The sequence below is a fragment of the Roseovarius sp. M141 genome, from assembly GCF_024355225.1.
Classification (GTDB): Bacteria; Pseudomonadota; Alphaproteobacteria; order Rhodobacterales; family Rhodobacteraceae; genus Roseovarius.
In genome coordinates this window covers 57,672-115,342 of the sequence record NZ_VCNH01000008.1, presented here as the reverse complement: position 1 = coordinate 115,342, position 57,671 = coordinate 57,672, and the positions used below count along the sequence as shown (strand labels likewise).

The 57,671-nt window shown below is 60.8% G+C and carries 45 protein-coding genes, 3 tRNA genes, 3 rRNA genes and 2 pseudogenes (2 of these 53 cut by a window edge); 32 read left to right on the top strand and 21 right to left on the bottom strand.

Annotated elements, in window-relative coordinates; translation table 11 throughout:
* Positions 1–656, top strand: the 3' portion of a protein-coding gene (locus FGD77_RS04615) for a rhodanese-related sulfurtransferase (protein ID WP_255006765.1). 259 nt of this gene lie to the left of the window's left edge; 656 of the gene's 915 nt are visible here — the last part of the coding sequence; its start codon lies off the left edge, out of view; it ends in the stop codon at positions 654–656.
* 256 nt (positions 657–912) lie between these two features.
* Here the strand turns inward: FGD77_RS04615 and FGD77_RS04610 are convergent, their stop codons facing one another.
* Positions 913–1,140, bottom strand: coding sequence for a DUF1127 domain-containing protein (locus FGD77_RS04610; RefSeq protein ID WP_255006763.1), 228 nt, complete (start codon positions 1,138–1,140; stop codon positions 913–915).
* Between the two features lie 269 nt (positions 1,141–1,409).
* Here FGD77_RS04610 and FGD77_RS04605 point away from each other — a divergent pair, with 269 nt between their 5' ends.
* Together FGD77_RS04605 and FGD77_RS04600 are read left to right on the top strand one after the other, a co-directional pair.
* Positions 1,410–2,498 carry an Mrp/NBP35 family ATP-binding protein gene (locus FGD77_RS04605; RefSeq protein WP_255006761.1) on the top strand — a complete coding sequence of 363 codons (1,089 nt, stop codon included), beginning with the start codon at positions 1,410–1,412 and terminating at the stop codon, positions 2,496–2,498.
* A gap of 41 nt (positions 2,499–2,539) precedes the next feature.
* A complete protein-coding gene (locus tag FGD77_RS04600; protein WP_255006741.1) occupies positions 2,540–2,941 on the top strand; it encodes a DUF2177 family protein in 402 nt (133 codons plus the stop codon).
* 134 nt (positions 2,942–3,075) lie between these two features.
* On the opposite strand, the gene FGD77_RS04595 is transcribed toward FGD77_RS04600, so the two are convergent.
* The gene (locus FGD77_RS04595; protein ID WP_255006739.1) at positions 3,076–3,555 is read right to left on the bottom strand and encodes a peptidoglycan-binding protein; all 480 of its coding nucleotides are present in this window, start codon (positions 3,553–3,555) and stop codon (positions 3,076–3,078) included.
* A 152-nt stretch (positions 3,556–3,707) separates the two neighbouring features.
* Positions 3,708–5,189, bottom strand: a complete 1,482-nt coding sequence (locus tag FGD77_RS04590; protein ID WP_255006737.1) for a Do family serine endopeptidase — start codon at positions 5,187–5,189, stop codon at positions 3,708–3,710.
* 211 nt (positions 5,190–5,400) lie between these two features.
* On the opposite strand from FGD77_RS04590, the gene FGD77_RS04585 reads away from it, so the two are divergent.
* Positions 5,401–5,733, top strand: coding sequence for a hypothetical protein (locus tag FGD77_RS04585; RefSeq protein ID WP_255006736.1), 333 nt, complete (start codon positions 5,401–5,403; stop codon positions 5,731–5,733).
* Between the two features lie 30 nt (positions 5,734–5,763).
* Here the strand turns inward: FGD77_RS04585 and FGD77_RS04580 are convergent, their stop codons facing one another.
* From FGD77_RS04580 to FGD77_RS04565, 4 genes are all read right to left on the bottom strand, one after another.
* Positions 5,764–6,159 carry a DUF4112 domain-containing protein gene (locus FGD77_RS04580; RefSeq protein ID WP_255006735.1) on the bottom strand — a complete coding sequence of 132 codons (396 nt, stop codon included), beginning with the start codon at positions 6,157–6,159 and terminating at the stop codon, positions 5,764–5,766.
* Positions 6,146–6,325, bottom strand: coding sequence for a YqaE/Pmp3 family membrane protein (locus tag FGD77_RS04575; RefSeq protein ID WP_255006734.1), 180 nt, complete (start codon positions 6,323–6,325; stop codon positions 6,146–6,148). Before FGD77_RS04575 ends, FGD77_RS04580 begins: the two co-directional genes overlap by 14 nt.
* Before the next feature lie 298 nt (positions 6,326–6,623).
* Positions 6,624–8,105 carry a phospholipase D-like domain-containing protein gene (locus tag FGD77_RS04570; RefSeq protein ID WP_255006723.1) on the bottom strand — a complete coding sequence of 494 codons (1,482 nt, stop codon included), beginning with the start codon at positions 8,103–8,105 and terminating at the stop codon, positions 6,624–6,626.
* Between the two features lie 216 nt (positions 8,106–8,321).
* Positions 8,322–8,471 carry a hypothetical protein gene (locus FGD77_RS04565; protein WP_255006721.1) on the bottom strand — a complete coding sequence of 50 codons (150 nt, stop codon included), beginning with the start codon at positions 8,469–8,471 and terminating at the stop codon, positions 8,322–8,324.
* A 311-nt stretch (positions 8,472–8,782) separates the two neighbouring features.
* Here FGD77_RS04565 and FGD77_RS04560 point away from each other — a divergent pair, with 311 nt between their 5' ends.
* The 4 genes from FGD77_RS04560 (at position 8,783) to FGD77_RS04545 (ending at position 15,160) form a co-directional block, all read left to right on the top strand.
* Positions 8,783–9,319, top strand: coding sequence for a YqaA family protein (locus FGD77_RS04560; protein WP_255006719.1), 537 nt, complete (start codon positions 8,783–8,785; stop codon positions 9,317–9,319).
* A 66-nt stretch (positions 9,320–9,385) separates the two neighbouring features.
* Positions 9,386–12,403 (top strand): aminotransferase class III-fold pyridoxal phosphate-dependent enzyme, encoded by a 3,018-nt coding sequence (locus tag FGD77_RS04555; protein ID WP_255006716.1) that lies wholly within the window; start codon positions 9,386–9,388, stop codon positions 12,401–12,403.
* A 186-nt stretch (positions 12,404–12,589) separates the two neighbouring features.
* Positions 12,590–14,131: a VOC family protein gene (locus FGD77_RS04550; RefSeq protein ID WP_255006714.1), complete on the top strand. Its 1,542-nt coding sequence runs from the start codon at positions 12,590–12,592 to the stop codon at positions 14,129–14,131.
* A gap of 54 nt (positions 14,132–14,185) precedes the next feature.
* Positions 14,186–15,160 carry a glutathione S-transferase family protein gene (locus FGD77_RS04545; RefSeq protein WP_255006713.1) on the top strand — a complete coding sequence of 325 codons (975 nt, stop codon included), beginning with the start codon at positions 14,186–14,188 and terminating at the stop codon, positions 15,158–15,160.
* A 203-nt stretch (positions 15,161–15,363) separates the two neighbouring features.
* Here FGD77_RS04545 and FGD77_RS04540 read toward each other — a convergent pair whose 3' ends face one another.
* From FGD77_RS04540 to FGD77_RS04530, 3 genes are all read right to left on the bottom strand, one after another.
* Positions 15,364–15,906, bottom strand: coding sequence for an NADPH-dependent FMN reductase (locus FGD77_RS04540; RefSeq protein ID WP_255006712.1), 543 nt, complete (start codon positions 15,904–15,906; stop codon positions 15,364–15,366).
* A complete protein-coding gene (locus FGD77_RS04535) occupies positions 15,903–17,072 on the bottom strand; it encodes a low temperature requirement protein A (RefSeq protein ID WP_255006711.1) in 1,170 nt (389 codons plus the stop codon). The genes FGD77_RS04540 and FGD77_RS04535 overlap by 4 nt, the downstream gene beginning before the upstream one ends.
* 112 nt (positions 17,073–17,184) lie before the next feature.
* Positions 17,185–18,126: a ring-cleaving dioxygenase gene (locus FGD77_RS04530; protein ID WP_255006710.1), complete on the bottom strand. Its 942-nt coding sequence runs from the start codon at positions 18,124–18,126 to the stop codon at positions 17,185–17,187.
* Between the two features lie 117 nt (positions 18,127–18,243).
* Between FGD77_RS04530 and FGD77_RS04525 the strand changes: the two genes are divergently transcribed.
* The 3 genes from FGD77_RS04525 (at position 18,244) to FGD77_RS04515 (ending at position 22,150) form a co-directional block, all read left to right on the top strand.
* Positions 18,244–19,152, top strand: coding sequence for a LysR family transcriptional regulator (locus FGD77_RS04525; RefSeq protein ID WP_255006708.1), 909 nt, complete (start codon positions 18,244–18,246; stop codon positions 19,150–19,152).
* Positions 19,153–19,380: 228 nt separating this feature from the next.
* On the top strand, positions 19,381–19,704 hold the full coding sequence (gene sugE, locus FGD77_RS04520; protein ID WP_255006707.1) for a quaternary ammonium compound efflux SMR transporter SugE: 324 nt from the start codon (positions 19,381–19,383) through the stop codon (positions 19,702–19,704).
* 271 nt (positions 19,705–19,975) lie between these two features.
* A complete protein-coding gene (locus FGD77_RS04515; protein WP_255006704.1) occupies positions 19,976–22,150 on the top strand; it encodes a DEAD/DEAH box helicase in 2,175 nt (724 codons plus the stop codon).
* Here the strand turns inward: FGD77_RS04515 and betA are convergent.
* A complete protein-coding gene (betA, locus tag FGD77_RS04510; protein WP_255006701.1) occupies positions 22,147–23,823 on the bottom strand; it encodes a choline dehydrogenase in 1,677 nt (558 codons plus the stop codon). The two genes, FGD77_RS04515 and betA, sit on opposite strands and share 4 nt — an antisense overlap.
* A 125-nt stretch (positions 23,824–23,948) precedes the next feature.
* Here betA and betI point away from each other — a divergent pair, with 125 nt between their 5' ends.
* On the top strand, positions 23,949–24,641 hold the full coding sequence (betI, locus tag FGD77_RS04505; RefSeq protein WP_255006699.1) for a transcriptional regulator BetI: 693 nt from the start codon (positions 23,949–23,951) through the stop codon (positions 24,639–24,641).
* Between the two features lie 165 nt (positions 24,642–24,806).
* Here the strand turns inward: betI and pyrF are convergent, their stop codons facing one another.
* Positions 24,807–25,505 (bottom strand): orotidine-5'-phosphate decarboxylase, encoded by a 699-nt coding sequence (pyrF, locus tag FGD77_RS04500; protein WP_255006697.1) that lies wholly within the window; start codon positions 25,503–25,505, stop codon positions 24,807–24,809.
* Positions 25,506–25,576: 71 nt separating this feature from the next.
* The gene (locus tag FGD77_RS04495; RefSeq protein ID WP_255006695.1) at positions 25,577–25,888 is read right to left on the bottom strand and encodes a hypothetical protein; all 312 of its coding nucleotides are present in this window, start codon (positions 25,886–25,888) and stop codon (positions 25,577–25,579) included.
* 255 nt (positions 25,889–26,143) lie between these two features.
* Between FGD77_RS04495 and clpB the strand changes: the two genes are divergently transcribed.
* The 3 genes from clpB to FGD77_RS04480 all read left to right on the top strand — a co-directional run bounded on the left by clpB (position 26,144) and on the right by FGD77_RS04480 (position 32,101).
* Positions 26,144–28,762 carry an ATP-dependent chaperone ClpB gene (clpB, locus tag FGD77_RS04490; protein ID WP_255006693.1) on the top strand — a complete coding sequence of 873 codons (2,619 nt, stop codon included), beginning with the start codon at positions 26,144–26,146 and terminating at the stop codon, positions 28,760–28,762.
* 261 nt (positions 28,763–29,023) lie between these two features.
* Entirely contained in the window at positions 29,024–30,319 is a 1,296-nt protein-coding gene (locus FGD77_RS04485) for an FAD-binding oxidoreductase (RefSeq protein WP_255006691.1), read from the top strand.
* A gap of 240 nt (positions 30,320–30,559) precedes the next feature.
* Positions 30,560–32,101: an MATE family efflux transporter gene (locus FGD77_RS04480; protein WP_255006689.1), complete on the top strand. Its 1,542-nt coding sequence runs from the start codon at positions 30,560–30,562 to the stop codon at positions 32,099–32,101.
* Here the strand turns inward: FGD77_RS04480 and FGD77_RS04475 are convergent.
* Positions 32,094–33,743 carry an FMN-binding glutamate synthase family protein gene (locus tag FGD77_RS04475; protein ID WP_255006687.1) on the bottom strand — a complete coding sequence of 550 codons (1,650 nt, stop codon included), beginning with the start codon at positions 33,741–33,743 and terminating at the stop codon, positions 32,094–32,096. The genes FGD77_RS04480 and FGD77_RS04475 overlap by 8 nt on opposite strands.
* 272 nt (positions 33,744–34,015) lie before the next feature.
* On the opposite strand from FGD77_RS04475, the gene FGD77_RS04470 reads away from it, so the two are divergent.
* Both FGD77_RS04470 and FGD77_RS04465 read left to right on the top strand, forming a co-directional pair.
* Entirely contained in the window at positions 34,016–36,073 is a 2,058-nt protein-coding gene (locus FGD77_RS04470) for a glycosyltransferase family 2 protein (RefSeq protein WP_255006684.1), read from the top strand.
* Positions 36,074–36,077: 4 nt separating this feature from the next.
* Positions 36,078–37,019 carry a hypothetical protein gene (locus FGD77_RS04465; protein WP_255006682.1) on the top strand — a complete coding sequence of 314 codons (942 nt, stop codon included), beginning with the start codon at positions 36,078–36,080 and terminating at the stop codon, positions 37,017–37,019.
* Here FGD77_RS04465 and FGD77_RS04460 read toward each other — a convergent pair.
* Positions 37,006–38,115, bottom strand: a complete 1,110-nt coding sequence (locus tag FGD77_RS04460) for a hypothetical protein (protein WP_255006679.1) — start codon at positions 38,113–38,115, stop codon at positions 37,006–37,008. The genes FGD77_RS04465 and FGD77_RS04460 overlap by 14 nt on opposite strands.
* Before the next feature lie 217 nt (positions 38,116–38,332).
* Here FGD77_RS04460 and FGD77_RS04455 point away from each other — a divergent pair, with 217 nt between their 5' ends.
* From FGD77_RS04455 to FGD77_RS04390, 14 genes and pseudogenes are all read left to right on the top strand, one after another.
* Positions 38,333–39,190 (top strand): hypothetical protein, encoded by an 858-nt coding sequence (locus FGD77_RS04455; protein WP_255006677.1) that lies wholly within the window; start codon positions 38,333–38,335, stop codon positions 39,188–39,190.
* A 12-nt stretch (positions 39,191–39,202) separates the two neighbouring features.
* Complete coding sequence (locus tag FGD77_RS04450) at positions 39,203–39,904, top strand: class I SAM-dependent methyltransferase (RefSeq protein WP_255006675.1); 702 nt, start codon at positions 39,203–39,205, stop codon at positions 39,902–39,904.
* A 930-nt stretch (positions 39,905–40,834) separates the two neighbouring features.
* Positions 40,835–42,301: ribosomal RNA gene (locus FGD77_RS04445) — 16S ribosomal RNA — on the top strand.
* Between the two features lie 163 nt (positions 42,302–42,464).
* Positions 42,465–42,541: transfer RNA gene (locus tag FGD77_RS04440), tRNA-Ile, on the top strand.
* Positions 42,542–42,692: 151 nt separating this feature from the next.
* A tRNA-Ala gene (locus FGD77_RS04435) sits at positions 42,693–42,768 on the top strand.
* Positions 42,769–43,292: 524 nt separating this feature from the next.
* A 23S ribosomal RNA gene (locus tag FGD77_RS04430) occupies positions 43,293–46,742 on the top strand.
* A 112-nt stretch (positions 46,743–46,854) separates the two neighbouring features.
* Positions 46,855–46,969, top strand: a 5S ribosomal RNA gene (gene rrf / locus FGD77_RS04425).
* The 16S, 23S and 5S rRNA genes sit together here with 3 tRNA genes alongside, the layout of an rRNA operon.
* 80 nt (positions 46,970–47,049) lie before the next feature.
* Positions 47,050–47,126, top strand: a tRNA-Met gene (locus FGD77_RS04420).
* A 192-nt stretch (positions 47,127–47,318) separates the two neighbouring features.
* Positions 47,319–47,729, top strand: coding sequence for a transposase (locus tag FGD77_RS04415; RefSeq protein ID WP_255006611.1), 411 nt, complete (start codon positions 47,319–47,321; stop codon positions 47,727–47,729).
* A complete protein-coding gene (tnpB, locus tag FGD77_RS04410; RefSeq protein ID WP_255006672.1) occupies positions 47,726–48,049 on the top strand; it encodes an IS66 family insertion sequence element accessory protein TnpB in 324 nt (107 codons plus the stop codon). The genes FGD77_RS04415 and tnpB overlap by 4 nt, the downstream gene beginning before the upstream one ends.
* Positions 48,050–48,403: 354 nt before the next feature.
* On the top strand, positions 48,404–49,906 hold the full coding sequence (locus FGD77_RS04405; protein ID WP_255006671.1) for a recombinase family protein: 1,503 nt from the start codon (positions 48,404–48,406) through the stop codon (positions 49,904–49,906).
* Entirely contained in the window at positions 49,860–50,489 is a 630-nt protein-coding gene (locus tag FGD77_RS04400) for a hypothetical protein (RefSeq protein WP_255006670.1), read from the top strand. The genes FGD77_RS04405 and FGD77_RS04400 overlap by 47 nt, the downstream gene beginning before the upstream one ends.
* Before the next feature lie 123 nt (positions 50,490–50,612).
* Positions 50,613–52,221, top strand: a protein-coding gene (locus FGD77_RS04395) for an IS66 family transposase (protein WP_255006669.1) whose coding sequence is annotated in 2 segments (ribosomal slippage) — positions 50,613–51,125 and positions 51,127–52,221 — 1,608 coding nt in all. Because the reading frame shifts where the segments join, the coding sequence is not laid out codon by codon here.
* A gap of 112 nt (positions 52,222–52,333) precedes the next feature.
* Positions 52,334–52,495: pseudogene (locus tag FGD77_RS04390) on the top strand (transposase); the annotation flags it as partial.
* A gap of 148 nt (positions 52,496–52,643) precedes the next feature.
* Here FGD77_RS04390 and FGD77_RS04385 read toward each other — a convergent pair.
* Genes FGD77_RS04385 through FGD77_RS04375 form a run of 3 tightly spaced genes read right to left on the bottom strand, consistent with a single transcriptional unit; the run spans position 52,644 to position 55,503 of the window.
* Positions 52,644–53,210 (bottom strand): helix-turn-helix domain-containing protein, encoded by a 567-nt coding sequence (locus FGD77_RS04385; RefSeq protein WP_255006607.1) that lies wholly within the window; start codon positions 53,208–53,210, stop codon positions 52,644–52,646.
* Positions 53,211–53,248: 38 nt separating this feature from the next.
* Positions 53,249–54,304, bottom strand: coding sequence for an L-threonine 3-dehydrogenase (gene tdh, locus FGD77_RS04380; protein WP_255006667.1), 1,056 nt, complete (start codon positions 54,302–54,304; stop codon positions 53,249–53,251).
* Entirely contained in the window at positions 54,301–55,503 is a 1,203-nt protein-coding gene (locus tag FGD77_RS04375; protein WP_255006586.1) for a glycine C-acetyltransferase, read from the bottom strand. Before FGD77_RS04375 ends, tdh begins: the two co-directional genes overlap by 4 nt.
* 206 nt (positions 55,504–55,709) lie before the next feature.
* Between FGD77_RS04375 and FGD77_RS04370 the strand changes: the two genes are divergently transcribed.
* Positions 55,710–56,006 carry a hypothetical protein gene (locus tag FGD77_RS04370; protein ID WP_255006666.1) on the top strand — a complete coding sequence of 99 codons (297 nt, stop codon included), beginning with the start codon at positions 55,710–55,712 and terminating at the stop codon, positions 56,004–56,006.
* Positions 56,007–56,216: 210 nt separating this feature from the next.
* Here FGD77_RS04370 and FGD77_RS04365 read toward each other — a convergent pair.
* The 3 genes and pseudogenes from FGD77_RS04365 to FGD77_RS04355 form a co-directional block, all read right to left on the bottom strand.
* Positions 56,217–56,943 (bottom strand): annotated as a pseudogene (locus tag FGD77_RS04365) (IS630 family transposase); the annotation flags it as partial.
* Positions 56,944–57,190: 247 nt separating this feature from the next.
* Complete coding sequence (locus tag FGD77_RS04360; protein ID WP_255006664.1) at positions 57,191–57,514, bottom strand: hypothetical protein; 324 nt, start codon at positions 57,512–57,514, stop codon at positions 57,191–57,193.
* 4 nt (positions 57,515–57,518) lie between these two features.
* Positions 57,519–57,671, bottom strand: the 3' portion of a protein-coding gene (locus tag FGD77_RS04355) for a PLP-dependent aminotransferase family protein (protein WP_255006662.1). 864 nt of this gene lie beyond the right edge of the window; only the last 153 of its 1,017 coding nucleotides appear in the window; the start codon falls outside the window, past its right edge; the stop codon is at positions 57,519–57,521.

Genomic DNA, 57,671 nt, shown 5'->3' with positions numbered 1-57,671 from the left:
TGCGGCTGAAATCCGAGATCGTGACAATGGGCCAGCCCGGCATCGATCCGCGCGCCCGGGCGGGGCATTATGTTGCGCCCGCCGACTGGAACGACCTGATCGCGCAGCCTGACGTCGCGGTGATCGACACGCGCAACGATTACGAGGTTGCCATCGGCACGTTTCAGGGCGCCGTCGATCCCGAAACCGCCAGTTTTCGCGAATTCCCGGCCTGGTGGGAGGCGAACAAACACCGCTTTCACAACAAACGCATCGCCATGTTCTGCACCGGCGGCATTCGCTGCGAGAAATCGACAAACTACCTGCTGGGCCAAGGGGTCGAGGACGTCTACCATCTCAAGGGCGGCATCCTGAAATACCTTGAAGAGGTGCCGCAGGATGCCAGTACGTGGACGGGCGATTGCTTTGTCTTCGATGGGCGCGTGTCGGTCGGCCACGGCCTCGCTGAGGGGCCGCATCACCTGTGCCATGCCTGCCGCCGCCCGATCCTGCCCGCCGACATGCAGCGCGCCGAATACGAGCAGGGCGTCGCCTGTCATTACTGCACGGATGAGACCACAGACGCCGACAAGGCGCGTTTCCGCGAGCGGCAAAAACAGATCGCCTTGGCCAATGCGCGCGGCGAACGTCACATGCACAACATTCCGGGCGACTGACTGCCAGCGCGCCCACGCTTTCAATGTTCCAAAAATACTCAAAAAACCGCCGCAGGCCACAGGCGCTGCGCGCAGGTTTCGCGCCGTTCATACAGATGAATTCTTGGGGGTTTCCCATGTGCCGTCCCGGGGACAGGCTGTCAGCGGCGACCCCCAAGGGAGGAGAAAAAGGGGTCGCCGCCATGTCGGATATCTACAGGGAGGAGAAAAGATATCCGAAACCGTTATGCCCGCCGTGGATGGCGGGCGAATTCTATCAGCCGCGCGGGCGGGTGCCGTAGACGGCCTGCCATGCGTCGCTGTGGACCGAATGGCGGCTCAGCCCCAGATCGGACAGTTCGTGGTCCGACAGGTGCGACAGGGCGTTGACCGTCTGGCGGTAGGACCGGCGCTGGGCCATGCGGGTCTTGATGTCACCGAAGACGGACAGGAATATCTGAAGCGTGGTCGGGCGGTGTGCATGTGAGTGGGATGCGTAGCTCATTGTCGATAACCTCTTACCTTACATCGGTCCGACCTCACTTGCGCCGTTGGCTGCCGGGGTCGGGCCGGTTTGTGTTTCTGACCCCTACATACGCCTTTGCTGCGGCTGCACAATGGACGCAAAGGCAATGCTGCTATGCGGCATTTGCATAAGTAGAGCTGACCTAACGTCACTCAAAACAAACGGTTTTTCGGGCTTTCTCGCGATCACGCTTGCCCTTCATCCAAAAACTGCCACGTATGGGCCAAGGCATATCAGAAAGGGACGACATGACTGTCACGCGCGCTGAAGTCGAGGCCGAGCTGGCCCGTATTCAACTCCCGGATGGGGGCGATCTGATCTCACGCGACTGGGTGCGTGCGCTCAGCGTCGAGAGCGGGGAGGTGCGTTTCGTGATCGAGGCGCCCAGCCCCGAGGTCGCCCGCCAGAGCGAACCTGTCCGCGCCGCCGCCGAGCGGGCCGTCACTGCGCTGGCCGGCGTCAGCCGCGTAAGTGCTGCGCTGACAGCGCACGGACCGTCGGCCAAGGCGCCACCGCCGCCGCAGGCCGAGCCGCCCAGCCTCAAGATCGGCGGCCATCCCAAACCGCAGCAAGGCTCGATGAAGCCCGCCAGCGTCAAGTCGATCATCGCCGTTGGCTCGGGCAAGGGCGGTGTCGGCAAATCGACCGTATCCTCCAACCTCGCCGTTGCTCTGGCGCGCGCGGGCAAACGTGTGGGCCTTTTGGATGCTGATATCTATGGTCCCAGCCAGCCGCGCATGATGGGCGTCAGCAAACGCCCCGCCAGCCCCGACGGCAAGATAATCGAACCGCTGCACGCCCACGGCGTCACGCTGATGTCGATCGGCCTGATGCTGGACCCGGCCAAGGCGGTGATCTGGCGCGGTCCGATGCTGATGGGGGCGCTGCAGCAGATGATTTCACAGGTAAACTGGGGCGAGCTTGACGTTCTTATCGTCGATCTGCCCCCCGGCACCGGCGATGTGCAACTGACGCTGTGCCAAAAGGCCGAGCCGTCGGGCGCAATCATCGTGTCCACCCCGCAGGACGTCGCGCTGCTGGATGCGCGCAAGGCGATGGACATGTTCAACACGCTGAAGACACCGATTCTGGGCATGATCGAAAACATGTCGACCTATGTCTGCCCCGAATGTGGCCACGAAGCACAGATTTTCGGTCACGGCGGTGTGGCGTCCGAGGCGGAAAAGCTGGGCGTGCCGTTCCTTGGCGGGTTGCCCATCGATTTGGACACGCGGCTTGCGGGCGATGCGGGCGTGCCGATTGCCACCGGGGACGGGCCGGCGGCCGCCGCCTATGCCGCGATGGCCAAGCGCCTGATCGACGGCGGCATCGTCTGAGGCTGATGCGTCATTCGTCCTGAACCAAGTAGGAGCCGCCCATGACCCTCATAATCCTGTATGCCGCTACCTTCATAGTGTTTCTGGGGGTCGACTACCTCGGCCTGAGCTATATCATCAAACCCACGTTCCAGCAGCAGATCGGCGCGATAATGGCAGACAGCCCTCGCTTGGGGCCGGCGGTGATCTTTTATGCGTTTTACATTGGTGTGCTGCTGTGGTTCGTCAGCTGGCCGGCATTGGAGCAGGGTAAATCGCTGGCGTGGGTGTTCGGTTCTGGCGTGCTGATCGGGGCGATGGCGTATGGCACGTATGAGTTCACCAATCTGGCAACGCTCAAGGATTGGACATGGCGCATGGTAGCGACTGATTTCACCTGGGGCAGCCTGCTGACGGGTGTATCGGCAACCGTCGGCGTCGCCGTGGCGCGCGCAATCGGCTAAGTGTGGATGAGATCGTCGCGCGGCGCCTGCCAGGCCTGCGATTGATCCGCCTGCGGTCAGGCCCGCGATGATGGCACGATTCCTGGCCCTGCTTCTGATGTCTTTGTTTTCTGCACGGGCGCGTCTGATAAGCGCTAGTCTTCGGGCAGCTCCACCGCGATCAACCCCATCTTGCGTGCGGCTGCGATCGACAGAACGTCACTATCCAGCCCGTCGGTTTTTTGAAACTGGCGAATCGCGGCGCGGGTGCGCTTGTTCATCTTGCCGCTGATAGATCCGCCATAGAGATCGCGGGCCGCCAGCGCGCGTTGCAGTGATCTGACGAATTCGGGCGTCAGAACGGGCGGGCAAGGGATTTCGAAAGATGTCTCCTTGGGCTCCTGCACAAGGGTCTGATGCGTCTCGGTCTTGCTGGTGGCGGGCGCCGCAGTTTGATCCGGAGCCGTTTCGATCGCCGCAGGCGTCACAACCTTGTCCCAGCAGGTTTTGGGCGCGTCGGGGGTAGCCTCCTCGGCGGGGGGCTGCGAGGGGGGCGGCTCTTTGCGCTCGGCCAAGGACGCATCACAGCCCGCCAACAAAAGCGCGGCGAGCAGGGAAAGGGTTCTGTATGTCAAATGCGCGTGCCTCAAAAACGGTCAGGTGCCGGGTCCGGGCAGGTTTAGCCGCTTTTGCATCCGCAGGAAAGACGCCGAAGGATCGACGATAGCGCGTCGGCGGATGCAGGGGGCCGCCCGGCCATGGTCAGGCCGGGCGGCGGGCGATCAGGCTATTCGGTCTCATCGGCCAGTCTGACCGCGACAAACGTATAGGTGCCACCGCGATAGATGCGCAGCAGCAGCGGCGCGTCCTTGTCCGCCGCCTCTGCGACCGCGCTGCGCAGGCCGCTGAGGTCGCTGACATCCGTGCCCGAGGCGGCCGTTATCACGTCGCCGGGTCGCAGGCCGGATTTGGCCGCCGCGCTGTCGGGCCGAACGCCGGTGATGGCGATGCCGCTCAGCTCTTCGGGAAGGCCGAGGCGCTCGCGCAGCCCTGCATCAAGCGGTGCGATGGAAACGCCCAGTTGCGGCGTGCCGGGGTCTGCCTGTTCGGTCTGATCGTCCGCCCCTGTCAATGTCTGACTGGGATGCAGGCCGATTTCGACCTCCAGCTGCTGTTGCTCGCCGCCGCGCAGAATGGTCATCGGCACGTTGGAGCCAACATCAAGGTCAGCGACCGCCATCGACAGCGCGCGCGGGTCGTCAACCGGCGCGCCGTTCATCTGCAATATCAGATCGCCGGCCTTCAGCCCCGCCTTTTCCGCCGGGCTGTCGCGCGTCACGGATGCCACCAGCGTGCCGTCCGTACCCTCCACGCCCAGCGCGCCGGCGATATCCTCGTTGATTGGCTGGATGCTGACGCCCAGCCAGCCACGCTCGACAGTCCCATCGGCGCGCAGATCGGCAACGATGCGCTGCGCCACCGCCGAGGGCACGGCAAAGCCGATACCGACGCTCCCGCCCGAGGGCGACGCGATGGCGGTGTTCACCCCTACGACATCGCCCGCCGCATTGAACAGCGGCCCGCCCGAATTGCCCCGGTTGATCGCGGCGTCGGTTTGCAGGAAATCGTCATAGGGCCCGGCGTTGATATTACGCGACCGCGCCGAAAGGATGCCGGCCGTGACAGTGCCGCCAAGGCCAAAGGGGTTGCCGATGGCGATGGTCCAGTCGCCGATTTCCAGATCGTCCGACGCGCCCCATTCGACATGCGGCAGCGCCTCGTCGCTTTCGATCTTGAGCAGGGCGATATCGGTCGCGGGGTCGGTGCCGACCAAAACGGCGTCAAAGCGGCGCTCGTCCTCCAGCACGACTTCGATGGTGGCGGCCTGTTCGATCACGTGATTGTTTGTCACGACATAGCCGTCATCGGTGATGATGAACCCCGATCCCAGCGCCTGTGCGGGGCCGGGCGCAGGGGGCGGGCCGCCGCGCGGATCGCCGAACAGATCCCCCATGCCGGGCGGCAACTGTGGCACCGGACCGCCCTGCATTGGCTGGTCGGGCAGGGTGGTGACGATGCCAACGACCGCCGGCAGCTGTTCCTTCACGATCGCGGAAAAGCTGACGGGGGCGGACGCAGTGGCCGCTGTGGTGGCGGGCTGCTCGGCCAGGCCGGTCGTCGGCATGCTCAGCACCAGCCCGATGGCTGTCGCAGTGGCGATCAGGTGCCGCGAGGGGCGTGAAATGGAAGTCTTGGAAAATTGTTTCATGATCCGATGGGGTCCTTGCGTGTTGGATCAACGTGAGTTGGGGAGGCGGCGGGGCGCCTGCAACCTGTGCAGATCGCCAGCGCGGTCACAGTTTGATCCCAATGTCGTGAGGCCCCGAGCCGCTTTGCCGCGCTTGGCGGGCGGAACACGTCGGGTCGACGCGGAGTTGTGGTTCTGACCCTAGCGCATGATAAAACAAAGGAACGACGCCATGGTGAACGATATCCCGGACAACAGCTCAAATGACAAAGGTCGGCGCGAGGCAGATGCCGATCCCGAAAACGTCCCGCATGGGCGGGATGAGTCGAGGCAGGCACGACGACACCTTGGCCAGCGCGAGGTACCTCATACGCAACAGCGCCGAGGCGACGGGGGCGACCCGCATGACGTGCGCGCAGGTCCGGGCGATGCAGGTGCGCAGGACGCGCCCGAGGTGCTGCCCAAGACACCGAAAGCCCCCAAAGCCAGCGTCGCCCGGATTGCGCTGTGGTTCGGCGTGCCGATCGCGATTCTGCTGGGGCTGTATTGGGCGAGTACGCTTTGAAGGTGGTGTTAACGCTCCAGGAAGGTGGTGTTAACGCTCCAGTTCGCGCCGCAGCAGACGCGCGTTTTTCAGATTGGCCTTGTAGCCTGCGTCGAACAGATCACCGATCAGCGGGATCGATCCAACCACGAGGTCGACCCCGCTATTCGCGGTCATGCGCAGTAGAACCCGCCTGCGCGCTCCGTGCCGCCACCCCTTCGCGATGATCCAAATCGCAGGTACAAGCATCAGCAGATCGCCGACACCCGGCACCAACCCGACCACGCTGTCGATGCCGAACCGGACCGGGACCAGCGGTAGTTTGAAATGGGCATCCATCAAACGCGCGACGCTGTCGATGCGCGCCAGATCCCGCTCGAGCGGAGGGACTGGCGCACCTGCGGTTCGGGGCCAGAGGTCGTCCGCTACCTTATCAGGATGCCCCACGGCCCGGACCCCGTGATGCGATGATATAGACCGCATGTACGATTCCGGGAATATAGCCCAGTAGCGTCAGCAGAATGTTGATCCAGAAATGCTTGCCTAGTCCGACCTGCAGGAAAACGCCGAGGGGCGGCAGAAGGATGGCGACGATGATGCGAATGAGATCCACTTTAGGCTCCTAATTAGCGGCGGTCGTGCCGCTCTTGACAACGGAAACACCGCCAAGGCGCCATTTGTTCCGCGTGATCATCCTAACCTAGCGTCCGCAGATACCGCGCGGGCGCCGACCAGCCCGCTTGCGATCAGTACCCGGCCCGCCACCAACTGGAGTCGCGGTTCAGATATCGCTCACATTGCAAGCGGCCTCGCTTGCCGGGGTGTCGGGCATGTCGGGATCATCTGTGCGCGGTGTTTGTGTATCGGTCACCTCAGGCTTCTTCGTTCGTGTCCGAGGCGTCTTGCGGAGCTCAAACCATCGCCTCGGGTATGCCGGGCAGGCGTCTGCCAAAGGCTTCGGCGGGGCGCACGTCATAGGGCACCAGAAACCCCTTGCGCCGCTCGGGCGGGGCGCTTGCGTTATGGCGGGCACGCTCGGCCCACAGGGCAGCTGCGGTTGTGGTGTCGTAGAATTCGGTGCCTGCGTCTTTGCCCAGCCAGTGCTGGAAAATGCGGGCTTGCAACTGGGCGACATGCGCCTGCTCGTTCAGCATGATCCCGGCCTCGGTATCCCAGTTCAGCGACCGGCCGTTCAGGTTGGCCGACGATACGATGGCGCGGTCACAATCGAAAATCGAAACCTTGGAATGGACATAGATGATGGGTGATCCGCACAGCGTGTCGCGCCCCTTGGTTTCAAATGCCTTGGGGCGCACGGGCGAGCATATGGTAAACCGCTCGCCAAAGGCGCCGCGCAGGATGGCCACGCATCTGGCCTGCAAGAATTCGCCATAGCGCGCGTCGGATCCGGTACTGCCGTCAAAGGCCACCGTTTCGGGCGCTGCGGGTATCACGACGATTAGCGACAGCGCCGGATTGGCCCGCGCGGCGCGCGCCAGCCTGTGACAGAGCGGCCGGTCACGCAGGAACTGCGTTTCCAGATATATCAGCCCGCGGGCACGATCGATCAGACGGTGGTGATCCTCGGCAATGGTGCGCACCATGGGTTTCGGTCCCAGAAACGGCCAGTCGGTCTTGCGCTTGCGCGACAGGGTGCGCAGCAAACGCCCCTCGGCCTTTGGGGTGGCGTGCCCGGCGACGATGTCCAGAAACTCGCTCAGATGGCTGTCGACATCCTCGGCAACCGGACCACTGCACATCAGCTGCACGTCCTGCCATGTTTCGTCGCGCACGCGCTCGTGGCGTTTGTCGTCATAGCGTCGCTCGTCCAGATCCAGCCCGCCTATAAAGGCAGTCTGGCGGTCGATGACGCATATCTTCTGATGATGCGTGCCGGGGACTAGCGGCGGCACAGGCCAGCGGCGTGCAGATAGCGTGCCGTCCGGTGTCTCGCGCAGCAAGGGGCGCAGGGCGGGGCTGCACTCCAGACGGCGCGCGCGTTCGGGTGCCGTCGCGCTGTTCAGTTTCTTGGCGGTCTTGTTCACCTCCTTCACCAGCCGGGGCCAAAGCAGGAGGCGGGGTGCGATTCCCACCCGCGCAGAGTGGGTTGCATTGGTCACAGACAGACGTGCCCCCGGCCCGGCCAGTTCACGCGCAAAGACGAAGGCGCGGCGCGACTTCCACGACGCATAGTGAAGTTCGGGTGCCAGAACAGCGTCGAAATCGGCCAAGATAAACCTGACGGCGACACCGTTGCGCAGGACATGCACGATCAGATCGAACCAGTCTTCGCCGATGGCGCGCCCTTCGTCGCTGCGCAGTTTGGTGCTGAGGTCGAAAACGCGATACCCGGCCGAGATTTCCGTTTGCGCAGACAGGAAAGCCCGTTCCATTGCCGGATAGACTTCCTCCGCGGTGAGGAGGACTTTGACATCGTTCGACGACGCACTATCGGGTTCGTTTGCGGGCGTCGCGGTCTGGGCACAGAGAACCGACGCGCCATGTTGAGCGGTTGAAGCAGGTGTTTCTACAGGCATATTTCCCCTTGCCAACCTTGATGTCGGCATCGGCGTAAACGCATCGGTCCCGTCAATGGTTCCGCCCGGAGCCTATTGTTCGGCTTCCTCCTGCTCTTCCTCCTGTTGTTGGAGCCTGCGCAGAAGATGCTGCATCTGTGGCGGCAGGTCCCGTGGCGCAGCCTCGCGGTAGGCGCGCTTGAGGTTCGTCGCAACGGGATCGATGTCGATCATGTTCATCATATCGGATGCCTCCGCTTGGCGTTGGCGCGGTTGCCCGGCCCGGCCTGCGCCATCATGGCGCTTCGGGGTTTCAACCTGCTGCGACGGCGAAAAGTTCCGACCACGCGTCCGGCGTGACTATCTGTTGCAGAAAAACCCACCCGCACCGCCAAGGCCCCCGGGTTACCGGTTGCGGCAGTCGAGGGGAGCGTGGGAACTTCCCGCCGGTGCGGGCGTTTGCGGGTATGACCGCCCACCGATCTGCCGCGCAGCCTGCCAATTCCTACAGTACCGATACCGGTTCGTCTGCACCCCGGGGATGGACAGGGCGTTTGTCACGCAGCAATGTCGGCCTTGCCACCCTGTCATTTGCCGAAAGTACGGTGGTGCCGATCCCGCTGGAAACGATCGTTGTTCCCCTGATGATTGGCCACCCGCGCCGCGCATTGCGGATTGCCTTGGCGATCTGGCTGGGGTGCCTGGTGGGCGCGACCTTGTTTTACAGTGTCGGATTGCTGTTGGCCGATCCGGTCGTGCACCCGGTCCTGCGCGCCGTGGGGCTGGAGGATGAATTCCGGAAGATCTCGGATGATTTGTCTGGCGGGGGTTTTTTCTGGACCATCTTCCTTGTGTCCTTTTCCCCGGTCCCGATGCAGCTGGCCACGCTGGGCGCCGGGACGGTGGGGGGCAATCCGCTGATCTTCGTCGCAGCAATCGCGCTATCGCGCGGCGTGCGGTATTTTGGGCTGGCGGTTCTGGCGCAACTTGTTGGCGAACGGATTGCCCATCTGAAAATCCCTACAGGCTGGCTGGTTTTGGGCCTTGCGGCGTTGCTGGTGATTGGCTGGGGTGTGATGCATATGTTCTAGGCCGATACTGCTTGTCATTCGGCGCTGCATTTTCCATCAAGGTTGCGAATTATCAGGGGCGGTGACATGCGGGACGACTGGGAACAGGTACTGAAGGCCGAATGGGGCATCGACGCGCAGCTGACACAGCTGGACGGTGAGTATGATCTGAACTTTCGCGCCGTGGCGGCGCGCGGCACGTATATCCTGAAAGTGATGCGACCGGGATGTGATGCCTCCTTTATCGATATGCAGGTGGGGGCGCTGAATCATGCGCTGGCGGCTGCGCCGGACCTGCCCCTGCCGCGCCCGATTGCCGCGCGCAGCGGCGCGCAGGTCGTTACCGCCACCGATGCGGATGGCCAGCCGCGCCTGGTCTGGCTGCAAGAGGCGCTGCCGGGGCTGTGCTATGCCGAATTTCGCCCCCATTCGCCCGCGCTGATCGAAGATCTGGGCGTCCGGGTCGGCGCCCTTGCCGCAGCGTTGGAGGGGTTCGCGCACCCCGATCTGGACCGCGATTTCAAATGGAACCTCATGCAGGGCGGCTGGATTTCGGACCGTCTGGAAACGGTCTCGGACCCTGCCCGCCAATCGCTGCTGCGTGGCATTGCCGCGCAATTTGATGGCCTGACCCCGGTGCTGGGCGCGCTGCCGGTGCAGGCGATCCATAACGACGTCAACGACTATAATATCCTCGTGTCGCTGGACGGCCCGCGGGCCGCTGTATCCGGCCTGATCGATCTGGGCGATATGTGCGCCGCGCCGCGCATCTGCGATCTGGCGATTGTGGCCGCCTATGTGGTGCTGGACCACCCCGCGCCCGAGGCCGCGCTGGAGGCACTGGTGCGTGGCTATCATCGCGCCAATCCGCTGACCGGGCCTGAACTGGACCTGCTGCTGCCGCTGCTCCGGATGCGGCTGGCGGTGAGTGTGGTCAATTCGACGTTGATGGCGCAGGACAACCCGGACGATCCCTATGTGACGATCTCTCAGGCGCCCGCATGGCGGTTCCTTGAGGGGCCGCAACCGGGGGGCGATCTGCTGGCCTACCGTCTGCGCGCGGTGTGCGGCCTGCCGATCAGCGATGCAGCCGCCCGCGTGATGACATGGCTGGAGGGCGCACGCGACAGTTTCGCCCCCGTCATGGAGGGCGATCTGAACGCCGCCCCCATGGGCGCCCTGTCCATCGAGGCCTCTGCGACGCCGCGTGATCCCTTTCACCTCGACCAGCCCGAAGCGGCACTCATTGGCAGCGACAGGTTCGGCCCCGACGATCTGTGGTTGGGCTATTATGGCGAGCCGCGTCTGATTTACACCGCGCCTGCGTTCCGCAAGGGGCCTTGGAAGGCGTCGAACTGGCGCACCGTGCATCTGGGCGTCGACGTGTTCGCCCCGGCTGGCCGGGCGGTATTCACACCGCTGGCCGCGACCGTCGTCTTTACCGAGAAACGCGACACGCCGCTGGACTATGGCGGCATGGTCATTCTGGCCCATGTCACGCCCGAGGGTGACGCATTTCACACGCTTTATGGCCACCTGGACCCCGCCAGCTTCGCCCATCTGCGCAAGGGTCAGACGCTGAAGGCGGGCGAGGCGTTTGCCGCCCTTGGCGATGAAACCTGCAATGGCGGCTGGGCGCCACATCTGCATTTCCAGCTGGCACTGACGCTGGCAGGGATGGGCAATGACTGGCCCGGTGTGGCCGACCCGGACGAGGCGGACCTGTGGCGCGCCATCTGCCCCAACCCCGCCGCGCTGATGAACCTGCCCGATGCCAAGGTGGCCTACACAGCGCCTGACAAGGCGGCGGTGCTGAAAATGCGCCGCGACCATTTCGGCGAAAATCTGAAGCTCAGCTACAGCGATCCGGTCATGCTGCTGCGTGGCTGGCGCCATCATATGTTCGACGATTGGGGGCGTCCTTACCTGGATGCCTACAATAACGTGCCCCATGTCGGCCACGCGCATCCGCGTATTCAGGCGGTGGTGGCAGACCAATTGCTGCGGATGAATTCGAACACGCGCTACCTGCACCCGGCGCAGGCGGAATTTGCGGAAAAGCTGCTGTCGAAAATGCCGCCGCACCTGTCGGTCTGCTATTTCGTCAATTCCGGGAGCGAGGCGAACGAGCTGGCCTTGCGCCTTGCCCGCGGCGCGACCGGCGGGCGTGGCATCGTCACGCCCAATCACGGCTATCATGGCAACACCACCGGCGCGATCGACATCTCGGCCTATAAATTCAACGCCAAGGGGGGCATCGGCCGCCCCGATCACGTCGCGCTGGTGGATCTGCCCGATGATTATCGCGGCCCGCATCGGCGGGACAATCCGCAGGCAGGCGGGCTCTATGCGGCGCAGGTGCAGGTTGCGATTTCCGCGTTGCGCAAGCGTGGCCATACCCTCGCCGGGTTTATCGCCGAGACGTTTCCGTCGGTCGGTGGCCAGATCATCCCGCCGCCGGGCTATCTGAGCGAAGTTTACAAGCGCATCCGCGCCGCCGGCGGCGTGTGTATCGCCGACGAGGTGCAGACCGGGCTGGGCCGGCTGGGCCAGCATTATTTCGCGTTTCAGGCGCTGGGCGCATCGCCCGACATGGTCGTTCTGGGCAAGCCCATCGGCAATGGCCACCCCCTTGGTGTCGTGGTCACGACCCCGCAGATCGCCGAGGCGTTCGCAAAAGGGCCGGAGTTCTTTTCGACCTTCGGTGGCTCCACCCTGTCCTGCCGGGTGGGCAAGACGGTGCTGGATATTGTCGACGACGAAGGGCTGGCGCAGAACGCGGCCGCAATGGGCGCGCGCCTGATGACGGGTCTCAAGGCGCTGATGGCGCGGCATGAGGCGATCGGCGACGTGCGCGGTATGGGCCTCTTTGTCGGGGTCGAACTGGTGAACAACCGCCGGGCGCGCAGCCCAGCCACCGCCATCGCCGCCTATGTGATGAACCGCATGCGCGAATCCCGCATTCTGATGGGGCGCGAGGGGCCGGACGACAATATTCTGAAAATCCGCCCGCCTTTGACCATCGACGCCGAAGGAATCGACATGATCCTGCACCATCTCGATATCGTGCTGGGCGAAACGGGCGCGCAAGCACCGCAGCGCTGACCCGAGTGTGAGGCGCGGCTTGGCTCACCCTCCCTTGAGGGCGTGGCTTTCTGGCGTCTCGGGCGTTCGACATTGAAGAACGCGGCGTTCGGCGAAAATCACTTTGGTTGGTCCGTCAGAGCCCCTATTTCAGATCCAATGACGCGCCACGCGAGGGTGCGTTGCAATGCAATGAAGGAGCCCGCGATGACCACCGGCATCCATCACGTCACCTGTATCACCGCCAATGTTCAGGCGAATGTGGATTTCTACGCGGGGTTTCTGGGGCTGCGGCTGGTCAAGCGGACGGGCGGGTTTGAGGATGCCGAGCAGCTACACCTGTTCTATGGCGATGCAGCGGGTTCGCCCGGCTCGCTCATCAGTTTTCTGGTGTGGGAAGGCGGCGGTCGCGGCCGCGTTGGCCATGGGCAGGTCGCGGAAGTCAGCTTTGCGGTGCCCCCGGCCAGCATTGGCGACTGGCTGACGCGGGCGATGGATGCGCGGGTGCCCGTCGAAGGGCCAAAGCGCGAGTTCGGAGAGCCGGTGTTGCGTCTGAAGGATCCCGACGGGCTGATCGTCAAGTTGGTCGGCGCCGAATGGGTTGCCGCCGCGCCTCTGCCAGACCCGGTCGCGCCGACGCACCTTCGTGGCGTGACGATCCTGTCCGAGCGCCCGGATGAAACGGCGCGTTTTGTGACGCGTTTCGGGTATCGGGACCACACTGCCGAGGGCGCAATCCGAAGGCTGGTGTCGGACAGTGATGTGGTCGACGTGCGCGATGCCTCTGGCTTTGTGCCGAGCATCCCCGGCGCTGGAATTCCGGACCATGTGGCCTTCCGCGCCCCTGATGCGGACTCCGTGCGCCGGATGCGGCTGACGTTGAAAGATATTTCCGGCGCGACAAATGTCCATGACCGCAAATATTTCCTGTCGCTCTATGTTCGGGAGCCTGCTGATACGTTGATCGAATACGCCACCGATGGTCCCGGTTTCATCGTGGATGAACCCATTGATCACTTGGGTGAAACACTGTTCGTTCCGCCGCAGGACGCGGACCGGGCGCAAGACCTGAAATTGATGTTGCCGCAATTTGCCCTTCCGGGCGAGGAAAGGTTTCCCATGCGCGATCTGCCCTTTGTCCATCGGTTCCACCGGCCCGAAGATCCCGATGGCAGCACCATCGTGCTGCTGCATGGCACGGGGGGGAACGAATCCGATCTGATGCCGCTGGCGCATCAGATCAACCCTCGCGCCAGCCTTCTGGGGGTGCGCGGACGCTCGACCGAGGAAGGTATCAATCGCTGGTTCCGCCGCTTTGATGCGGTGACGTATGATCAGGCCGATATCTGCGCCGAATCCGAAGCGTTCGTGGCCTTCATTCAGGGCGCGGTGTCGGGCTATGGGCTTGACGAAAGCGCAATCAGCTTTCTGGGGTATTCCAACGGGGCCAATCTGCTGGGGGCGGTCATGCAGTTGCATCCGGGGGCCGTGCGCCGGGCGATCCTGCTGCGGTCCGTGCAGGCGCTGGTGGAGGCATCTCATGGCGATCTTGCGGGCACAAGCGCGCTGATGCTGAACGGTGCCAGTGACCCCTTCGGGCGCATGGCCCCGGCGCTGGAACAGGCGCTGCGCGAGGGCGGTGCCACATTGGACAGCCGCATCCTGCCTGCGGGTCATGACCTGACGCCAGAGGATGTTGACGAGGCAAGGACATGGCTGTCGGGTCAAGGCTCGTTCGCTTCTGGCTGACAGTGCTGACGGGCTTTGCGCGGGCGTCCGGGGCTGAAACAAAAGGAGAAGATGATGGGAATTCTGATTGATGGCGCATGGCGCGATGACTGGTATGATACTGAAAGCACGGGAGGTCGCTTCAAGCGAAGTGAAACCTCGTGGCGCAACTGGATCACGCCGGACGGCGCCCCTGGTCCGAGCGGCGAAGGCGGGTTCGGCGCCGAAAGCGGGCGCTATCACCTTTATGTCAGCTATGCCTGCCCCTGGGCGCACCGGGCGCTGATCTTTCGTGCGATCAAGGACCTTACGCCGCATATCGGTGTGTCGGTCGTTCACCCGGACATGTTGGAGCAGGGATGGGAGTTTCGGGCGGATTTCTCGGGTGCGACCGGTGACGACCTTCACGGCGCCCGCTTCCTGCGCGACGTTTATCTGCGGGCCGATCCCAAAACATCAGGCCGGGTTACGGTACCGGTCCTTTGGGACAAAAAGCGCGACACGATCGTGTCGAACGAAAGCGCGGAGATCATCCGCATGTTCAACACCGCCTTCGACGGGTTGATTGACAATCACGAGGACTACTATCCCGAGGATCTGCGCCCCCGGATCGACGAAATCAACGCGCGGGTCTACAGCACCGTCAACAACGGGGTTTACAAGGCGGGTTTCGCAACGTCGCAGGTGGCCTATGACGAAGCGGTTCATACGCTATTTGACAGCCTCGATTGGCTGGAAGGGCTGCTGGGCAGCGCCCGCTACCTGACAGGGGACCGCCTGACCGAGGCGGACTGGCGGCTGTTCACCACCATGGTGCGGTTTGATCTGGTCTATCATACGCATTTCAAATGCAACCGAGCCTGGTTGCGGGACTATCCTAACCTTTGGGGGTGGGGGCGCGAGCTTTATCAATGGCCGGGCATCCGCGAAACGGTACATTTTGATCAGATCGTGAGGCACTACTACTACAGCCACCCGACGATCAATCCGAACCGGATCATTCCGATCAACCCTGTGATCGACTGGGATGAACCGCATGGCAGGGGGTAGGGTATCGACCGGCGATGTTGCTGCCCGTGGGTGTCAGAGGCGGTTGGCGCAGAACGCGGATTCACAAGCCTGAGGCAAAAGTGTGGACGCTGCAGAGCCTTAGGTGTTCGTGACACCAAAATGCACCTACGGCCTGCCGCCCGTCATTGGGTCACTAAAACGTTTCGCCTCAAGTGAGTGCCTCAAGTTTAAGGCGAAACGCTTTAGCGGCAGGTTTCCGCAAAACCTGTGATGAATTCGGACAGCCGTGCGCGGGTGGTTTCATCCACGAGATTGCCGTCATCGTCGAACAGCGGCCCGGCCCGCGAGACCAGCAGCCGCCCGTCCAGCCAGGGCCGGGTGCGCAGCGTACGCAGGACCGGCAGCCAGTGATCCTGCGCCAGCAGGGTGCCGAACCCTCCGGGGGATGCGCCGATGACGGCGACAGGCTTGCCGACGAAGAGGTCCAGACCCGGTCCGCGCGACATCCAGTCGATGGCGTTCTTGAACACGCCCGGAATCCCATTGTTGTATTCCGGCGTAACCAACAGCAGCGCATCGGCGGCTGCCAGCTGATCCTGCAAGCTCTGGACCGCATCGGGCAGCCCGGCTTCGGCTTCCTTGTCGGCGTCATAGAGCGGCACTTCGTGGATCGAGCCGATCTGCATGGTCACGCCATCAGGGGTGAGGTCGGCTGCGGCGCGCAGCAACCCCGTGTTGTAGGATGCGCGGCGCAGACTGCCTGAGAGGCCAAGGATCGTGGTCATGGGGCATTTCCTGTTGATATACGGTTCAATCTGCGGCGCACCAGTGCGGTCGCCACCAAAAGCACGGCGATGAGTTCCAGCGCCATCGGCGCGGTCAAGGCGATAAGAAGGACAAGGCCGGCAACCACCGGCAGCAACCAGCGTCCCGCGCCATCGAGATGTATCCTGTCGCGAATGAGCCACAGAGTCGCAATGTAGATCGCGACGGGGATCACCGTCGCCAGAATGCCGGTTTGCAGGTCGACATGGGCGGCAGGGTCGAAGGCATGCAACATGACAAGCATGCCGACCCCTGTCGCTGCCCCTGCCGAGAAGAGTGCGAAATGACCATATCCCCAGATCAGGGCATGCCCCAGCTCGTCGCTCGCAAGGTGGTCCTCATCGGTGAAATACAATCCCCACAGCGAAAAGGAGATGGTCGCCGACAAGGTTGCCAGCCAGAGCAGGTCGGCATCCGGAAAGGCCGCGCCGCTGTCAAGCTGGATCATCGCTGTGATCGCGATGAAGGTTTCGCCCAGAACGATGATATTCAGAAGGCCGTAGCGCTCGATCATATGGTGGCGGTGCCAGCTTGTGGTGCCGTGGCGCTCGGCAAGTGCCGGAACGGTCAGTTCACCTGCGGCCCCGATCAGGAAGAGCGGCAGATAGATCGCCGCGGTGGGTGGTACGAACGCGACGAACGCGATCCAATAGATCTGCATCACAGCGATGCCACCCGCGTAACGCAAGGCCGTCCTGCGCCGTGACCGGTCCGCCCGCGCCGCCCCGAGCCAACACACCGCCATCCCGAGCCGCATGACGATGAACCCCAAAAGGGCCAGCCAGATCCGCTCATGCGTGAAAACCGCCCCGATGCCTGCGGCCAGAATCAGCGCACCGAACATGATGACCATGGTGAGAATGCGAAACGCCGAGGAATTGTCGTCATAGGCCGAGGCGAACCACGTGTAGTTCATCCAGGCCCACCAAATCATGAAGAAACTGCATAGAAAGCCGATCACACCCTGCACGGCATGGGCTTCCTCTACCGCATGCGCGAGGCCATGCGCGGCGGCGGCAATGGCAATGACCGACGCGAGGTCGAACATCAGTTCCAGCGGCGTCGCCGCGCGATGCGTCTCGTCCGGATTGCGCGCGGGGAAATGAAAGAAGCTGTTTTGTGTCATGTCGATCCGGATTCGCTGGACAGGGTTTTATCGTCTGATCTTTCTTACGGGTATTCTTGCGTGAAAAGTATCGCCTGATACAGGCCGCCGGGCTGACCCGGCGGCCTGAACGTCAATCAAGTGGTTTCAGGTCTGCCTCGATCTGAGCGCGACGGTCCTCAAGAAAGGGCGGCAGGGCGAGGCCCTCGCCCAAGGCGTCCATCGGTTCGTCCACCGCGAAACCCGGCCCATCGGTCGCAATCTCGAACAGGTTTCCACCCGGCTCGCGGAAATAGAGGCTGCGGAAATAGTACCGCTCGACCTCGCCCGAGCTTGCAATGCGGAACTCTGTCAAATGCCTTGCCCAGTCCCTGATGCTCGCCAGATCCGGCGTGCGGAACGCGACGTGATGCACCGCACCCGCGCCCTGCCTTGCGACCGGCAGGTCAGGCTGAACGGCGACATGCAGCTCGGCGGCGGCACCGCCGCTGCCCATCTCGAAAACATGCACCTGACCGATCCCATCGGGGCTGGCGTAATCACGCGCTTCGCGCATGTTCAGCACTTTGGTCAGCACCGTCCTGGTCGGGTCAAGCGTGGGGACGGAGATGGTAATGGGTCCAAGCCCCCGGATCTGATGCTCGGACGGCACCGGGCTGCGCCCCCAGGGATGCACCACGCCTGTATCATCGCCCGTCAGGCGAAACCGCTGCCCCTCGGGGTCCTCGAAATCAATCGTGGCGCGACCGTCCAGCGTGGTGATTTCGCCGCGGGTCAATCCCTCATCGGCCAGACGACCCGCCCAGAAATCGAGACTTCCCTCGGCCACCCGAAGCCCGGTACGGCTGATCGAATGCGTGCCGCGCCTCTCGCGCGCTGTCGGCCAGTCGAAAAAGGTCAGATCGGTGCCCGGCGTCGCCTGCCCGTCGGCATAGAACAGGTGATAGGCGGATGTGTCGTCCTGGTTGACGGTCTTCTTGACCAGCCGCAGTCCCAGCGTGTCGGTATAGAACCGCTTGTTTGCCGACGCGTTGGCGGTGATTGCCGTCAGGTGGTGAATTCCGGTCAGGTCCATGATGGCCTCCTTTTGTTACGCCCCATATTGGCACAACGCGCGTTTGGCACCAGCGATGTCGGCCCGAATGCGGCGTTCGGCGTTTGCGAACGGCCCGGCCCCTGCTAAACTCGCCCGATGCGCTATACTCTGGATGAAATCGAAACCTTCCTCGCGGTGATGGAACTTGGCACCATTACCGCCGCAGCCGCGCGCCTGAACCTGTCGAAATCCGTGATCAGCAAGCGGATTTCCGATCTGGAGCGCACACTGGGCGCGGCGCTCTTTCGCCGGAACGCGGGCCGTATCAGGCCGACAGAGACTGCTCTGCGTCTCGACGACCGGCTTCGCCCGGCGCTGGCCGAACTGACGGCCGCCACCGAAAGTACGGCCTGGGGCGGCGCGGGCGACGACGCATTGCGCGGTACGCTGACGATCGCCGCGCCGATGAGTTTCGGCACGCTGTATCTGTCGCCGATCATCGCCCGTTTCGCCGCCATGCATCCGGAAATGGAGCTGCGCATCGATTACGACGACCGCGCCCGTGACCTCTTGCACGAGGGCTTCGACATCGCCATCCGCATCGGCCATCTGCGCGACACCGCTCTGATGCAGCGCAAGCTCTGCGAGGCCGAAACCATAGCCTGCGCAAGCCCGGCATATCTTGATCGGTACGGCCGTCCGACAGGGTTGGCGGACCTCGCCGACCATCAGGTCATCGGCTATCATCACATGTCGAACGCACGGCTTTGGGAACTGGGCAAGGGCGTTCCGCCGACATTGCACAGCCGTATCACGCTGAACAACGGTGAAGCGATGCGCGATATGGCCGTCGAAGGGCTTGGCTTGGTTATCTTGCCCGATTTTATCGCCAACCCGGCAATAGAACAGGGGCTGCTGGAACCAATCCTGATCGATATGGACTCGCGGACCCTGCCAATCGTTGCCGTCTGGCCGCCGATCACACCGATACCGCCAAAGCTGCGCCGCTTTGTTGATCATCTTCTGGCCGAACTTGACGGCGGGCGGCCTTGGCAATCAAAATGAAGGGACGCGTTCCAAGGGCGGATTTTCGATGGCACACGCTGGTTCGAAGCGGCACGATGAGGCGCCTAAATAGGCGCACCCCCCCCCTTGTGGTGCATTTTCCACCCACCGCCCGTATAGGGTTCTTGACCGGTGACGGCGTGCTCTCTATCTGAGGGTCGATGCGGGACGACCCGCACCTGCGCAACCAATCCCGGGACGGCCCGGTCCTACAAGGAGGGCTGGGCCATGGCTTGGATCTATCTCGTTTTCGCTGGGCTGCTGGAAATCGTCTGGGCATTTTTCATGAAAAAGTCCGTGGGGTTTACGGTGCTTGCGCCGAGCGCAATTACCGTCGTCACTATGATCGCGAGCTTTGCGCTGCTTGCCGTTGCCATGCGGACACTACCGCTGGGCACGGCCTACACTGTCTGGACGGGTATCGGAGCGGTTGGGGCGTTCGCCGTGGGGGTCATTGTTCTGGGCGAAACTGCAAGTCCGATGCGCCTGGCGGCTGCGGCGCTGATCTTGGCCGGAATAGTGCTGATGAAGCTCTCAAGCACGGCAGGATGAGTCGTCGCCTACAAAGCTGGCTGCGGTTCAGATAAGGGGTTTGCCGACCCTGCACCGGCGCCAAGGGTCAGTTTTCAAAGGCGCGGCATGATCAACCTCTGCACATTTCCAAAGGCAAGCCTATGGGGTGCAAAGGGAATACGTTCCGTCGAAAAAGGCAGGGCGATGTTTCGCCGCACATCTATACATTGCTGCCTATAGGGTATAGACGCCGCGACTTGCGCCCGCTTTCCCTGCGCGCGCCCTTGAAACAGCAGAAAAATCCAGATCCGTGAAAACAGCACTCGCCGATGCCATCAAAGCCCGTGGTTACACCACCCTCACCCCTGTTCAGGAGGCGGTGACAAATCCCGACCTGTCGGGCGCCGATATGCTGGTGTCCGCCCAGACCGGATCGGGCAAGACGCTGGGCTTTGGTCTGGCCATCGCGCCGACCCTGCTGGGTGAGGCCGAGAAATTCGGTGACGCCGCAGCGCCGCTGGCGCTGGTCATCGCGCCGACGCGCGAGCTGGCCTTGCAGGTGAAACGCGAGCTGACATGGCTCTATGCCGGGGCGAATGCGGTGCTGGCATCCTGCGTCGGCGGCATGGATATGCGCGACGAGCGGCGCGCCTTGCAGCGCGGCGCGCATATCGTCGTCGCCACGCCGGGGCGCTTGCGTGACCACATCATGCGCGGCTCCATCGATTTGGGCAGCCTGCGCGCCGTTATTCTGGACGAGGCAGACGAGATGCTGGACCTCGGGTTCCGCGAGGATCTGGAGTTCATTCTGGGCGAGGCGCCGGACGAACGTCAGACGCTGCTGTTCTCGGCGACAGTTCCCGCCGCCATCGCCAAGCTGGCGGAGGGTTATCAGAAGGACGCCGTGCGCGTCAGCACTGCGGCGGCTGAAAAAGGTCAGCATGCCGATATCGAATATCGCGCGATGTCTGTGTCGCCCCGCGACGGCGAGAACGCCATCATCAACGTGCTGCGTTACTACGAATCGCCCAACGCCATCGTGTTCTGCAATACCCGCGCCATGGTCGCGCGGCTGACCACGCGCCTGTCCAATCGCGGCTTTGCCGTGGTGGCGCTGTCGGGTGAATTGACGCAATCCGAACGCACCCATGCGCTGCAAGCCATGCGCGACGGGCGCGCGCGCGTCTGCGTCGCCACCGATGTCGCCGCGCGCGGCATCGACCTGCCAAACCTCGATCTGGTCGTCCATGCCGAGCTGCCCGGCAGCCACGAAACGCTGCTGCACCGCTCGGGCCGAACGGGCCGGGCAGGGCGCAAGGGCGTCAGCGTTCTGATCGTGCCGCCGGTGGCCCGCAAGAAGGCCGAGCGCATCCTGAACTGGGCAAAGCTGCGCGCCGAATGGGGCCCCGCGCCCTCGGCCGACGAAGTGTCGGCCATGGACGAAGAGCGCATGATGAACGACGCGGCATGGTCCGAGGCGATCACTGAAAGCGAGGCGCCCGCCATCGCCAAGCTGGCCGAGCGGTTCACGACCGAGCAGATCGCCGCCGCCTATCTGCGCCTCTACCACAGCCACCATTCCGCGCCCGAGGATCTGGGCGATCCGGGCGAAAAGGCCGCACCGCGCGCGGCGTTTGGCCCCTCGGTGTGGTTCTCTGTCTCCGGCGGGCGCGCCAAGGGCGCCGAGCCGCGCCGCCTGCTGCCAATGCTGTGCAAGGCCGGCGGCATCACGCGCGACGATATCGGTGCGATCCGCATCGGCGATACCGAAAGCTATGTGGAACTGCGCAAGGCTTCTTCCGCCGGTTTCAAGGCGTCGATCGGCGACAACATGCGCGTCGAGGATGGCGCCGAAGTGGCGGAACTCTCGCAGCCGCCAGCCATCGCGCAGCGCCCCGGCGGCAAACCGGGTGGCAAGCCTGCGCATAGCGGTCCCAAGCCGGAGTGGAAGAAACCCGCGCGCAAAGGTCCGCCCCCTGCCAGCCAACTGGACGATCTGCCCGCCATTCTGCCGCAGGGCGATCAGCCAGCCATGCCTAAACCCGCGCCGAAAAGCAGCGCACCGAAAAGTACTGCGCCTGTGCAATATGACGACGCACCCGCGCCCCGGTTCAAAAAGCCCAAGACCGCAGCACCGTCCAGTGCACCATCCAAGCCACGTTTCAGCAAAGGCCCCAAGCCCGATTTTACCCGCGACGGCGCCGTGACGGATGCCGCGCCCAAGCCCAAATTCAAGGGCAAGCCGGACAGCTACACCAAGGACAAGACACCGGTTGGAAAACCGTCCAGCAAAAAGAACCGCGCCCGCGCCGCCGCAAAAGCAGGCGAGGGGTATAGCGGCAAACCGGGCGCTGCTGCGGGCAAACCAGCCGGTAAGTCCTTTGCCAAGCCGGGCGCAAAACCCTTCGGGAAATCAGGTGGCAAGCCTGCGGGCAAACCTTTGGGAAAACCACGCAGCGCCGCGCCCAAGGGCGGCAAAGACTAAGCCATCGCGGCGGCCTTGACCGTTTCGCGCCACGCGGGATGGATCCAAGGCTGCTGATTCGAGGCAGGCAGGGGCGCACGGCCCAGGATCATATCCGACGCCTTTTCGCCCGCCATGATGCTGGGGCCGTTCAGATTGCCATTGGTAATGCGCGGAAAGATCGAGCTGTCGGCGACGCGCAGCCCTTTTACCCCGATCACGCGGCACTCGGGATCGACCACCGCATCGGGGTCATCCACCGCGCCTATCTTGCAGGTGCCGCAGGGGTGATAGGCGCTTTCGGCATGCTCGGCGATGAACGCATTCAACGCCTCATCGCTTTGCATTTCCGCACCGGGCTGGATTTCCTTGCCGCGATATGGGTCGAACGCCGCCTGCGCGAATATCTCGCGTGTCAGGCGGATGCAGCGGCGAAAATCCTCCCAATCGCTGTCATGCGCCATGTAGTTGAACGCGATATTCGGCGCATCGGCGGGATCGTTCGAGACCAGACTGACCCGCCCGCGCGAGGCCGATCGCATCGGCCCGACATGCGCCTGAAACCCGTGCCCCTCGGCGGCCGCCTGTCCGTCATAACGCACGGCCATCGGCAGGAAATGATACTGGATATCGGGATATTTGACACCCGGCTTCGAGCGCAGGAACGCCGCGCTTTCAAACTGGTTGGACGCGCCAAGTCCGCGTTTGCCGAACAGCCATTGTGCGCCGATCATCCCCTTGGACCACAGGTTCCAATGCTTGAACAGCGTGATCGGCTGGGTGCTGGCCTGCTGGATATACAGCTCCAGATGGTCCTGTAGATTGCCGCCCACACCGGGCCGGTCGGCGACCACATCAATGCCATGCTCAGCCAGATGCGCGGCGGGGCCAATGCCCGACAGCATCAGAATCTTGGGCGAGTTGAAGGCAGAAGCCGCCAGCACGACTTCGCGGTTGGCTGTCACGATCTCGATCTTGCCGCCACGCTCGATCTCGACCCCGGTTGCGCGCCCGTCCTTGATGATGACGCGGCGCACGAAACAGCGCAGCATGTCGCAATTGGGCCGCTTCAGCGCGGGCCGCAGATAGGCGTTGGCGGTAGACCAGCGGCGCCCTTTGTAAACGGTCTGCTCCATCGGGCCAAAGCCCTCTTGCTTTTCGCCGTTATAGTCGTCCGTCAGCTCATACCCGGCCTGCCCGCCTGCCTGCACGAAGGCGTCGAACAGCGGGTTCTCGCGCGGCCCGCGAGTCACATGCAACGGCCCATCAGTGCCGCGCCACGCCGGATCGCCACCATGGCCGCCGTCGGTCCAATTCTCCATCCGCTTGTAGTAGGGTAGAACGTCCCGATAGCCCCAGCCGGTGGCGCCAAGTTCCTCCCAATGGTCGAAATCGCAGGCATGACCGCGCACATAGACCATTCCGTTGATCGAGGATGACCCGCCGACCACCTTGCCGCGCGGCGCGGCCAGACGGCGCCCCCCCAGATGCGGTTCGGGCTGGGTGGTGTAGCCCCAATCATACCGCTTCATGTTCATCGGATAGCTGAGCGCGGCAGGCATCTGGATGAACGGCCCGATATCGGTGCCGCCGTATTCCAGCACCAGAACGCTGTGCTTGCCATCCTCTGACAGACGATACGCCATGGCCGACCCGGCGGATCCTGACCCGATGACAACGAAATCGGCTTGCATAATGGTTCTCTCCCCCTGCTAACGGTGACGAATACTTACCATTGGTCAGTTTTTTAGTCAAAAGGTAAATCTTGTGGTGGTCTGGTCACCACGTTAGGATGGGCAGTCAGCAAGGCGGCAGTTGAATGGCACGGCAATCGATCCGAGATATCAGACGGGCAGAACTGTCGCAGGCCGCCTTTGATGCGCTGGTCCTGCACGGCATTCGCGGCACCACATTGGACCGCGTGGCCAAGATTGCGGGCGTGTCCAAGGGCGTTGTCCTGCATCACTTCAAGGATAAGGACGCGCTGTTCGAGGGGGTCCAGCGCAAGGCGAACACTGTCCTGCGCGCCTGCGTGGTCGAACTGTTGCGACACGCCGAAACCCCTCTGGAGCGGCTTTATGCCATCATCGTCGGTAATTTCGCGGCGCCTGTATTCCAGCAGGAGATTTGCCACGCCTGGATTTCGCTTTGCTCAGACGTGCCGCACAACCGGCAGAGCCAGCGCATCCAGGCAGTTGTGCATGCACGCATGCGCAGCAATCTGTTGAGCGCGCTGCGCCCGCTGGTGGGGCCCGCCGCCGCGCCGCGCATTGCATTTCATTTGCGCACGGTGATGGACGGTATCTGGCTGCGCGCCAGTTTCCAAATTGCGCCGATGGCGGGCGCCCAAGGCATCGCCGAAGTCGATTTTGCCGCCCGTCATCTGCTGGCAGACAAAGGTGTGCGACCGGAAAGCCTCGGCGCGGCGCGCGCCAAAATGGAGGGTCTTGCCGACCTGATTCTCACCACCCGCGCTTTCCGAGATCAAGCTCTCACAGCTGCGGCGCGTTGAGCCCGGCCAAGGGCAGGGGGCTTCGCCCCCCACGTTGAATCCCCTCCGGGGCTTGCAACGCTCCCCCCAGGATATTTAAGGCAAGAAGAAATGGCCGCCCGGTTTCTTCTTGCCGTAAATATCCTCGCCGAAGGCAAAAAACTCTTTTGGTGCGGCGGTGCCGGGTCAGGGCAGGCTGGCGAGGATTTGAGCCGCCGCTGCCGCAGGGTCGCGCGCGGCCCAGATAGGGCGTCCGACGACGATATGATCTGCGCCTGCCTTGATCGCGCTGGCTGGCGTGGCCACACGTTTTTGATCGCCCAAGGAGCTGCCGTCGGGGCGCACGCCGGGCGTGACGATCAGCTTGCCCTCGGCCTCGGGCAGGGCGCGGATCAGAGCGGCTTCCTGCGGCGAGGCGATTACGCCGTCGGCGCCTGCCTCGAACGCGCGGGCGGCCCGGGTGCAGACCAGATCGGGGATGTCGCCTGCCAACATGAGGCCGGCATCCAGATCGACGCGGTCCAGCGATGTCAAGATTGTGACGGCAAGGATTTTGGTCTCCCTGCCAGAGGCGCCTTCACAGGCGGCGCGCACCACATGCGGATCGCCATGAACAGTCAGGAAGTCCAGATCGAACTGTGCCAGACCGCGCACGGCAGCCTCGACCGTGGCGCCAATGTCGAACAGTTTCATGTCCAGAAAGATGCGCTTGCCGTGTTCGGCCTTCAGTTCGTTGGCAAGGGCAAGACCGCCCCCGGTCAGCATGCCAAGACCGATTTTATAGAATCCGACCTGCTGCCCCAGTCGTTGGGCCAGTTCCAGCCCACTCAGCGCATTCGGCACGTCCAATGCGACGATAAGGCGGTTATCGGGATATGCGGCCATGGAATGCTCCCTGTCGGATGATCCCATGCTTTTGCCCCTCTTGCGGCCCGGTCGTCAACCGGGCTCGCAAATCAGGCCGCTGCTTGACCCAAAAGGCGGCTGAGTAAGGATTTCTGGCTTGCATCCGCGATGGCCGATTTGAGCGGTGCGGCGTGATGCAAGCGCGTGATGTCCTTGGTGTCCCGGCGTCCGGATTTGTGCGCCCTGCCGGCCGCCTGCGCGAGGTTGCGTACAATCAGGCCATATTCCGCATGAAGCGGCGCCGTAACCTGTGCCGGATAAGAATATGTCTGCCCACGATCATGGATCTTCACCAACGCCTCGAATGCGCCGAACTCGGGGTTGTAGCGCACATTATCGAACCGGATTTCTTCGATCTTCATTGGACTGCTCCTTCGTGTGAACCGGCCTTTTGGTCCGGCCAGGGGCTGTGGATAACTACCCCATTGCTGTAGCAACTTATGCAGCGTTGTTACGGTTTCATCACATGTTACGAAAAGTTTACCTTGCGCGATTATTTGGGGTTGTCTGCCTTGAAGCGCGCCGGGCCGTCGCCCAGATATGGATAGAGGTTCCCGACCGCGCATGCCTGTTTTTGGGTGCGCAACCGGGATTACGCTTGTAAAAGGAGAAGAGTGATGGACTTGAACAAGTTCACGGAACGGTCGCGCGGATTCATCCAGGCGGCCCAGACGATTGCGATGCGCGAAAGCCACCAGCGGCTGACGCCCGAACACCTGCTCAAGGCATTGATGGATGACGGCGAGGGGCTGGCCGCGAATCTTATTCGCCGGTCGGGCGGCGATCCTGCGCGCGTCGTGCAGGCCAATGATGCCGCGGTTGCCAAGATTCCGCAGGTTCAGGGCGATGCCGGTCAGACCTATATGGACCAGCAAACCGGCAAGGTTCTGGCCGAAGCCGAGAAGCTGGCGACCAAGGCCAAGGACAGTTTTGTGCCGGTCGAGCGGCTGTTGCAGGCGCTGGCACTGGTAAAATCCCCCGCCAAGGAGGCGCTGGAGGCGGGTCATGTGTCTGCCCAGACGCTGAACGAGGCGATCAACGACATCCGCAAGGGCCGCACTGCTGATTCAGCGAGCGCCGAGGATACCTATGAGGCGCTTGAGAAATACGCGACCGATCTGACCGCCGCCGCCGCCGAGGGCAACATTGACCCGATCATCGGCCGCGATGACGAGATCCGCCGCGCGATGCAGGTGCTGTCGCGCCGGACCAAGAACAACCCGGTTCTGATCGGTGAACCCGGCGTCGGTAAAACCGCGATTGCCGAGGGCCTGGCCTTGCGCATCGTCAATGGCGACGTGCCCGAAAGTCTTGCGAACAAGCGTTTGCTAAGCCTCGATATGGGCGCGTTGATTGCGGGTGCGAAGTATCGCGGGGAGTTCGAGGAGCGGCTGAAGGCCGTGCTGAACGAGGTGACTTCGGCCTCGGGCGAAATCATTCTGTTCATCGACGAGATGCATACGCTGATCGGCGCGGGCAAGGGCGACGGCGCGATGGATGCCGCGAACCTGATCAAACCTGCACTGGCGCGGGGCGAGTTGCACTGCATTGGCGCCACCACGCTGGACGAATATCGTAAGCATGTGGAAAAGGACGCGGCGCTGGCCCGCCGGTTCCAGCCGATTGTGATTGCCGAGCCGACGGTCGAGGATACGATCAGCATCCTGCGCGGGATCAAGGAAAAGTACGAACTGCACCATGGTGTGCGGATTTCCGATAGCGCGTTGGTGACGGCTGCGACGCTGAGCAATCGCTATATCACCGACCGCTTCCTGCCTGACAAGGCGATCGATCTGATGGACGAGGCCGCCAGCCGCCTGCGCATGGAAGTCGACAGCAAGCCCGAGGAGTTGGACGCGCTGGACCGCGAGATCCTGCAAAAGCAGATCGAGGCAGAGGCGCTGAAGAAAGAGGATGATAGGGCGTCCAAGGACCGTCTGGAGAAGCTGGAGAAGGAGCTGGCCGACCTACAGGAACGATCGGCCGAGATGACCGCGAAATGGCAGGCCGAGCGTGACAAGCTGGCTGGCGCGCGCGACATCAAGGAAAAGCTGGACCGCGCCCGGATCGATCTGGACCATGCCAAGCGCGTGGGCGATCTGGCCAAGGCCGGCGAGCTGTCTTACGGCGTCATTCCTGGCTTGGAGAAACAGCTGGCCGAGGCCGAGCAATCGGAATCCGACGGCGTCATGGTCGAAGAGGCCGTGCGCCCCGAGCAGATCGCCCAGGTGGTCGAGCGATGGACAGGCATCCCCGTTGCCAAGATGCTGGAGGGCGAGCGCGAGAAACTGCTGGGCATGGAGGCCGGGCTGCACAAGCGTGTGATCGGTCAGGATACCGCCGTGCGTGCCGTTGCAAACGCCGTGCGCCGGGCGCGTGCTGGCCTGAATGATGAAAACCGCCCGCTGGGCAGTTTCCTCTTTCTCGGGCCGACAGGCGTGGGCAAGACCGAGCTGACCAAGGCGGTGGCCGAATTCCTGTTTGACGATGACAACGCGATGGTACGTATCGACATGTCGGAGTTCATGGAGAAGCACGCGGTGTCGCGTCTGATCGGCGCGCCTCCGGGCTATGTCGGCTATGACGAGGGCGGCGTTCTGACCGAGGCCGTGCGCCGGCGCCCCTATCAGGTGGTGCTGTTTGACGAGGTCGAAAAGGCGCATCCCGATGTGTTCAACGTGCTGCTGCAAGTGCTGGATGACGGCGTTCTGACCGACGGTCAGGGGCACCGCGTGGACTTCAAGCAGACGCTGATCATCCTGACGTCCAACCTTGGGTCGCAGGTGCTCAGCCAGATGCCCGAAGGTGCGGACGCCGCCGATGCCAAACGCGGCGTGATGGAGGCCGTGCGCGCCCATTTCCGGCCCGAGTTCCTGAACCGTCTGGACGAGACGGTGATCTTTGATCGGCTCAGCCGCGACAACATGACCGGCATCGTCGATGTTCAGCTGGAGCGTTTGAAAAAACGTCTGGCAGGCCGCAAGATCACGCTGGAGCTGGACGAGGACGCCAAGAAGTGGCTGGCGGACGAGGGGTATGACCCGGTGTTCGGGGCCCGCCCGCTGAAGCGGGTGCTGCAACGGACCATTCAGGATCCGTTGGCTGAAATGCTGCTGGCGGGGGATGTGTCGGACGACAGCACAGTGTCGGTCACGGTCGGGCCTGATGGCCTGATCATCGGTGACCGTGTCGGCAGCACCAAACGGCAGCCGCCCGAGGATGCGGTCGTCCACTAAAGCGTTTCGCCTTAAACTTGAGCCACTCATTTAAGGTGAAACGCGTGTGACGCTGATATGTCGCGGGCGTTTCGAGAAAAGCAGTGAGTCAGGTTTTTCGCGAAACGCTTTAAACGACGATCCCTGAAAACAATCAGCCGCGCATGACCGCATGCGCGGCTTTTTCGTGTCCGGCCCGGTGGGCGGTGCCCCCGGTGCAAATTCCGGTGGCGGACGCCGTAGATACCTGCACATTGAAACAAGGCAACGTGGAGAGCGCAAATGTCATTCCCGGGAGAGAGCATTTACTGGCACGAGGGTCAGGCGCCTGCGCGCGGCGTAGAAACCGGCCCGCCCGCCAAGGTTGACGTTGCGATCATCGGCGCGGGATATACCGGGCTGTCTGCGGCCCTGCATCTGGCGCGGGCGGGCCGCCACGTGGCTGTTTTCGACGCCGAGGCGGTGGGGTTTGGGGCCTCGTCGCGCAATGGTGGCATGGTCGGGCCGGGCCTGCACAAGCTGGGCATCGCGGGTCTGATCAAGGCTTATGGCGAAGAGCGCGCCGTCGCGCTTTTGCGCGAAGGCCTGAATGCGGTGGATCACCTGGAAGCGTTCATCGCTGCCGAAAACATCGATTGCGATCTGGTCCTGACCGGCCGGTTTCGCGGCGCGCGCACAGCCTTGCAATGTGACGCCTTGCTGCGCGAGTGTGACTGGCTGCGCGACAGGATCGCCCTGCCGACATATCCCGTCACCCGCGCCGAGCAGCGCAGCGAAATCGGCAGTGATTTCTATCGCGGCGGCGTTGTTTATGAACGGGACGGCGGGGTGCATCCACGCAAGATGGTGTTGGCGCTGGCCGAGCGGGCGACAGGTGCGGGCGTGCAGATCATCGCGCCCTGCGCCGTTACCGGCCTGCGCACCGAGGCCTCCGGCACGATTCTGCACACCACGGGCGGCAGGGTAGACGCGCGCGAGGTCGTGCTGGCGACCAACGGATATTCGGATCGGCGCAGCCCGGCGATGAACCGCCGTATCGTCCCGCTTGAGACGGGGGCCTGCGCCGTCGGGCCGTTGACGCCCGAGCAGATGGCGGACCTTTCGCCCAAGGGGAGGATGCACGGCGAATCTGGCCGCGTCTTCATGTGGTACCGGCCCACGCCGGATGGACGGTCGTTTATCTTCGGGGGCCGGTTTGGCGCGGGTAACATGGGGCCAGAGGCGCGCCAGCGGGCATATCGCAAGGCGATTTGTCGGGTCTTTCCGCAACTGGAAAATGCACCGATCTCGCATTTCTGGTCGGGACTGATTGCCATGACAGCCGATCATTCGCCACATTTGGGCCATCACGACGGAGTCTGGATGGCGGGTGGGTATAACGGGTCTGGAGTGACGCGCAGCCTCTATTTCGGGACCAAGCTGGCCCGCCGGATGCTGGGCGAGGCGGACGCCCAAACGGCCTTTGACAGCCTGCCATTCAATCCGGTGCCATTACGGCCCTTCGCGCCCTGGGGCGCAAACATGCTGGTGCGCTGGTATCAGATGCAGGACGACCGCGAGCTGAAGGCGCGTGACTAAAGCGTTTCGCGAAAAACCTGACGCGCAGCTTTTCGCGAAACGCAGCGCAGCATATGAGCATTGCATGCGTTTCACCTTAACTGAGTGCCTCAGGTTCAAGGCGAAACGCTTTAGGCGTGGCGGTGGCCTTTGGGGCAGTGCTGGGGTAGGGGCGACTTGCCGGGAGGGGCGGGGCTGCTACGTCCGAGAGTTGGCCCTGCGCCGTTGTCCTGAATTTCACAGCCTGCGAGGCCCATCCCAATGAGCGACAAAGATATGGCGCCGCCCGGCATGGCCAAGGGCAGCAGGCTGGACCTGACGGCTGGCACAATCCCGACCACGATGATTCTGTTCGCGCTGCCGACGCTGGCTTCGTCCGTGCTGCAATCGCTGAACGGGTCGATCAATGCGGTTTGGGTGGGGCGGTTTCTGGGCGAGGATGCGCTGGCCGCCACGACCAATGGCAATCTGGTGATGTTCCTGCTGGTGTCCTTCGTCTTTGGCTTTGGCATGGCGGCGACGATCCTGATCGGGCAGGCCATGGGCCGCCGCACCCCGCAGGAGGCGCGGCGCGCCGTCGGTACGGCGCTGGGTGCGATCATTCCGCTGAGCGCGGTGATCGCGGCGCTGGGCTATGCCTTTGCGCCACATTTGCTGGAGGTTCTGGGCACGCCCGGCAGCGCGGCGCCGCTGGCGCTGACCTATTTGCGGGTCATCTTTATCGCGATGCCCGCGTCGCTGACCTTTACCTTGCTGATGATGGCGCTGCGGGGCACGGGCGATTCCATGACGCCGCTCTGGTTCATGTGCGTGTCGGTCGGTCTTGATATCGTGCTGAATCCGCTGCTGATCCTTGGGATCGGCCCATTTCCCGAATTGGGCATCATGGGGTCGGCGCTGTCGACGGTCATCGGCAATACCGCCGCGTTGATCGGGCTGGTCGCGGCGATTTATCTGCGTGGCTCGCCATTGGCCTTGCGTGGGCATGATCTGCGATTTCTGATCCCGGACCGGGTGGTGCTGAGGCTGATGCTGGCCAAGGGGCTGCCCATCGGATTTCAGATGATCGTGATTTCGTCCGCGGCCATCACCATGCTGTCGCTGATCAACCGCGAAGGGGTGGTAACCGCCGCCGCCTACGGCGTGACGCAGCAGTTATGGACCTACGTGCAGATGCCGGCCATGGCGCTGAGCGCGGCGGTCAGTGCGATGGCGGCACAGAATATCGGCGCGGGCCAGTGGTCGCGGGTGAGAGGTGTCACCAAATGGGGGCTAATTTTCAACCTGTGCCTGACCGGCACGCTGGTTGCGGTGCTGACAGCTTTTGACCGGGCGGCGCTGGGCCTGTTTGTGGGCGCGGATAGCGAGGCGGTGCCGATCGGGCGGCGTATTCAACTGCTGGCGAGCTGGGGGTATCTGTTCTTTGGTGTGGCGCAGGTGCTGTTCGGCACCATGCGCGCGAACGGCTATGTGATTGCGCCGCTGCTGGTGATGATCGTCGCGATGTATCCGGTGCGTCTGGGCTTTGCCTTTGGTCTGTATCCGGTCATGGGTGCGGATGCGCTGTGGCTGAGCTTTCCGGCGGGGATGGTTGCCACGGCCCTGATGGCGGGCGGGCTGTATCTGCACGGCGGATGGCGGCAGGGCACGATGGTGCCCGCCCCCGAGGCGGCACAGGGTAGCAGCACATACCGCGAAGCGACCGGCGGTTGCACACCCAGCGCCGAGATGGCGGGCGATGGCGAATGGGCTTCGCCGCAGGGCAGGAGCGCGGCAGGGGGCCGCGAGGCGCGCGTCAGCTAAGCGCCACGTGCTGGTTCGTTTTCGCGCGGCGCCGGACCAGATCGATCGCCGGTTGAAAGCTATCTGCCTGCGCGGCGGCCCACCATTCGGCATAAAGCGTGTCCTCGGGCGACTCGTTCAGGATGTTTTTCGGCAGAAACGAATGGATCAGATCCATCGGCAGCGCGGCCTGCGGCCCGACGCGGTGCATCAGGTGATGCGGCTCCAGCTCTCTGGGGTGCTTCAGCCCGGCAGCGGCGACCATGTCGACCAGCGCCTCGATGGTTTTGCCCTGGTAGCGGGCCGAGCGGGCGCCCTGAGCCTCGGGGATCAGGCCCCGCTGGCGTGCGGCGTTCTGCGTGGCGACGCCGGTGGGGCAGGTGTCCAGATGGCAGCGCAGCGACTGGATGCAACCAACCGACATCATGAAGGACCGCGCGGCGTTGCACCAATCGGCCCCCAGCGCGATATTGAACGCAAGGCCCATGCCGGAATAAATCTTGCCGCCGGCGACCAGCTTGATGTCGTCTTTCAGCCCGCAGCCGACCAACGCATTGCGCATCAGGATCAGCCCCTCGGTGAGGGGTGTGCCGACCCAGTCCGACAGTTCCTGCGGGGCCGCCCCCGTGCCGCCCTCGCCACCATCGATGACGATGAACTCCGGCTTGATGCCGGTTTGCATGACCGCCTTCATGATCGCGAATACCTCGTAGGGCTGGCCGATGCACAGCTTGAGGCCCACAGGTTTGCCGCCGGACAAATCACGCATCCGTGCGGCAAATTCCAGCATTTCGATGGGGTTTGAAAATTCCTTGTGCCCGCGCGGCGACAGGCAATCCTTGCCCTGCGGGACCCCGCGCACGCGGGCGATTTCGGCGGTGACCTTGCTGGCGGGCAGCATGCCGCCATGGCCGGGCTTGGCGCCTTGGCTCAGCTTGATTTCCGTCATCTTGATCTGATCGCGCTGGGCGGTATCGCGGAACCTGCCTGGATCGAAATTGCCATCCTTGGTGCGCGCGCCGAAATAGCCCGAGCCAAGCTCCCACACCAGATCGCCGCCGTGTTTGGCGTGGTGATCGCTTACGCCGCCCTCGCCGGTGTCGTGGTAGTAATTGCCCTGTCTTGCCCCGATATTCAGCGCTTGAATGGCATTGGCGGACAGCGCGCCAAAGCTCATCGCGGATACATTCATCATCGACGCCGAATAGGGCTGTGTGGTCTGATCGTTGCCGACATGCACACGCGGCGCCGGATCGGCATGATCCTCTGGCGCGATGGAGTGCACCAACCAGCGGTGATTGTCGGCGCCGGTGTCACGTTCGGTCCCGAAGGGCTGGGTGTCGGTATCGCCGCGCGCGCGGGTGTGAATCAGGTTGCGCGCGTCGAATGAATAGGGCGTGCCCGACAGATCATCCTCGACGATATACGAGCGCAGGTAAGGCCGCAGCTTGTAAAACACCCAGCGGATACGGCCGGCCACCGGATAGTTGCGGGTGATCGTCCATGTCTTTTGTTGGCGGTCATAGACGCCCAAGGCCACGACGGGCAGCGTGGCGACCAGCATCAGCAGCCATGCGGGATGCACAAAGGCCAGAGCGATGGCGAGTATCGACAGGACAAATGCCGTGACGGGAATGATGGCGCGTTTTATCGTGTCGAGCATGCTGGCCCTTTCTGTGGAATCTGTCGGCGGGCCAAAGGCCCGGATTTGCAAGGGTAGGCCACAGGGCCAGAGTTGCAATGGCCGGCTTGCGTAGGGCGTTGCAACGGTCGGGGCTTACGGAGTGCTATTTGCGAGACAATAGCCACATGTTCATTGTTATGTTGCCATATTTCACAGCGATCCTGTAAGGTGACGCAAATTCGACGGGTCGGCAGGGCAGGCCGGGTGTCCCATGTCGGACCAAGGGCAAAGCGCAGCGCAAAGTTGGTAAGATGGCACAGCAGGCAACAGACGAAAGCCCGGAAACCCCGCGGTGGCTGGACGATCTTCGCCCCGGCGCGGAGGGCGAGGGTTTTTTCGAGAAGAACCTGCGCCATTCCCTGATGTTCATCAAACGGCCCAGTGACCGCCTGCTGGTGACGTTCGATAACCTGTCCAACGTCAACGATGACAGCATCACGCGCGAACCGTGGGCGTATAAATTTGCCAGCGATGGCGGCTATTCGCATTTGGGCGTCATGGCGCATGTCAGCGACTGGTATCGCGACGGCGACCTGATCCGCCGGTTTCAGGGGTTGGTCGCGCAAGGGTTTTTCGAGGGGTATGAGCGGGTCGTCTTTGCCGGCGTGTCGATGGGGGGCTATGCGTCGCTGGCGTTCTCATCGCTGGTGCCGGGTGCGCATGTGGTCGCGATCAATCCGCAGACCACGCTGGACCCCGCTCTGGTCCCTTGGGAAACGCGGTATGAAAATGGGCAGCGGCAGGACTGGACATTGCCGTTGGCCGATGGCGCGGCGCTGACGGCGGGTGCGGGCCGGGTGAACGTGTTTTATGATCCCTATTTCGAGCTGGACCAGCAGCATGTCGACCGGTTTCACGGCGACAATGTGCACATTTTCAAATGCTGGTTCTCGAACCACAAGACAGCCGTGCTTCTGCGCAAGATCGGCGCGCTCAAGGCCGTGATGACGCATTGCATCATGGACGAACTGACCGCGCCGGAATTTTACAGCCTCTATCGCGAGCGGCGCTACCTGCCGTGGTATCGCGGCGCGGTGTCGAACTATTTCCGAGAAAAGGGCCGCGAGGCGCTGGCCGACAGTTTCGACAAGGCGTTCCGGCGCCGCCTGCGCAAGCGCAAGCGCCGGTTGGAGGAAGAGGCGGCTGCGGCGCCCGAAACTCCGCCCGCACCGACGGGCAAGGCAGCCAAGCCAAAGCCCGATGCGCTGGCCGATATCGCCCGGCAACCCAAGATCAAAGGCACCAAGGAGCCCGTGGACGGGCCTGCGGCCCGTATAGTCGCCCCGGCCAATGCCGGGCGAAAGGCGACTGAGACATCTGAAAAGCAAAGCCGCGTCATCGTGACCACGATGAAGAACGAGGGCCCCTTCATCCTGGAGTGGGTGGCCTACAATCGGCTGATCGGGTTCACCGACTTCCTGATCTACACCAATGACTGCGATGACGGCACCGATCTGATTGCCAAGCGTCTGGACAAGATGGGGCTGGCGCAGCACCGCGAGAACCCGTTCAAGCCCGGCGGCAGTCCGCAGCGCAGCGCGCTGAAGGATGCCAAGGGACTGGATATCGTTCAGAACGCCGATTGGCTGGTCTGCGCGGATTGCGACGAATTTCTGAACATCCGCGTGGGCGACGGGCGGCTGGACGATTTATTTGCCGCCGTGGGCGAGGCCGACGCGATTTCGGTCTGCTGGAAGCTGTTCGGCAATAGCGGGCGGGTGGATTATTCCCCGGATTTCGTGATTGAGCAGTTCGATCGCAGTTGCGGTGAACTGGAGTTTCCCAACTACCGCGCGCTGGGCATGAAGACGCTGGTGCGCAACAATGACCGCTTTGAAAAGCTGCGCATCCACCGCCCGGCCTTTCATCTGGATCGCGGCGATGTCGCCTGGGTCGATGGCGGCGGCAAGCCGATGCCGGATGACTACCTTGGTCAGGGGTGGAAGGCGTATGATGGCTTTGCCCATGACTACGCGCGGCTGCATCACTATGCCGTCCGTTCGGTCGACAGTTTTCTGGTAAAACGGGACCGGGGCCGCACCAACCATGTGGGGGACGATCAGGGCATCACCTATTGGTCGAACATGAATTACAATTCCGAGGTGGATACCAGCATCCACGCCCGCCTGCCGGGCCTGCGCCGCGAGATGGACAGGCTACTGCAAGATCCCGAACTGGCGCGCCTGCACCAGGGCGCCGTCGACTGGCATCGCGGCAAGATCGAGGACCTGCGTCAACGTGAGGGGTGGGATGCCTTCCGCGATCAGATCCGGGTGATCAACGCCGCGCCCGAGCTGCAAGAGGGCTAGGCAGATGGCCGGGGACGCGCCTCATGTGGTGGTGCATGGCGGCGTCCACAAGACGGCGACCAGCCATATCCAATCGATCCTGCAACGCAACGCCGGGCGCCTGCGCAAAAGCGGCGTGCATTACGTGCATCACCGCGACACGCGCAAGAAATACACCTTTCCCACGCAGTTGAACGGCTATGAAAAGCTGGGGCTGAACTACAAGACCAAGATGCCCGATGATCAGTTGGCGAAACAGGCGCGCAAGTTCTTTGAGGGCATCGGCGCCGGGCCGGACGAGCGGATCGTGATTTCGGACGAGAACATGCCGGGCCATAGCGGCCATTGCGTGCGGTCCGGCCTGCTTTATAACCGGCGCGAGGTCTTGCTGCCGATTTTTGCGCAGCACATTCCCTATCCAGTGACGGAGGTGCATCTGGCGCTGCGCAACTACGCGGATTTCTTTGCCTCGACGTTTATTGAATTCCTGCGCTCGGCCAAGGGCGAGAATGTGATCCCCGAGGCGCAGATGAAGCGCGCGGTGCTGTCGAACCTGCCCAGCTGGACCGGATTCATCGAACAGGTGCTGATCTGTTTTCCGGGTGCGCAGCTGACCCTCTGGCGTCATGAGGATTTTCACGCGCTGTCTGATACCGTGATCGGCAACCTGTGCGGCCCCGGTATCGATGTGGCGTCGCTGGCCGCGCCGGGGCGCAAGCGCGGGCGCCCGTCCGCCAGCCACCGCGCCGTGCAGGAACTGCTGATCGAGATCGAGCGCAGCGGCGGCGAGGCGGCGCTGGCGCGGCGGGTGGAAATTCAGGACGCCTATCCGCGCGGCCCGGATTATCCCGGGTATGATCCGTGGAGCGCGGAAGAGCGTACGCATCTGACCCGGCTTTATGATCGGGACATGGCAGAAATCGCCAAGCGGGACCGGGTGACCTTGCTGCGTCCTAGACCGGGTTGAGAGCGGCGGCGAGGACATCCATCGCCAGCGGATCAGGCTCCAGCGCGAGGTCCGTGTATTCCGAGCGGTCGTAGTGCCAGCTTTCCGAGACCATGCGGCAATGAAAAAACCCAAAGCCCTCCTGCGGCTGGTCGGGCAGTCCCTTGATCCCGTGGGTGCGCCAGCTTTTGCCGCAATGGGGGCCATCTGGAACAAGGCACCATTTGGGATACATCGGCTCTTCCATGTCGGCGCGGCGCAGAATGTGGGATTCGTGCAGCAGCGGCGCGCCGGGCTGGGGGTAACGCCAGCTTCCGGGCAGGGTCAGGAACCCGGCATCGCTATTTTGAGCAGCCTCAAACACGGTTTGGCCTGCCGGGCCATGGGCCATCTCGTCGATATCCATGTTCAGCACACCGGCGGCCTGCTGAAGAAAGCGCAACCGCGTGATTTCAAGCAGCGCAAATTGCAGATAGCGGGCACTGGTCAGTTCGCGCGACATCCCGGCGGGGCCGTATTGAAACGGCGCGGGCACGACATCGAACGTCTTGAGGCCGCCAATACCAGACAGCACATCGCATAGCGCATCAGCGCCGTAGTGATCGGATGCGTTGTCATACAGAACGATCCCCTCCACGCCCTGCGTGTCGACATGGTAACGGGCCCAGTCGCGCACCCAATCCAGCGTATTATTGCGGCTAAGGGTGAACATCGTGTTAAGCCCCGCGTAGCGCGGCAGGGCCGAGGGGCTGATCGCGATGTTAACCGACAGCTGGGGGTGGCGGATCGTCAGCGTGTGGGCATGGGGGGTATCTGCGCTGATCTCGATCAGGCAGGCACGTTTCGACTGGCTGATTTCGCGCATCGTCGCGGGCATTCCGTCGATCTGTAGCTGCGCGTTCTTGATGAACGTGCGCAAGGTCCGCTTGAGCGGCGGGCCGACGGCATAGACGACACCGGGGTCGGCGGATTGGAACACATCATGGAACAGGGTGTTGTCGTCGAACGCGTTCTTGGCGGCGGCGTCCCAGCCCTCGATGCCGAAGGGGGCGTCGCGCACTGCAAAACGTGACGGCATCACGCAAAAGGATAGCGGTGTTATCTGTGTGCTGCTCATGTCGGTCCTGTTTGGTGATGATTTCACAGAGTCTTAACTGTGGACGTGCCACAGATCACCCGTGATTTGGACTAAAACGGGGATGGCGTTTGATTGCAATGGCGCCGCTGCTGAGCGCGATTGCGTGAAAACGGGGCCTGAGGTAACGTCCCCCGCAGCAAAGCCCCGACAGCAGGCATGCAAGAGGCAACTAAAGTAATCGAGGGCGGGTTTACCCATGAGCAAACTACATCACATCGCGATGCTGTGGGTCGAAGGCCCGCTCAGCTATGTCGAGCAATTGTGCGTGCAGTCCTTTCTGGACGCGGGGCACGAGGTCACGCTGTATCATTATGGCCCGGTGGCGAATGTGCCCCAGGGTGTCACCGTCCTGCATGGCGATGCAATCCTCAAACGGGATGATTTCATCCAGCATGGCCGCACCGGCAGTCTGGCGCTGTTTTCGGACGTGTTCCGGTATCATCTGCTGACGCAATCCGAGCGGACGATCTGGGCCGATACCGATGCCTACTGCATGAAGCCGTTCGAGACCGAAACCGGGCATTACTATGGCTGGGAAAGCGAAAGCCACATCAACGGCGGCGTTCTGGGCCTTCCTCAGGGCAGCCCGGCGCTGGCCGGTCTGCTGGAGATGAGCCATGACGAGTACGGTATTCCCGAATGGTATAGTGACGGCGCCAAAGCCAAGCTGCAGGCGCAGGCCGATGCAGGCAACCCCGTGCATTGCAGCGAATTGCCATGGGGTGTCTGGGGCCCGCAGGCGGTGACGCATTACGTTCACAAGACCGGCGAGGACAAATACGCGTTCCCGCGCGACGTGCTGTACCCGATCCCCTTCGACAAACGCCGCCGCATGGTCAAGGCCGGGCGCCTTGCCTCGGCCGAAAGCTATCTGACGGACAGGACGACGTCGATCCATCTATACGGGCGGCGCATCCGCGAATTTCTGGCGTCGCGCCCGGACGGATTGCCGGACAAGGGCGGCCTGATCGACGGGTTGCTGAAGAAGCACGGGATTGATCCATCAGGGGCACCTATCATTGGCCAGATGCCAACCGCTGACGCGGCAGAGTAAGGAGGCGGGATATTGGACGCAAGCAACCCCAAGAAGACGGCGGCGATCAACCTGACGGATCTGGCCGATCAATACGGCTCGGACAAGGGATCGACCAAGCATCGGTATACCGAACTTTATCACATGCTGTTCAACCCCTACCGACAGCGCAAGATCAATTTTCTGGAAATGGGCCTGCTGATCGGCGGGCCCGAGCATGGCAAAGACGCGGATCGCAACACGACGGATCTGCCATCGATCCGCATGTGGCTGGACTATTTCCCCAAGGCGCGGATTCATGGCCTCGATGTATCGGACTTCTCCTGGTTCGATCATGACCGGTTCACATTTCATCGTTGCGACATGGACGACCGCAGCGCGATCGCACATGCGGCAGCGGACATGCCGACGCTGGACATCGTGATCGATGATGCCAGCCACGCAAGCCATCATCAGCAGAATGCGTTTCTGGAGATATTTCCAAAACTGGCGTCCGGCGGTCTGTATGTGATCGAGGATCTGCGCTGGCAGCCGGACACCTACGAACTGGGCGGCATCACCAAAACGGCGGCGCTGCTGCGCTCTTACATTGACACGCGCGAATTTCAGCACACCGACCCGGCGGTGGCCAAGGCGTTCAATGCACTGATCCCCGAAATTTCGGCCTGCATCGTCCATCCGGTGAAGTACCAGAAGAAGCGGCGCGATCAGGTGGCGGTGATCCACAAGAGATAAGGCTGAAAAGCACCCCCTATAGAGAGACGGCAAAAAGGGGCGGATTCGCAGAGGTGGGTCCGCCCCTTTTGCGAGCGCACCCCAGGGATTTCCGGTGTCACCACGTAGCTGAGGGGGCACAGGGGCAGGTCGGCAAGTCCATGCGACATTCGCCATGATTCCCTGTGCTGGGCGAGAATCGTGGCGACTCGGCTGGGGAATTCTTTGGGGAATCGCTGAAACGCCCATCTCGCGGACATGGCTTCGGGATTATCCGCGCATTTTCACGCGACTTGTAGCCGGGATTCGCGGGGCGAAAGGGGCGATTCCCGTGATCGGAGGGCAAAGCGATATTGATCTGGCGGGATTTCTACCTCTGCTGATGAAAGGGGTGGTAACAAAGTTGCGCAAAGCGCGGGGCAAGAGGAAACAAAGTATGCGTAACCTAATATTTTTGCTGGAAAATCAGCAAAATGACCTGAAATTCGGTTTTCTATAAAAAGGGGGTTGCGGGTGTAGTGAACTGGGACTAGAACCCCCTTCACCGGCGGTGCTGAGGTGCTGATCGGGACACTGGACGGGATGACGGGGCGGTGCTCTGGAGGCCTTGACGGTGGGGAAATTCGGGGATAGGTGGTGCGGACGGCGCTTGGTAGTTTAAGCGTGGTCTGTTAGATTTGTCTTCTGGGGCTTTTAGTCCCGACGCTCTTTGAAATTGATATTATCTGAAGAGATATGTGGGCGGTTTGGTTCATTCGATGAACTTACAACTGTACATATGTCGCGCTACTAGGGGCAACCCGATGATGTAGTGTCAGCTTCACTGTTTGGCAGGGTTTTCGGTTTCTGATGAAACTGGAAGCACAGACAAACAGTCTGCTTCAACCTTTGCCGGTTGGAGCAAATATGTGCAGAGGTTCGAACGTCAAGGATAAGCTGGTAACAGCTTTTCAACTTGAGAGTTTGATCCTGGCTCAGAACGAACGCTGGCGGCAGGCTTAACACATGCAAGTCGAGCGCACCTTCGGGTGAGCGGCGGACGGGTTAGTAACGCGTGGGAACGTACCCTTTTCTAAGGAATAGTCACTGGAAACGGTGGGTAATACCTTATACGCCCTTCGGGGGGAAAGATTTATCGGAGAAGGATCGGCCCGCGTTAGATTAGATAGTTGGTGGGGTAATGGCCTACCAAGTCTACGATCTATAGCTGGTTTTAGAGGATGATCAGCAACACTGGGACTGAGACACGGCCCAGACTCCTACGGGAGGCAGCAGTGGGGAATCTTAGACAATGGGCGCAAGCCTGATCTAGCCATGCCGCGTGAGTGATGAAGGTCTTAGGATCGTAAAGCTCTTTCGCTGGGGAAGATAATGACTGTACCCAGTAAAGAAGTCCCGGCTAACTCCGTGCCAGCAGCCGCGGTAATACGGAGGGGACTAGCGTTGTTCGGAATTACTGGGCGTAAAGCGTGCGTAGGCGGATCAGCAAGTTGGGGGTGAAATCCCGGGGCTCAACCCCGGAACTGCCTCCAAAACTGTTGGTCTAGAGTTCGAGAGAGGTGAGTGGAATTCCGAGTGTAGAGGTGAAATTCGTAGATATTCGGAGGAACATCAGTGGCGAAGGCGGCTCACTGGCTCGATACTGACGCTGAGGTACGAAAGTGTGGGGAGCAAACAGGATTAGATACCCTGGTAGTCCACACCGTAAACGATGAATGCCAGTCGTCGGGCAGTATACTGTTCGGTGACACACCTAACGGATTAAGCATTCCGCCTGGGGAGTACGGTCGCAAGATTAAAACTCAAAGGAATTGACGGGGGCCCGCACAAGCGGTGGAGCATGTGGTTTAATTCGAAGCAACGCGCAGAACCTTACCAACCCTTGACATAGATATCGTAGTTACCAGAGATGGTTTCGTCAGTTCGGCTGGATATCATACAGGTGCTGCATGGCTGTCGTCAGCTCGTGTCGTGAGATGTTCGGTTAAGTCCGGCAACGAGCGCAACCCACATCCCTAGTTGCCAGCAGGTTAAGCTGGGCACTCTATGGAAACTGCCCGTGATAAGCGGGAGGAAGGTGTGGATGACGTCAAGTCCTCATGGCCCTTACGGGTTGGGCTACACACGTGCTACAATGGTAGTGACAATGGGTTAATCCCCAAAAGCTATCTCAGTTCGGATTGGGGTCTGCAACTCGACCCCATGAAGTCGGAATCGCTAGTAATCGCGTAACAGCATGACGCGGTGAATACGTTCCCGGGCCTTGTACACACCGCCCGTCACACCATGGGAGTTGGGTCCACCCGAAGGCCGTGCGCCAACCTTTCGAGGAGGCAGCGGACCACGGTGAGCTCAGCGACTGGGGTGAAGTCGTAACAAGGTAGCCCTAGGGGAACCTGGGGCTGGATCACCTCCTTTCTAAGGATTTTCCTAGCATCTTGAGCTTGCTCTTGATCGTGGAAAACTTAGCAGATCAGCAAACAAAGCTGATCACATCAGTCAGGTTCACATGTTGGATCTGATTTGGGCCGAGCCGTCCTCATATCTCTTCAGAACAGTTTTCAGGCCTACCGGCCTGTTTGGGTCGGTAGCTCAGGTGGTTAGAGCGCACGCCTGATAAGCGTGAGGTCGGAGGTTCAAGTCCTCCTCGACCCACCAACGTCATTCTTCGCGAATCGAAAATGACGGGTGCGGCAGTCGATTGCGCAGCAATCGACGAGAGCACAAGACAGCATCCATACGCGCCGCGATTTGCTTCGCAATTCGCTTTCCGCGCTCGTGCGTTTCGCCTGCGGCGAAGCCACACTAGGGGGCCTTAGCTCAGCTGGGAGAGCGCCTGATTTGCATTCAGGAGGTCAGCGGTTCGATCCCGCTAGGCTCCACCATAGCTTAATCGCAAGGCGATTAAGCGGAACAAAGCCGAAAGTCGATTGCGCAGCAATCGACGCAGGCGCCCCAGCAATACTTGATTGTACCGTTAAGCACTGTGCGCAGTTCTTAACCGTCCAATCGGACGAATTGACATCGTAAAGAGAGATACAATAACAACACTGTTGGTGTTCGCGCGTTAGCGATCCACCTCGGTTTGGTGCTGGCGGATTTCGATCCAAAAGCGAGCGTATGACGTGGTTGCTTCCTCGACTGCCCATGCGTCTGCCTACTGAAAAGACGGTGTTGTCCAAGTCAAGTACACTAACCCGGATACAGTTCTGCACGGTTCTGTATCCTGTGGGATCCGCGAGGATCGCACATTGTCTGGCCGCATGTCGGCCAGGCGGGAAAAGTATGACTTTTGTTCCAGAAGCAAGGCCCCTTTAGTTACCAGCTGGGGAGCCGTGTCAGACGAAATTGTCCTCAAGTCGCACTCTGTGCGATAGGACGGCGATGAAGTCTGTCTTTTTCTGGATCAAATCAAGCGCGAAAAGGGCGTTTGGTGAATGCCTTGGCAGTAAGAGGCGATGAAGGACGTGATACTCTGCGATAAGTCATGGGGAGCTGAGAATAAGCTTTGATCCATGAATTTCCGAATGGGGCAACCCACCTGATACTGTGTTATTACTGACCGCAAGGTCAGCTAATAATGCGGTAAACTAGGTACTTATAGACTGAATACATAGGTTTATAAGAGCAAACCCGGAGAACTGAAACATCTAAGTACCCGGAGGAAAGGACATCAATATGATACTCCCCTAGTAGCGGCGAGCGAACGGGGACCAGCCGAGCCATGAATGTGAATAGAACGTGTTGGGAAGCACGGCTATAAAGGGTGATAGCCCCGTATATGAAGCATGATTGGACGTATTAAGTAGGGCGGAACACGTGAAATTCTGTCTGAAGATCGGAGGACCACCTTCGAAGGCTAAGTACTCCTTACTGACCGATAGTGAACCAGTACCGTGAGGGAAAGGTGAAAAGCACCCCGACGAGGGGAGTGAAACAGTACCTGAAACCGAACGCCTACAATCAGTCGGAGCTTGACTGGACTCTAATGACAATCTGCATCACTAAGATGCAAATCATAGCGACAAGGAAGTGAAAATGTCGGATTTGGCCGTTGTTACGGATGGAACCTACGCTGTTGTCGCCCTCGTTCTGGGGTTGATCAACATGGGCGTTAATTATTGCCCGAACGAAGGTTGCTTTGCCAAAAGCGAACGCACCCCATATCTTGGGTTATCCGTCGGTAACGTTGTCTTTCAAAAAGATGAAGTAGGTGAAGAGATCTACATCAGAAAGCAAACGGGCATAGCGCGCGGACCATTTCAGCTCACCTACGGTGCTTCAGTCACCGACGAGGGCGGGCTTTGGGTCGGCATCGGCAACACGACCACATACACGACACCGAACAAACGGTGGTACGCTCAATTCCATTCAATGCCGGGGCTGTATGCCAAGGGCGGCGAAGAAGATCTGGGTGGTCCTATCGAATGGCGTTCGGGGATCGAACTCGGATATCAAAACCGAGAGGGAGTTCGCATAGGGCTCGGCGCCGATCATAGATCGAACGCAGGGCTTTACAGCGATAACCCCGGTCTGGAAACAGTCCACTTCCGCGTGTCCATCCCTATGAAATGATTGTTATCAGTGTCCAGTCTTGTGACGGCGTACCTTTTGTATAATGGGTCATCGACTTGGTCTATCTAGCAAGCTTAAGCCGTTAGGTGTAGGCGCAGCGAAAGCGAGTCTTAATAGGGCGCATGAGTTAGATGGATCAGACCCGAAACCGAGTGATCTAGGCATGACCAGGCTGAAGGTAAGGTAACACTTACTGGAGGGCCGAACCCACACCTGTTGAAAAAGGTCGGGATGAGTTGTGCCTAGGGGTGAAAGGCCAATCAAACTCGGAGATAGCTGGTTCTCTGCGAAATCTATTTAGGTAGAGCGTCATCCGAATACCCTCGGGGGTAGAGCACTGGATGGGTAATGGGGCCCCACAGGCTTACTGATCCTAACCAAACTCCGAATACCGAGGAGTACTAGATGGCAGACAGACTGCGAATGCTAACGTCCGTAGTCGAGAGGGAAACAACCCTGACCTACAGCTAAGGCCCCTAATTCATGGCTAAGTGGGAAAGCAGGTGGGACGACCAAAACAACCAGGAGGTTGGCTTAGAAGCAGCCATCCTTTAAAGATAGCGTAACAGCTCACTGGTCTAAACAAGTTGTCCTGCGGCGAAGATGTAACGGGGCTCAAGCCATGAGCCGAAGCTTAGGATGGTCACTTATGTGACCGTGGTAGCAGAGCGTAGTGTGACATAGTTCCGTGTCTCTTTAGCGACTTCGGTCGTTACGGAGACGTGGAGCTTTCGATGAAGCGGGCGCGTGAGCGATCCCGTGGAGAGATCACTAGTGAGAATGATGACATGAGTAGCGACAAACAGTGTGAGAGACACTGTCGCCGAAAGTCCAAGGGTTCCTGCTTAAAGCTAATCTGAGCAGGGTAAGCCGACCCCTAAGGCGAGGCCGAAAGGCGTAGTCGATGGGAACCAGGTTAATATTCCTGGGCCAGATGGAAGTGACGGATCGTGAAGGTTGTTCACCCTTATCGGATTGGGTGGGCCGCTAATCGGTTCCTGGAAATAGCTCCATCGCTAGATCGTACCCTAAACCAACACAGGTGGACTGGTAGAGAATACCAAGGCGCTTGAGAGAACCACATTTAAGGAACTCGGCAAAATACCTCCGTAAGTTCGCGAGAAGGAGGCCCGGTTTTTACGCAAGTAGAGGCCGGGGGCACAAACCAGGGGGTGGCGACTGTTTACTAAAAACACAGGGCTCTGCGAAGTCGCAAGACGACGTATAGGGTCTGACGCCTGCCCGGTGCCTGAAGGTTAAAAAGGAGGGGTGAGAGCTCTGAATTGAAGCCCAGGTAAACGGCGGCCGTAACTATAACGGTCCTAAGGTAGCGAAATTCCTTGTCGGGTAAGTTCCGACCTGCACGAATGGCGTAACGACTTCCCCGCTGTCTCAAATGTGGACTCAGCGAAATTGAATTACCTGTCAAGATGCAGGTTTCCCGCGGTTAGACGGAAAGACCCCGTGCACCTTTACTACAGCTTCGCACTGGCATCAGGATTGTGATGTGCAGGATAGGTGGTAGACTTTGAAGCAGGATCGCCAGATTCTGTGGAGTCATCCTTGAGATACCACTCTTCGCACTCTTGATGTCTAACCGCGGTCCGTTATCCGGATCCGGGACCCTGCGTGGCGGGTAGTTTGACTGGGGCGGTCGCCTCCTAAATCGTAACGGAGGCGCGCGAAGGTTGGCTCAGACCGGTCGGAAATCGGTCGTTGAGTGCAATGGCAGAAGCCAGCCTGACTGCGAGACTGACAAGTCGAGCAGAGACGAAAGTCGGTCATAGTGATCCGGTGGTCCCAAGTGGGAGGGCCATCGCTCAACGGATAAAAGGTACGCCGGGGATAACAGGCTGATACTGCCCAAGAGTCCATATCGACGGCAGTGTTTGGCACCTCGATGTCGGCTCATCTCATCCTGGGGCTGGAGCAGGTCCCAAGGGTACGGCTGTTCGCCGTTTAAAGAGGTACGTGAGCTGGGTTTAGAACGTCGTGAGACAGTTCGGTCCCTATCTGCCGTGGGTGTAGGATACTTGAGAGGAGTTGCCCCTAGTACGAGAGGACCGGGGTGAACGTTCCACTGGTGGACCTGTTGTTGCGCCAGCAGCAGTGCAGGGTAGCTATGAACGGACAGGATAACCGCTGAAGGCATCTAAGCGGGAAGCCCCCCTCAAAACAAGGTATCCCTGAGAGCCGTGGTAGACCACCACGTCGATAGGCCAGAGATGTAAGCGCTGTAAGGCGTTCAGTTGACTGGTACTAATTGCTCGATAGGCTTGATTTGATCCAGTAGAAGTCAGACTTCGCAGGAAACTGTGAACAAACCTCCGAAAACATCAGTCATACACACCAACTACACAGTATTCTTGACTTGGAACTCCGAGGGTTTTTCTCGGTTTGGTGATCATAGCGCGAGCAAAACACCCGGTCCCATCCCGAACCCGGCAGTTAAGTGCCGTAGCGCCCATGGTACTGCGTCTTAAGACGTGGGAGAGTAGGTCGTCGCCAAACCTAGTAAAACCCCCAGAGTTTGTATCTCTCTTCGATGTAGCCTCACCTGAACAACACCGGTCCTCGTGAGGCACAATTGGCGCGGGATGGAGCAGCCCGGTAGCTCGTCAGGCTCATAACCTGAAGGTCGTAGGTTCAAATCCTACTCCCGCAACCAAAAAACAACGCTAAATCAAAAGCTTAAAGTCCGACCTAATCAGTCGGGCTTTTGCTTGTGCGGTTTACATCAACGCCACATCAACACCGGACCAGAAAAACCGCACCAGCGTGCATAAGCGGGCATTTGCAGGGTAAGGCTCCGGCGGCGGCCGTCTGACTTTGGCTACGATCCGATGATAAGTCCGATGTTATGTCCGATTTCATTTACCGCCCTCAAATCGAAGTTCTCTCTGCAGCCGATGGCATTCGTCGTCGGCAATGGTCGGATGAGGGCAAGCTCCGGATCGTCGAGGAAAGTTTTGTCGGCCACCGGCAAGTGACAGCGACGGCGCGGCGGCATGGCATTTGCCGATCACTGTTGACGATCTGGCGGCGACAGTATCGCAACGGTGAGCTTGGTGCGGGCCGCCCGGTATCCTTCGCCCCGGTGACCGTCACGAAGGGTGTCCCTGCCTCTCAAACGGGGCCGGTTGATCCCCCTGATCTTCCACGGAACTCTCAGGTGGAGATAGCCCTGCCGAATGGCCGTCGGCTTGTCGTGCCCACCGGGGTCGAGCCGGAAGCGCTTGCGCGGATCCTGTCAGTGGTGGACGGGCAATGATCGCGTTTCCGGCAGGCGTGAAGGTCTGGATCGCCGGCGGCGTGACTGACATGCGGCGGGGCATGAACACGCTGGCATTGCAGGTGCAGCAAGGTCTCGGGCGTGATCCGCATGCGGGAGAGATATTTTGCTTCCGCGGCCGCAAAGGCGATCTGGTCAAGATTTTATGGCATGAGGGGGTCGGCACATCACTCTATCTGAAACGTCTCGAGGCAGGCAAGTTCATCTGGCCGGTGAGCCGCACGGGCGACGCAGTCCAGGTCTCCGCAGCCCAGCTCGGTTATCTTCTCGAAGGTGTTTGGGGATACCCCCTTTGGTGATGCTGACGAATCTTTTCCAGAGGAGGTTCAGGTCCTTGATCCGCGCCATCCGCTCTTTGGGCGCAGGTTCCAGGTTCTTGGCCGATCGTTGTTTCGCAGGGGCAGTTCTTCGCCCTTCTACGAGGTTGCGTATCGCGATGGCGTGACACTGAATGTGCCGGTGGCGGTGACCGAGCCGTGTGTTTTGCTGACTTCTCCTACCAAACTGAGCGTGGAAGCTTTGCTGGAGCTACTAAATGTGGTAAGTTTAGATCATGAGCACGGCACCCGAAGATCTTTGGACGATGCTGCCGGTGACGCTGAGGCGCCAGATCGTCGACGACATAGCCGTGGTTCTGGCGGAGGTCTTTCGTGATGTCCGAGTTGATCCAACTGACGCATCTGAAGCGCAAGGCCGTCGTCTACATCCGACAATCGACGCCGCATCAGGTCGTGAGCAACCAAGAGAGCCTGCGGCTGCAATACGCGCTCAGCCAACGCGCCCACGATCTTGGATGGCATGAAGCTGACATTGACGTGATCGACGCCGATCTCGGTCTGAGCGGCGCCTCGGCCGCACATCGCAGCGGGTTCCAGGAACTTGTCGGTCGGGTCGGGCTCAGCGAAGTGGGAATGATCCTGTCCGTCGACGTGACGCGGCTCGCGCGCAACTGCTCGGATTGGTATCCTCTTCTGGACATCTGTGGGCTGCGGGGGTGTCTGATCGCCGATCGCGACGGCGTCTATGACCCCGGCAGTGCCAACGGACGCCTTCTGCTTGGCCTCAAGGGCACCATATCCGAACTCGAGCTGCATACGATCCGCAGCCGCCTGACGACCGGCTCGATCGCCAAGGCACAGCGCGGGGAGCTCGCCCTCACCTTGCCGGTCGGCCTCGTACGGGATGCCGGTGTCGTGCTGAAGGATCCCGATATGGGTGTTCAGGACCGGCTTGGTCTTGTGTTCGAACTCTTTCTGAAGCTGCGCAGCATCGCCAAGGTGATGCGCATGCTGAATGCTCGCGGTCTCGATCTGCCACGCAGGGACCGGCACGGCGAGTTGCACTGGGCTCGCGCGACGGTTTCCGCGGTCGCTGCGATCCTGAAGAATCCCGCTTACGCAGGCGCTTTCGTCTATGGCCGAACCCGCATGAGGGACACGACCCCGGACGGTCGGTCTCCGGCAAAAGCGAAAGTGGCGAGACCTCTCGAGGAATGGCGTATTGTCGTGAAGGACCGGTATCCGGCCTATATCGATTGGCCGACCTATGAGAAGATCCGCAGCATCGTGAGCGACAACCGGGCCGAATACATGCGCACCAAGACAAGAGGCATCCCCCGCGACGGCGACCTTCTCTTGCATGGCATCGTGTGGTGCGGACGGTGCGGCCACAAGATGTATGTTCGATACAAGGGCGGCGGAGAGTATGTCTGCAACCACTTGCGCACCCACTCCGGGTTGCCCACTTGCCAGCATATCCGGGCCGAGGCAGTGGACGCCGCTGTTGCCGACGCATTCCTGACCGCGCTGGCCCCCGCGGAACTCGATGCTCTGTCACGCGCCCGCCGGGCCCAGAGCAAGGTCGACGGAGCCTTGCGCGCAAACGCCGAACGCGAGGTCGAGCGCACACGCTATGCAGCGGCTTTGGCACAGCGGCAGTACAATCGCGTCGATCCTGACAACCGTCTCGTGGCCGCCGAACTTGAACGCCGCTGGGAAAGCGCGCTGATGGAGGCTCGGGCGGCGGAGGCGGCGCTGGCCGAGCAATCCGAACAGCAACCGACCGCGCCTCTGGCAATGGGGGAAGGCTTTCACCGGCAAGGTGGTGGCCTTGGCGGGACGTCTGCCGCAAATCTGGGCGGATCCCGCCACCACTGACGCGCATCGCAAGTCGCTCCTGCGCTGCCTGGTGGACAAGGTGGTGCTCGACCGGACGTCCGAGCGCGCGCTGGTCCGCATCGTATGGCGCGGCGGGGCGGTGACCGACCTCGATGTCAAAATGCGGGTCACGGCGATCGCAAAACTCGCTCGGGGTGGCGAAATGCGGGCGCGCCTGCTCGACCTGGCGAAAGAAGGCAGGCCCGACAATGAAATTGCTCGCCTTCTCACCGAAGAGGGTCACGGATCGGCCAACTGTGCCGACATGGTTCTTCCCGTCACCGTGCAACGTATCCGGCTGGCCGAAGGCATCAAGGCGCCCCCTTCCCGCAGGCGGTGGGAGCACGATCCCGGCTTCCTGAGCACAACGGAGCTCGCTGCCAAGTTGGGGATTCCGGTCAACTGGCTCTACGTCCAGATCAAGAAGAAGCGTCTGCTCATCGAACCTCAGCCAACCGGTGCCTATCTGTTTCCCGACACGTCAGTCGTGTTGGACGGAGTGCAGAACCTACGAAATCACGTGATCGGCGAACTGGATTTGAGAATCTGTCAGCCTGACAATGGGGGGTATCAACATGGGTGATCGCTGGAAGGAATTGACTGGCGCAATCCGCGCTGGACGCAACGCCCTGAAAAGGTTGGATAAATAGCGCTCATAGTCCTGTTTTGCATGGGCATTTCCGAACCGGCATGGTAGATTGTGACCATGTCAGATGCCGCCTCCGAACTCGAGAAACTGCGCGCCGAATTGGCCGCCACGAAGGCCCAGCTTGCCCGTTCGAACGCTGTTGTGTCGGCCTCCGAGGCGCTGATCGCCGGCCTGAAGCTTGAGATCGCCATGCTCAAGCGCGACAAGTATGGCCGCAGCGCCGAACGCACCGCCCGGCTGATCGACCAGCTCGAGTTGCAGCTCGAGGAACTGGAAACCGCTGCGGCGGAGGATGCCATCCGCGCCGAGCAGGCGGCGGAGAAGACGAAGGTTGCAGGCTTCGAGCGGCGCAAGCCGGTGAAGAAGCCGTTCCCCGAGCATCTGCCGCGCGAACGGGTCGTGGTCGAGGCCCCCTCAAACTGCGCGTGCTGCGGATCCGAACGGATCGTGAAGATGGGCGAGGATGTCACCGACACGCTGGAGGTGGTGCCGCGGCAGTGGAAGGTGGTCCAAACCGTCCGCGAGAAGTTCACGTGTCGCGATTGCGAGAAGATCAGCCAGCCTCCGGCCCCCGTTCCACCCGACCCCGCGCGGCTGGGCAGGCCCCAGCCTGCTTGCCATGATCGTGTTCGAGAAGTTCGGCCAGCACCAGCCCCTGAACCGCCAGGCCGACCGCTATGCCCGCGAAGGCGTCGAGTTGAGCCTGTCCAGGCTCGCCGACCAGGTGGGCGCGGTGACCGAGTTGTTGACACCGCTGAACGCGCTGATCGAGGCGCATGTGTTCGCCGCCGCACGGCTGCATGGCGATGATACGACAGTGCCGCTGCTCGCCCGCGGCGGCACGAAGACCGCGCGGCTCTGGACCTATGTGCGCGATGACCGCACCTTCGGCGGCACCGCCCCGCCTATGGTGGTCTTCCGCTTCTCCCGCGATCGGGGCGGCGAGCATCCGACCGGGCATCTCAAGGGATGGCAGGGCATCCTGCAAGCTGATGCCTATGCCGGATACAACCAGCTTTACGACCCGAAGCGAGTGCCGGGGCCCGTTGCTTCGGCCCTGTGTTGGGCACATGCCCGCCGCAAGTTCTTCGAACTCGCGGATGCCGAGAAGAACATTCGCAAGGGCAAGAACGCCAAGGAGATCTCGCCGATCGCGTTCGAGGCGGTGAAGCGCATCGACGCCCTGTTCGAGATCGAGCGCGACATCAACGGCAAATCCCCCGCCGCCCGCCTCGAGGTGCGACAACGCCAGTCGGTCCCGCTGGTCGCCGATCTGGAGCGTTGGCTGCGCGAAGAACGTGCGCTGCTCTCGAAGCACGCCAAGGTCGCCAAGGCGATCGACTACCTGCTGTCGCCGAAGCACTGGTCAGGATTCACCGCGTTCCTCGAAGATGGCCGCATCTGCCTGACCAACAATGCCGCCGAAAGATCGCTGCGCGGTGTGGCCCTCGGAAGAAAATCATGGCTCTTCGCAGGGTCCGAGCGTGGCGGGCAGCGCGCCGCCGCCATGTATTCCCTGATCGGCACGGCCAAACTGAACGGTATCGATCCGCAGGCCTGGCTCGCCGACGTCATCGCCCGCATCTCCGACATGCCGGTCTCACGCCTGCACGAGCTTCTGCCTTGGGAATGGGACGGAGCAACGCAACACGTCAAGGCAGCCTGACCGCGGTACACAGCGGATGCTTACGCGACGACCGCGGAGAGAACCCAAGAGCCCGGCACGCATGATGGACTGCAACAAGGATCAGAACTTGACGGAGGCGATTAGAGAACGGGTTGGGACACAACCCAACAAGAAAGCCACGAATATCTCGGTGCTGGCGGCCATAGGCGTGCGCTGGGACGGGCAGAAGGTGCTGCTTCCAATCATGAATATGGGCCGCGAGAGTAAAGCTGCCTGGACCGAATTTCTCGGCGATCTCGATGCGCAAAAGTTATTCGCAATTCATAGCCACCCTTGATGGCCAATCAAAGCGATTTATGGCATGCTACGTCCTGCTTGGATAAACCCGACTGCGAAGATTTGTTCAGACAATAGGCTTGAATGCGCCGCAATCCATGTGGGTAACAAAATTCACTCCTCCTTTACGAACCTTCGACGATTAAGATAGCACGCGCGGGCCGGTCTTTAGCCTGAATTGAATGTGGTCGGTCCGCCGCATATCGGATTGTATCCCCCGCACCCAGTGTCTCTTTGGCTCTATCCGATGTGGCAATAAGTTCTCCACTGAAAACCGCGAGGTTCTCAACACAGCCAGAACGATGCGGATCGCTTTCCAAGATGCCATTTGCCTCAAATTCGAGGTCATAGATTTCAGTAAGTCCGACGCTTTCGGGAGCGCTGAGAATTCTTATTTTACAGCCGGTTCCGCGGGAATTAATTATCGGAACCTTTTCCGCCCGGACCACTTCTTTGATGGGGTCTTCCTCGGTAGTGCCGTCGTCCAGAAGGCCCGAGAAATCCATACCGAGCGCCTGTGTAAGGTTCCACAGACTGGCGACAGTCGGGCTGCTTTCTTGACGCTCGATTTGCGACAGCATTGATTTGGATACGCCGGAAAGCTTTGCGAGTGAATCAAGGCTCAGTCCACGCGATTTTCGGGCTTCCTTAAGTCTTGTCGCCAACCGTTCGTTTATCTTTTGGTTTGCCAATGTCTCTCCACCTTGGTGTAGTCGCTTCTACACCTTGCTCACGTAGATGAGTTCAGCTTGTTCCAATCAAGCACAACTTTGCCACTTAGTCCAGATCGCATCACTTCAAACCCGATGCAAAAATCATCCACATCAAACCGGTGGGTGATCACATCACGCACGTTCAATCCGTTTTGCAGCATGGCGATCATTTTATACCAGGTTTCAAAAATCTCGCGGCCGTAGACGCCTTTGATGGTAATGGCCTTGAATACAATTCGCGACCAATCCACAGGCGATTTTCCAGGGGGAATGCCCAGTAACGCGATGCGGCCGCCCATCACCAGATTTTCCACCATCTGATCCAGCGCCATCTGGTTCCCGGACATCTCTAACCCCACGTCAAAACCTTGGGACATCTTCAACGCGCCCTCGACCTCGCGTAGCTCCTGTTTTGCGACATTTACTGGAAACAAATCGACCACGCGTGCCGCAAGATCGAGCCGGTCCTGATTGACGTCGGTAATCACCACATGACGTGCTCCAACGTGACGAGCAACAGCCGCAGCCATGATCCCAATCGGGCCAGCGCCAGTGACCAATACGTCCTCACCAACCAGATCAAAGGACAGCGCGGTGTGAACAGCGTTGCCCAACGGATCCAGAATCGCACCAATGTCGTCGTCAATTTCATCCGGCAGCGGCATTACGTTAAACGCAGGTAGGCGTAGGTATTCCGCAAATGCGCCCTGCTCATTCACGCCTATACCTCTGGTTTCCGGATCAAGATGAAACTTGCCCGCACGAGACTGGCGGGACTTTTTGCCAATCAAGTGGCCCTCGCCCGAACAGCGCTGACCTATCGTCAGATCGTCGACATTTTTGCCGAGCTCGACAATCTCACCCGCAAATTCATGGCCGGTTATCAATGGCACAGGGACCGTCTTCTGCGCCCAGTCGTCCCAGTTCCAGATATGAACATCGGTACCGCAGATGCCGGTTTTGTTGATCCGTATCAGCACATCGTACGCGCCAATTTCTGGCACTGGCGCGCGCTCCATCGACAGACCTACCTCTGCCCGGGCTTTAACCAGCGCTTTCATTTGATTGCTCATGATATTGCCCCCACTGCACGTCCGGCTTTGGCAAAACCATCCAGTGCAAAATCTAAATCTGTCTTGGTTAAGGCAGCATTCATTTGTGTTCTGATCCGCGCCGCGCCTTTTGGCACAACAGGAAAGAAGAACCCGGCAACATAGACGCCGTGATCAAACAGCTTTGTCGCCATTTGTTGTGACAGCCGCGCATCCCCTAACATGACGGGCACAATAGGGTGCTCACCATCCAGCAGATCAAAGCCCAGTGATGCAAGCCCGTCGCGCCAGTATTTGGTGTTCTCAAACAGTTGCCAACGCAGATCGTCCCCTGCCTCCACCAAATCAAGCGCAGCAAGAGCGGCGATCACCATAGCAGGGGGCAGTGAATTTGAAAACAGATAAGGTCGCGCGCGCTGACGCAGCAGATCAATCACGGCCTGTGGTCCGGCGATATAACCGCCTATGGCCCCACCAAGTGCCTTGCCAAAGGTACCGGTCAATATGTCTACATCGACACCGTAATGCGCTGCCATGCCACGCCCCTGTGGCCCCATGAATCCGGTGGCGTGGCAATCATCAACCATCACCAGCGCGGCATATTTTTGCGCCAGATTGGTGACATCCGGCAGGTTTGCCAGATAGCCATCCATCGAAAACACACCATCCGTCGCAATCATGATATGGCGCGCGCCGCTATTACGCGCTTCTTTCAGCTTTGCCTCAAGATCGTCCATATCGGAATTTGAGTAGCGATAGCGACGTGCTTTGCACAAACGAATGCCGTCGATAATTGACGCATGGTTTAATGCGTCAGAAATAATTGCATCCTCGGGTCCTAAAAGTGGCTCAAACACGGCAGCATTCGCATCAAAACAAGCAGCAAACAGGATGGAATCCTCCTTGCCCAGAAACGCCGCCAACCGTTGTTCAAGCTGTCGGTGTATATCTTGTGTGCCACAGATAAATCGCACTGACGCCATGCCAAACCCATGGGCGTCGTAGCTATCCTTCGCCACTGCGATCAACGCCGGATGATCGGCAAGCCCAAGGTAGTTATTGGCACAGAGGTTCACCACATTTTCGCGTTGCTGGCCCGCATGTTCAACAGTAATCCGCCCGCCCTGCGGCGAGGTGATCAAACGCTCTCGTTTCATCATGCCTTCAGCCTCGATCGAGGCGAGTGTTTCGCTTATCTGGGTTAAGAAGGCAGCAGTCATCATCATCTCCTACTGGAATAGGGACGCTATAGCGGAAAAAAATCCGTAATCAAGGATTTTTCTTGACTCTCCCTATTCTCACTGGATAAGTGTTCGACATTCGGGTTGTGCCGGTTTGATTGGCGCACTGCGGGTGTGAAACCAATGCAATCAAGGCTAACCACCCTGATTTCGTTCTTCCCTCCACAGAGGTATCAGGAGGCAAAATGCTCACAAATACAGATCAGTATGAAGAACTTGCGGTGATGCTTCCCAATCACTTTATATCCCTTGATGTGACTGTTGAAGCTACCGACATGTGGAATGTTCTGTCGCGATGCGCCCTGGAATTTGCATCACATGATATGCAGTTACTCAAAGTCTCGCGTGTTCATGATAGCGCAGTTTATTTTCGGTTGGATTGCCGACGGTATTCAGATATCGCCCGGCTGGAAGCGGCGCTGAAGTTGCCTGATGCGCCTAAGGCTCTAAAGTGGGAAATCACCATTGGACGCCGAAAATAGACAGGGGTTGTCTAACAGGCTGCTGAAAAACGATTTTGGCGGACCTGTCTCGTCCACTTGATCAATGAATGCCACGATGGCTTTTCGTCAGCTCAACGAGAGAGCCCGAAAAACCTGCCTATTTCGGCACAAGGCTTGCGATGGCGGACTTTTTCAGCAGCCTGCTAATAGGGCACCGCTCGTCAAGCCTGCAGAGTTCATGACACTCCCCAAGAAGCGCAAGAACTCTTTGGCCCGGTGGCGCGGCAGGCATTCGCCGATGACCATGCCCGACTTTACGTCGAGTGCCGCGAACAGCGTGGTTGTCCCGTGGCGCTTGTAATCATGCGTCATCGTGGCCGCACGACCCTTCTTGAGCGGCAGTCCCGGCTGGGTCCTGTCGAGCGCCTGGATCTGCTACTTCTCATCAACGCAAAGCACGACGGCCCGCTCGGGCGGATCAAGGTAAAGCCCGACGATATCGGTGACCTTCTCCTCGAACATCGGGTCGTTCGAAACCTTGAACCCATGCGTCAGGTGCGGCTTCAGCCCTGCTTCCGCCCAGATGCGCCCCACGCTTGAAGGCGAAATGCCCACGGCCTCGGCCATCAACGCGCGGCTCCAATGGGTGGCATTCGGAGGTGTCTCCTGCACCGTCTTGGCAATCACATTGATACGCGTTGCCCGTGGCAGCGGCGGGGACCCCTGAGGGGCGGGTCTTGTCTCGCCTGAGGCCGTCCACGCCTTCGTCAAGGTAACGCGCCTGCCAGCGCCAAACGGTGGGCTTCGACGTGTTCGCGCGTCGCATGATCTCGTTGGCCCCGCAGTCGTCTGCCGTCGCCAGCACGATCTCGGCACGCCAGACCAGCTTGCGGGCAGTGTTTCGGCAGGCAATCACGGCTTGAAGCTGGGCGCGGTCGGCGGGGCTCAGATACAAGCAGATGTCATCTCGTCTCATGCCGATACTATGGCACGCTAAAAAAAGAATGGGAATCGTCTGTCAGGTGGGGGAACACTACGTCTAGTCATCTGGAACTGTAATTCGTATCATTTATCCGAGTCCGGATTGCTCCAAAACGCGGGCGAGGATGAGTAAGTTTTCGTCGAGCTCGGCTTCTTTCACGCTGGCAAACCCCAGAAGCAAACCGCTTCGGCTTGACGAACGTTCTCGGAAAAGGGAAATGGGAAACGAAGTAACACCAGCCTCACGCCCCCCGTTCGGATATTTCTGCGTCATCCGTACCCGGAGGTAACCAGCCGATTGCGTTCATGCCGCTGTCAGGAATTTCCATATCCAGCAGGCCGGGCAGTATTTGGGCGGCCCTCTCGGTGAATAGTTTCCGACGGGCGCCGTAGACATTTTGCATCTGTCTGATATGCGCAGAGAAATACCCTTCATCAATAAAATGGGCCAACGTTTCCTGATCTAATACTGAAGTACTACGGGCGAATGATGCGATGGCAGACCGGAAGGTGCCAACAAGTGATTCCGGCAACACAAAATAACCGATGCGCATCGACGGAAACATGGATTTACTGAAAGTACCGATGTAAATAACGCTGTTGGTGGAATCGATACTGCGCATCGAGGCAAGGGGGGCGACCATTGTAGCGGAACTCGCTGTCATAATCGTCTTCGATAATCCAGGCACCGTTCTGTTGCGCCCATCTGAGCATGCTTAGCCG

Bases quoted from the DNA above. Each gene is read 5' to 3' on its own strand.
- FGD77_RS04405 (WP_255006671.1), top strand. From the start codon at position 48,404: ATGTCCGAGTTGATCCAACTGACGCATCTGAAGCGCAAGGCCGTCGTC.
- clpB (WP_255006693.1), top strand. From the start codon at position 26,144: ATGGACTTGAACAAGTTCACGGAACGGTCGCGCGGATTCATCCAGGCG.
- FGD77_RS04590 (WP_255006737.1), bottom strand. From the start codon at position 5,189: ATGAAACAATTTTCCAAGACTTCCATTTCACGCCCCTCGCGGCACCTG.
- pyrF (WP_255006697.1), bottom strand. From the start codon at position 25,505: ATGGCCGCATATCCCGATAACCGCCTTATCGTCGCATTGGACGTGCCG.
- FGD77_RS04465 (WP_255006682.1), top strand. From the start codon at position 36,078: ATGGCCGGGGACGCGCCTCATGTGGTGGTGCATGGCGGCGTCCACAAG.
- FGD77_RS04525 (WP_255006708.1), top strand. From the start codon at position 18,244: ATGCGCTATACTCTGGATGAAATCGAAACCTTCCTCGCGGTGATGGAA.
- betA (WP_255006701.1), bottom strand. From the start codon at position 23,823: ATGCAAGCCGATTTCGTTGTCATCGGGTCAGGATCCGCCGGGTCGGCC.
- FGD77_RS04455 (WP_255006677.1), top strand. From the start codon at position 38,333: ATGAGCAAACTACATCACATCGCGATGCTGTGGGTCGAAGGCCCGCTC.
- FGD77_RS04550 (WP_255006714.1), top strand. From the start codon at position 12,590: ATGACCACCGGCATCCATCACGTCACCTGTATCACCGCCAATGTTCAG.
- FGD77_RS04570 (WP_255006723.1), bottom strand. From the start codon at position 8,105: ATGGAACGGGCTTTCCTGTCTGCGCAAACGGAAATCTCGGCCGGGTAT.
- FGD77_RS04605 (WP_255006761.1), top strand. From the start codon at position 1,410: ATGACTGTCACGCGCGCTGAAGTCGAGGCCGAGCTGGCCCGTATTCAA.
- FGD77_RS04480 (WP_255006689.1), top strand. From the start codon at position 30,560: ATGAGCGACAAAGATATGGCGCCGCCCGGCATGGCCAAGGGCAGCAGG.
- tnpB (WP_255006672.1), top strand. From the start codon at position 47,726: ATGATCGCGTTTCCGGCAGGCGTGAAGGTCTGGATCGCCGGCGGCGTG.
- FGD77_RS04610 (WP_255006763.1), bottom strand. From the start codon at position 1,140: ATGAGCTACGCATCCCACTCACATGCACACCGCCCGACCACGCTTCAG.
- FGD77_RS04375 (WP_255006586.1), bottom strand. From the start codon at position 55,503: ATGACTGCTGCCTTCTTAACCCAGATAAGCGAAACACTCGCCTCGATC.
- FGD77_RS04485 (WP_255006691.1), top strand. From the start codon at position 29,024: ATGTCATTCCCGGGAGAGAGCATTTACTGGCACGAGGGTCAGGCGCCT.
- betI (WP_255006699.1), top strand. From the start codon at position 23,949: ATGGCACGGCAATCGATCCGAGATATCAGACGGGCAGAACTGTCGCAG.
- FGD77_RS04495 (WP_255006695.1), bottom strand. From the start codon at position 25,888: ATGAAGATCGAAGAAATCCGGTTCGATAATGTGCGCTACAACCCCGAG.
- tdh (WP_255006667.1), bottom strand. From the start codon at position 54,304: ATGAGCAATCAAATGAAAGCGCTGGTTAAAGCCCGGGCAGAGGTAGGT.
- FGD77_RS04600 (WP_255006741.1), top strand. From the start codon at position 2,540: ATGACCCTCATAATCCTGTATGCCGCTACCTTCATAGTGTTTCTGGGG.
- FGD77_RS04415 (WP_255006611.1), top strand. From the start codon at position 47,319: ATGTCCGATTTCATTTACCGCCCTCAAATCGAAGTTCTCTCTGCAGCC.
- FGD77_RS04535 (WP_255006711.1), bottom strand. From the start codon at position 17,072: ATGACACAAAACAGCTTCTTTCATTTCCCCGCGCGCAATCCGGACGAG.
- FGD77_RS04555 (WP_255006716.1), top strand. From the start codon at position 9,386: ATGCGGGACGACTGGGAACAGGTACTGAAGGCCGAATGGGGCATCGAC.
- FGD77_RS04540 (WP_255006712.1), bottom strand. From the start codon at position 15,906: ATGACCACGATCCTTGGCCTCTCAGGCAGTCTGCGCCGCGCATCCTAC.
- sugE (WP_255006707.1), top strand. From the start codon at position 19,381: ATGGCTTGGATCTATCTCGTTTTCGCTGGGCTGCTGGAAATCGTCTGG.
- FGD77_RS04545 (WP_255006713.1), top strand. From the start codon at position 14,186: ATGGGAATTCTGATTGATGGCGCATGGCGCGATGACTGGTATGATACT.
- FGD77_RS04475 (WP_255006687.1), bottom strand. From the start codon at position 33,743: ATGCTCGACACGATAAAACGCGCCATCATTCCCGTCACGGCATTTGTC.
- FGD77_RS04460 (WP_255006679.1), bottom strand. From the start codon at position 38,115: ATGAGCAGCACACAGATAACACCGCTATCCTTTTGCGTGATGCCGTCA.
- FGD77_RS04470 (WP_255006684.1), top strand. From the start codon at position 34,016: ATGGCACAGCAGGCAACAGACGAAAGCCCGGAAACCCCGCGGTGGCTG.
- FGD77_RS04530 (WP_255006710.1), bottom strand. From the start codon at position 18,126: ATGGACCTGACCGGAATTCACCACCTGACGGCAATCACCGCCAACGCG.
- FGD77_RS04565 (WP_255006721.1), bottom strand. From the start codon at position 8,471: ATGATGAACATGATCGACATCGATCCCGTTGCGACGAACCTCAAGCGC.
- FGD77_RS04370 (WP_255006666.1), top strand. From the start codon at position 55,710: ATGCTCACAAATACAGATCAGTATGAAGAACTTGCGGTGATGCTTCCC.
- FGD77_RS04585 (WP_255006736.1), top strand. From the start codon at position 5,401: ATGGTGAACGATATCCCGGACAACAGCTCAAATGACAAAGGTCGGCGC.
- FGD77_RS04360 (WP_255006664.1), bottom strand. From the start codon at position 57,514: ATGTTTCCGTCGATGCGCATCGGTTATTTTGTGTTGCCGGAATCACTT.